The 56,287-nt window shown below is 57.9% G+C and carries 58 protein-coding genes (1 of these 58 only partly in view); 35 read left to right on the top strand and 23 right to left on the bottom strand.

Features of this window, described 5'->3' with window-relative positions; translation table 11 throughout:
• The 5 genes in view from mlaB to mlaF are tightly spaced (at most 11 nt apart) and all read right to left on the bottom strand, a layout consistent with a single transcriptional unit that may run on beyond the window.
• Positions 1-265, bottom strand: partial view of a lipid asymmetry maintenance protein MlaB gene (gene mlaB, locus DDA898_RS01975; RefSeq protein WP_038900078.1) — the 5' portion only. 38 nt of this gene lie to the left of the window's left edge; only the first 265 of its 303 coding nucleotides appear in the window; the start codon lies at positions 263-265; its stop codon lies beyond the left edge, outside the window.
• The gene (gene mlaC / locus DDA898_RS01970; RefSeq protein WP_038910033.1) at positions 258-923 is read right to left on the bottom strand and encodes a phospholipid-binding protein MlaC; all 666 of its coding nucleotides are present in this window, start codon (positions 921-923) and stop codon (positions 258-260) included. Before mlaC ends, mlaB begins: the two co-directional genes overlap by 8 nt.
• An 11-nt stretch (positions 924-934) precedes the next feature.
• Entirely contained in the window at positions 935-1,564 is a 630-nt protein-coding gene (gene mlaD, locus DDA898_RS01965) for an outer membrane lipid asymmetry maintenance protein MlaD (protein ID WP_038910031.1), read from the bottom strand.
• 4 nt (positions 1,565-1,568) lie between these two features.
• A complete protein-coding gene (gene mlaE / locus DDA898_RS01960; protein ID WP_013316014.1) occupies positions 1,569-2,351 on the bottom strand; it encodes a lipid asymmetry maintenance ABC transporter permease subunit MlaE in 783 nt (260 codons plus the stop codon).
• A 3-nt stretch (positions 2,352-2,354) separates the two neighbouring features.
• Complete coding sequence (gene mlaF / locus DDA898_RS01955; protein ID WP_013316013.1) at positions 2,355-3,164, bottom strand: phospholipid ABC transporter ATP-binding protein MlaF; 810 nt, start codon at positions 3,162-3,164, stop codon at positions 2,355-2,357.
• A gap of 281 nt (positions 3,165-3,445) precedes the next feature.
• Between mlaF and DDA898_RS01950 the strand changes: the two genes are divergently transcribed.
• The 12 genes from DDA898_RS01950 to rnk all read left to right on the top strand — a co-directional run bounded on the left by DDA898_RS01950 (position 3,446) and on the right by rnk (position 12,143).
• Positions 3,446-4,408, top strand: coding sequence for a calcium/sodium antiporter (locus DDA898_RS01950; RefSeq protein WP_013316012.1), 963 nt, complete (start codon positions 3,446-3,448; stop codon positions 4,406-4,408).
• 30 nt (positions 4,409-4,438) lie between these two features.
• Positions 4,439-5,425, top strand: a complete 987-nt coding sequence (gene kdsD / locus DDA898_RS01945) for an arabinose-5-phosphate isomerase KdsD (protein ID WP_038900075.1) — start codon at positions 4,439-4,441, stop codon at positions 5,423-5,425.
• Between the two features lie 49 nt (positions 5,426-5,474).
• Positions 5,475-6,041 carry a 3-deoxy-manno-octulosonate-8-phosphatase KdsC gene (kdsC, locus tag DDA898_RS01940; RefSeq protein ID WP_013316010.1) on the top strand — a complete coding sequence of 189 codons (567 nt, stop codon included), beginning with the start codon at positions 5,475-5,477 and terminating at the stop codon, positions 6,039-6,041.
• Complete coding sequence (lptC, locus tag DDA898_RS01935; RefSeq protein WP_013316009.1) at positions 6,038-6,607, top strand: LPS export ABC transporter periplasmic protein LptC; 570 nt, start codon at positions 6,038-6,040, stop codon at positions 6,605-6,607. The genes kdsC and lptC overlap by 4 nt, the downstream gene beginning before the upstream one ends.
• Entirely contained in the window at positions 6,585-7,163 is a 579-nt protein-coding gene (lptA, locus tag DDA898_RS01930) for a lipopolysaccharide ABC transporter substrate-binding protein LptA (RefSeq protein WP_013316008.1), read from the top strand. Before lptC ends, lptA begins: the two co-directional genes overlap by 23 nt.
• A 15-nt stretch (positions 7,164-7,178) precedes the next feature.
• Positions 7,179-7,904 carry an LPS export ABC transporter ATP-binding protein gene (lptB, locus tag DDA898_RS01925; RefSeq protein WP_013316007.1) on the top strand — a complete coding sequence of 242 codons (726 nt, stop codon included), beginning with the start codon at positions 7,179-7,181 and terminating at the stop codon, positions 7,902-7,904.
• A gap of 47 nt (positions 7,905-7,951) precedes the next feature.
• Positions 7,952-9,385 (top strand): RNA polymerase factor sigma-54, encoded by a 1,434-nt coding sequence (gene rpoN / locus DDA898_RS01920; protein ID WP_038910030.1) that lies wholly within the window; start codon positions 7,952-7,954, stop codon positions 9,383-9,385.
• Between the two features lie 24 nt (positions 9,386-9,409).
• Complete coding sequence (hpf, locus tag DDA898_RS01915) at positions 9,410-9,697, top strand: ribosome hibernation promoting factor (RefSeq protein ID WP_013316005.1); 288 nt, start codon at positions 9,410-9,412, stop codon at positions 9,695-9,697.
• 93 nt (positions 9,698-9,790) lie between these two features.
• Positions 9,791-10,279 carry a PTS IIA-like nitrogen regulatory protein PtsN gene (gene ptsN / locus DDA898_RS01910; protein ID WP_013316004.1) on the top strand — a complete coding sequence of 163 codons (489 nt, stop codon included), beginning with the start codon at positions 9,791-9,793 and terminating at the stop codon, positions 10,277-10,279.
• Positions 10,280-10,428: 149 nt separating this feature from the next.
• A complete protein-coding gene (rapZ, locus tag DDA898_RS01905) occupies positions 10,429-11,283 on the top strand; it encodes an RNase adapter RapZ (protein WP_013316003.1) in 855 nt (284 codons plus the stop codon).
• Positions 11,280-11,552: a PTS phosphocarrier protein NPr gene (npr, locus tag DDA898_RS01900; protein ID WP_013316002.1), complete on the top strand. Its 273-nt coding sequence runs from the start codon at positions 11,280-11,282 to the stop codon at positions 11,550-11,552. Before rapZ ends, npr begins: the two co-directional genes overlap by 4 nt.
• A gap of 180 nt (positions 11,553-11,732) precedes the next feature.
• Positions 11,733-12,143, top strand: a complete 411-nt coding sequence (gene rnk / locus DDA898_RS01895) for a nucleoside diphosphate kinase regulator (protein WP_038900074.1) — start codon at positions 11,733-11,735, stop codon at positions 12,141-12,143.
• A gap of 120 nt (positions 12,144-12,263) precedes the next feature.
• Here rnk and pmbA read toward each other — a convergent pair whose 3' ends face one another.
• Positions 12,264-13,604 (bottom strand): metalloprotease PmbA, encoded by a 1,341-nt coding sequence (gene pmbA / locus DDA898_RS01890; RefSeq protein WP_038910029.1) that lies wholly within the window; start codon positions 13,602-13,604, stop codon positions 12,264-12,266.
• Positions 13,605-13,794: 190 nt separating this feature from the next.
• On the opposite strand from pmbA, the gene yjgA reads away from it, so the two are divergent.
• Positions 13,795-14,343 carry a ribosome biogenesis factor YjgA gene (gene yjgA / locus DDA898_RS01885; RefSeq protein ID WP_013315999.1) on the top strand — a complete coding sequence of 183 codons (549 nt, stop codon included), beginning with the start codon at positions 13,795-13,797 and terminating at the stop codon, positions 14,341-14,343.
• 406 nt (positions 14,344-14,749) lie between these two features.
• On the opposite strand, the gene DDA898_RS01880 is transcribed toward yjgA, so the two are convergent.
• Positions 14,750-15,376, bottom strand: a complete 627-nt coding sequence (locus DDA898_RS01880; protein WP_038910028.1) for a LysE family translocator — start codon at positions 15,374-15,376, stop codon at positions 14,750-14,752.
• Positions 15,377-15,492: 116 nt separating this feature from the next.
• Between DDA898_RS01880 and DDA898_RS01875 the strand changes: the two genes are divergently transcribed.
• Positions 15,493-15,993 carry a DUF1543 domain-containing protein gene (locus DDA898_RS01875; protein ID WP_038900071.1) on the top strand — a complete coding sequence of 167 codons (501 nt, stop codon included), beginning with the start codon at positions 15,493-15,495 and terminating at the stop codon, positions 15,991-15,993.
• A 6-nt stretch (positions 15,994-15,999) separates the two neighbouring features.
• Here DDA898_RS01875 and aaeB read toward each other — a convergent pair whose 3' ends face one another.
• Genes aaeB through aaeX form a run of 3 tightly spaced genes read right to left on the bottom strand, consistent with a single transcriptional unit; the run spans position 16,000 to position 19,121 of the window.
• On the bottom strand, positions 16,000-17,949 hold the full coding sequence (gene aaeB / locus DDA898_RS01870) for a p-hydroxybenzoic acid efflux pump subunit AaeB (RefSeq protein ID WP_038912389.1): 1,950 nt from the start codon (positions 17,947-17,949) through the stop codon (positions 16,000-16,002).
• Between the two features lie 13 nt (positions 17,950-17,962).
• Positions 17,963-18,886: a p-hydroxybenzoic acid efflux pump subunit AaeA gene (aaeA, locus tag DDA898_RS01865; protein ID WP_077246066.1), complete on the bottom strand. Its 924-nt coding sequence runs from the start codon at positions 18,884-18,886 to the stop codon at positions 17,963-17,965.
• A gap of 31 nt (positions 18,887-18,917) precedes the next feature.
• Positions 18,918-19,121 (bottom strand): p-hydroxybenzoic acid efflux pump operon protein AaeX, encoded by a 204-nt coding sequence (aaeX, locus tag DDA898_RS01860; RefSeq protein ID WP_013315994.1) that lies wholly within the window; start codon positions 19,119-19,121, stop codon positions 18,918-18,920.
• Positions 19,122-19,459: 338 nt separating this feature from the next.
• On the opposite strand from aaeX, the gene aaeR reads away from it, so the two are divergent.
• Entirely contained in the window at positions 19,460-20,404 is a 945-nt protein-coding gene (gene aaeR / locus DDA898_RS01855) for an HTH-type transcriptional activator AaeR (RefSeq protein ID WP_038910027.1), read from the top strand.
• An 88-nt stretch (positions 20,405-20,492) separates the two neighbouring features.
• Here the strand turns inward: aaeR and tldD are convergent, their stop codons facing one another.
• The 8 genes from tldD to csrD form a co-directional block, all read right to left on the bottom strand.
• On the bottom strand, positions 20,493-21,938 hold the full coding sequence (gene tldD / locus DDA898_RS01850; protein WP_013315992.1) for a metalloprotease TldD: 1,446 nt from the start codon (positions 21,936-21,938) through the stop codon (positions 20,493-20,495).
• 46 nt (positions 21,939-21,984) lie between these two features.
• Positions 21,985-25,821 carry an AsmA2 domain-containing protein YhdP gene (yhdP, locus tag DDA898_RS01845; RefSeq protein ID WP_038912388.1) on the bottom strand — a complete coding sequence of 1,279 codons (3,837 nt, stop codon included), beginning with the start codon at positions 25,819-25,821 and terminating at the stop codon, positions 21,985-21,987.
• A 110-nt stretch (positions 25,822-25,931) separates the two neighbouring features.
• On the bottom strand, positions 25,932-27,401 hold the full coding sequence (gene rng / locus DDA898_RS01840; protein ID WP_013315990.1) for a ribonuclease G: 1,470 nt from the start codon (positions 27,399-27,401) through the stop codon (positions 25,932-25,934).
• On the bottom strand, positions 27,391-27,984 hold the full coding sequence (locus DDA898_RS01835) for a Maf family protein (protein ID WP_013315989.1): 594 nt from the start codon (positions 27,982-27,984) through the stop codon (positions 27,391-27,393). Before DDA898_RS01835 ends, rng begins: the two co-directional genes overlap by 11 nt.
• A 24-nt stretch (positions 27,985-28,008) precedes the next feature.
• On the bottom strand, positions 28,009-28,497 hold the full coding sequence (gene mreD / locus DDA898_RS01830; protein WP_013315988.1) for a rod shape-determining protein MreD: 489 nt from the start codon (positions 28,495-28,497) through the stop codon (positions 28,009-28,011).
• On the bottom strand, positions 28,494-29,630 hold the full coding sequence (mreC, locus tag DDA898_RS01825) for a rod shape-determining protein MreC (protein WP_038910026.1): 1,137 nt from the start codon (positions 29,628-29,630) through the stop codon (positions 28,494-28,496). Before mreC ends, mreD begins: the two co-directional genes overlap by 4 nt.
• Positions 29,631-29,733: 103 nt before the next feature.
• A complete protein-coding gene (mreB, locus tag DDA898_RS01820) occupies positions 29,734-30,777 on the bottom strand; it encodes a rod shape-determining protein MreB (protein WP_012883014.1) in 1,044 nt (347 codons plus the stop codon).
• 314 nt (positions 30,778-31,091) lie between these two features.
• Positions 31,092-33,038 (bottom strand): RNase E specificity factor CsrD, encoded by a 1,947-nt coding sequence (gene csrD / locus DDA898_RS01815; protein ID WP_013315985.1) that lies wholly within the window; start codon positions 33,036-33,038, stop codon positions 31,092-31,094.
• A gap of 163 nt (positions 33,039-33,201) precedes the next feature.
• On the opposite strand from csrD, the gene acuI reads away from it, so the two are divergent.
• From acuI to fis, 11 genes are all read left to right on the top strand, one after another.
• Positions 33,202-34,188, top strand: coding sequence for an acrylyl-CoA reductase (NADPH) (acuI, locus tag DDA898_RS01810; RefSeq protein ID WP_038910025.1), 987 nt, complete (start codon positions 33,202-33,204; stop codon positions 34,186-34,188).
• A 219-nt stretch (positions 34,189-34,407) separates the two neighbouring features.
• On the top strand, positions 34,408-35,409 hold the full coding sequence (gene msrP, locus DDA898_RS01805; protein ID WP_038910023.1) for a protein-methionine-sulfoxide reductase catalytic subunit MsrP: 1,002 nt from the start codon (positions 34,408-34,410) through the stop codon (positions 35,407-35,409).
• Positions 35,410-35,477: 68 nt separating this feature from the next.
• A complete protein-coding gene (gene msrQ / locus DDA898_RS01800; protein ID WP_038910022.1) occupies positions 35,478-36,077 on the top strand; it encodes a protein-methionine-sulfoxide reductase heme-binding subunit MsrQ in 600 nt (199 codons plus the stop codon).
• Positions 36,078-36,315: 238 nt separating this feature from the next.
• On the top strand, positions 36,316-36,768 hold the full coding sequence (gene aroQ / locus DDA898_RS01795) for a type II 3-dehydroquinate dehydratase (protein ID WP_038910020.1): 453 nt from the start codon (positions 36,316-36,318) through the stop codon (positions 36,766-36,768).
• 35 nt (positions 36,769-36,803) lie between these two features.
• Positions 36,804-37,268 carry an acetyl-CoA carboxylase biotin carboxyl carrier protein gene (gene accB / locus DDA898_RS01790; protein WP_038900063.1) on the top strand — a complete coding sequence of 155 codons (465 nt, stop codon included), beginning with the start codon at positions 36,804-36,806 and terminating at the stop codon, positions 37,266-37,268.
• Between the two features lie 11 nt (positions 37,269-37,279).
• The gene (gene accC, locus DDA898_RS01785; RefSeq protein ID WP_013315979.1) at positions 37,280-38,623 is read left to right on the top strand and encodes an acetyl-CoA carboxylase biotin carboxylase subunit; all 1,344 of its coding nucleotides are present in this window, start codon (positions 37,280-37,282) and stop codon (positions 38,621-38,623) included.
• Positions 38,624-38,798: 175 nt separating this feature from the next.
• On the top strand, positions 38,799-39,041 hold the full coding sequence (locus DDA898_RS01780) for a YhdT family protein (protein ID WP_022631794.1): 243 nt from the start codon (positions 38,799-38,801) through the stop codon (positions 39,039-39,041).
• Positions 39,031-40,482: a sodium/pantothenate symporter gene (gene panF, locus DDA898_RS01775; protein ID WP_038910018.1), complete on the top strand. Its 1,452-nt coding sequence runs from the start codon at positions 39,031-39,033 to the stop codon at positions 40,480-40,482. The genes DDA898_RS01780 and panF overlap by 11 nt, the downstream gene beginning before the upstream one ends.
• Positions 40,483-40,496: 14 nt before the next feature.
• Positions 40,497-41,384 carry a 50S ribosomal protein L11 methyltransferase gene (gene prmA, locus DDA898_RS01770; RefSeq protein ID WP_038910017.1) on the top strand — a complete coding sequence of 296 codons (888 nt, stop codon included), beginning with the start codon at positions 40,497-40,499 and terminating at the stop codon, positions 41,382-41,384.
• A gap of 352 nt (positions 41,385-41,736) precedes the next feature.
• On the top strand, positions 41,737-42,702 hold the full coding sequence (gene dusB / locus DDA898_RS01765) for a tRNA dihydrouridine synthase DusB (protein WP_013315975.1): 966 nt from the start codon (positions 41,737-41,739) through the stop codon (positions 42,700-42,702).
• Positions 42,703-42,725: 23 nt separating this feature from the next.
• A complete protein-coding gene (fis, locus tag DDA898_RS01760) occupies positions 42,726-43,022 on the top strand; it encodes a DNA-binding transcriptional regulator Fis (protein ID WP_012883002.1) in 297 nt (98 codons plus the stop codon).
• 135 nt (positions 43,023-43,157) lie between these two features.
• On the opposite strand, the gene DDA898_RS01755 is transcribed toward fis, so the two are convergent.
• Genes DDA898_RS01755 through DDA898_RS01745 form a run of 3 tightly spaced genes read right to left on the bottom strand, consistent with a single transcriptional unit; the run spans position 43,158 to position 44,860 of the window.
• Positions 43,158-44,210: an NAD(P)-dependent alcohol dehydrogenase gene (locus DDA898_RS01755; RefSeq protein WP_038910016.1), complete on the bottom strand. Its 1,053-nt coding sequence runs from the start codon at positions 44,208-44,210 to the stop codon at positions 43,158-43,160.
• A gap of 30 nt (positions 44,211-44,240) precedes the next feature.
• A complete protein-coding gene (locus DDA898_RS01750) occupies positions 44,241-44,450 on the bottom strand; it encodes an SDR family oxidoreductase (protein ID WP_201765878.1) in 210 nt (69 codons plus the stop codon).
• A gap of 14 nt (positions 44,451-44,464) precedes the next feature.
• Positions 44,465-44,860, bottom strand: a complete 396-nt coding sequence (locus tag DDA898_RS01745; protein ID WP_038910014.1) for a (R)-mandelonitrile lyase — start codon at positions 44,858-44,860, stop codon at positions 44,465-44,467.
• 312 nt (positions 44,861-45,172) lie between these two features.
• Between DDA898_RS01745 and DDA898_RS01740 the strand changes: the two genes are divergently transcribed.
• On the top strand, positions 45,173-46,066 hold the full coding sequence (locus DDA898_RS01740; RefSeq protein ID WP_038910013.1) for a LysR family transcriptional regulator: 894 nt from the start codon (positions 45,173-45,175) through the stop codon (positions 46,064-46,066).
• Between the two features lie 77 nt (positions 46,067-46,143).
• Here the strand turns inward: DDA898_RS01740 and DDA898_RS01735 are convergent, their stop codons facing one another.
• Positions 46,144-46,989: an SDR family oxidoreductase gene (locus DDA898_RS01735; protein ID WP_081639202.1), complete on the bottom strand. Its 846-nt coding sequence runs from the start codon at positions 46,987-46,989 to the stop codon at positions 46,144-46,146.
• 645 nt (positions 46,990-47,634) lie between these two features.
• A complete protein-coding gene (locus DDA898_RS01730) occupies positions 47,635-48,777 on the bottom strand; it encodes an endonuclease/exonuclease/phosphatase family protein (RefSeq protein ID WP_038910012.1) in 1,143 nt (380 codons plus the stop codon).
• Between the two features lie 245 nt (positions 48,778-49,022).
• Between DDA898_RS01730 and DDA898_RS01725 the strand changes: the two genes are divergently transcribed.
• The 8 genes from DDA898_RS01725 to DDA898_RS01690 all read left to right on the top strand — a co-directional run bounded on the left by DDA898_RS01725 (position 49,023) and on the right by DDA898_RS01690 (position 56,054).
• The gene (locus DDA898_RS01725; protein ID WP_038910010.1) at positions 49,023-49,793 is read left to right on the top strand and encodes an amino acid ABC transporter substrate-binding protein; all 771 of its coding nucleotides are present in this window, start codon (positions 49,023-49,025) and stop codon (positions 49,791-49,793) included.
• A 25-nt stretch (positions 49,794-49,818) separates the two neighbouring features.
• A complete protein-coding gene (locus tag DDA898_RS01720) occupies positions 49,819-50,484 on the top strand; it encodes an amino acid ABC transporter permease (RefSeq protein WP_038900053.1) in 666 nt (221 codons plus the stop codon).
• Positions 50,485-50,598: 114 nt separating this feature from the next.
• The gene (locus tag DDA898_RS01715) at positions 50,599-51,294 is read left to right on the top strand and encodes a CTP synthase C-terminal region-related (seleno)protein (protein WP_038910009.1); all 696 of its coding nucleotides are present in this window, start codon (positions 50,599-50,601) and stop codon (positions 51,292-51,294) included.
• 296 nt (positions 51,295-51,590) lie between these two features.
• The gene (locus DDA898_RS01710) at positions 51,591-52,616 is read left to right on the top strand and encodes an amino acid ABC transporter substrate-binding protein (RefSeq protein WP_013315956.1); all 1,026 of its coding nucleotides are present in this window, start codon (positions 51,591-51,593) and stop codon (positions 52,614-52,616) included.
• Between the two features lie 72 nt (positions 52,617-52,688).
• Positions 52,689-53,867 carry an amino acid ABC transporter permease gene (locus DDA898_RS01705; protein ID WP_038900051.1) on the top strand — a complete coding sequence of 393 codons (1,179 nt, stop codon included), beginning with the start codon at positions 52,689-52,691 and terminating at the stop codon, positions 53,865-53,867.
• A gap of 9 nt (positions 53,868-53,876) precedes the next feature.
• Complete coding sequence (locus DDA898_RS01700; RefSeq protein WP_038910008.1) at positions 53,877-54,971, top strand: amino acid ABC transporter permease; 1,095 nt, start codon at positions 53,877-53,879, stop codon at positions 54,969-54,971.
• An 8-nt stretch (positions 54,972-54,979) separates the two neighbouring features.
• Positions 54,980-55,741, top strand: coding sequence for an amino acid ABC transporter ATP-binding protein (locus tag DDA898_RS01695; protein ID WP_038900050.1), 762 nt, complete (start codon positions 54,980-54,982; stop codon positions 55,739-55,741).
• A gap of 76 nt (positions 55,742-55,817) precedes the next feature.
• Positions 55,818-56,054, top strand: a complete 237-nt coding sequence (locus DDA898_RS01690; RefSeq protein WP_038900049.1) for a P-loop NTPase family protein — start codon at positions 55,818-55,820, stop codon at positions 56,052-56,054.
• Positions 56,055-56,287 lie beyond the last annotated feature (233 nt).

Raw genomic sequence — 56,287 nt, 5'->3', positions numbered from 1 at the left:
TATATAACTGGATCAGGGTGCGAAGCCGATCGCTGGCGCCGATAATCGCCAGCGATTTTCCACGCTGTTCCTGCTGATGATAAAAATGCACCAACAGGGCAAGCCCGGAAGAATCCACCCGCGCCACCTGACCGACATCCAGCACGCTGCTGTCGTTCAGCAGTGCTTCGCGCTGCTGCCACAGCGGCAACAGCGTATTCCGGTCAAGATCGCCTTCCAGACGCAGGGCGCCGTCGTCCTGTCGCCAGCGCAGCGCGTCAGCCATTTTTCTGGCCCAGCGAAATCGGCTGCTGTGCCGCGGCCTGCAACTGCTTAGTCAAACCGTCTACCCCGCTCTGGCGCAGCGTGGACGCCCACTCATTCTGCTTGGTGGTAATCATGCTCACCCCTTCGGCGATCATGTCATACGCCTGCCAGTAACCGGTTTTGGTGTTCTTACGCCACTGGAAATCCAGACGAATCGGTGGGCGGCCGCCGTTATCGGTAATGGTCACACGAATGGAAACTTTCTCGGCGTTACCTAGCGGCTGCTCCGATGCGATCTCGTAAGTCTGGCCGTGATAAGACGCCAGCGCCTGAGCATATGCCTGCTCCAGATAAACCTCGAACGCCTTGAAATAGGCCTCTCGCTGATCCGGCGTGGCGTTCTTGTAATACTGGCCCAGCACCAATGCGCCGGCATACTTCACCTGCACATAAGGCAGCAGTTCTTCACGCACCACGGTACGCAGATAGTTGGGGTCCTGCTTAATGAGCGATTGTTCATTCTTAAGGCGGTTGAAGGTTTTGTTCGCCGCTTCATTCATCAGCGAATACGGGTTAGTCTGGTCAATCTTAGGGTTGGTCTGAGGGTTGGTCTGATCAGCCGCGCTGACCAACGGGGCCACGACCAACAAAGCCACCATCAATAAACGTTTCAACATGCTGTGTCCTCTCAAGGCTGTTGGGCTGGTTTTGCGCCAGATTCAGGTTTTGCCGCCTCGCCGCTATTCTCCGCGGGTTTGGTCTCTACCGGTTTGGCATGGCTCGGATTCGCATTATTTGGGCTAACCGTGTCATGACTGGCATTATTCTGGCTGGCATTGTCAGTATTGCTGCCGCCGCTCTTATATAGGAATTGACCGATAAGGTCCTCCAGGACCATGGCCGACTTGGTGTCCTGAATGGTGCCGCCGTCTTTCAGAATCGACGTTCCCATATCCTCGTCTTCAAAACCCATGTTCAGCGCCAGATACTGTTCTCCCAGCAGACCGGAGGTGCGAATCGCCAGCGAACTGGTATCCGGGATGTGGTCGTAACGCTTATCAATATCTATCGCCACCCGCGGCAGATACGTCTTGGTGTCCAGCGAAATATCCGCCACCCGGCCAATCACCACCCCGCCGATTTTCACCGGAGAACGCGCTTTAAGACCGCCGATATTGTCGAAGGTCGCGTACAAACGGTAGGTCTGTTGTTGCCCCAGCGATTTCAGGTCGGCGACTTTCAGACATAAAAAGACTATGGCGCACAGCGCAATCAGCATGAATACGCCAACCCAAATTTCATGTTTCTTTGTTTGCATCGACTCATTTCCCAAACATCAGTGCTGTCAGCACAAAATCCAATCCCAGTACCGCCAGCGACGAGTGCACCACGGTGCGGGTCGTCGCGCGGCTGATGCCTTCTGACGTCGGAATCGCGTCATAACCGTTGAACAGCGCAATCCAGGTAACGGTAATGGCAAACACCAGGCTCTTGATTACGCAGTTAAGCAAGTCTTTCCGCCACTCCACTGCGTTCTGCATCGCCGACCAGAAAAAGCCGCTGTCGATGCCTTTCCAGTCCACGCCGACCAGCGCCCCGCCCCAGATACCGACGGCGACAAAAATCACCGTCAGCAGCGGCATGGAGATCACTCCGGCCCAAAAGCGCGGCGCCACGACGCGACGCAACGGGTCCACCGCCATCATCTCCATACTGGATAACTGCTCGGTGGTCTTCATCAGCCCGATTTCCGCCGTCAGGGCTGAACCGGCGCGCCCGGCGAACAGTAACGCGGTCACCACCGGCCCCAGTTCGCGCAGCAATGACAGCGCCACCATCATGCCCAGACTGGCTTCAGCGCTGTAGGTAGTCAGGACCAGATACCCCTGCAACCCCAGCACCATACCGATGAATACGCCGGATACCATGATGATCAGCAGCGACTGCACGCCGACGCTATACAGTTGCTTGCGCAGCAGCGGCCACTGTTTGGCCGGTTCCGGCTTTCCAACCAGCGCATTGAATAGCATCAACCCGGCACGCCCGAAAGCGGCGCAAACCTGAATGCCAACGCGTCCCAACGACGCTAATGCCTGTAATAGCATGAATTACTTACTCCCCAAGCCTAACAGCCCACGCTGATAATCGCCTGCCGGATAGCGGAACGGCACCGGGCCATCAGCAATGCCATCCAGAAACTGCCTCACGCGCGGGTCGCCATTTTGCTGCAATTCAGCCGGCGAGCCTTCCGCCACCACGCGTTGATCGGCAATGATGTAAGCATAATCGGCAATGCTCAGCACTTCCGGCACATCGTGAGACACCACGATGCAGGTCACGCCAAGCGCATGATTCAACTCGTCGATCAGCTTCACCAACACGCCCATGGTGATCGGATCCTGGCCGACAAACGGCTCATCGAACATGATCAGCTGCGGGTCGAGCGCAATGGCGCGCGCCAGCGCCGCCCGTCGCGCCATCCCCCCTGATAGCTCCGACGGCATCAGTTCCGCCGCGCCGCGCAACCCAACCGCTTCCAGCTTCATCATCACCGTGCTGTGCAGCAGCGGCTCGGGCAGTTGCGTATGTTCGCGCAGCGGCCAGGCGACATTGTCGAACACGTTCAGATCGGTAAACAGCGCACCGGACTGAAACAGCATGCTCATTTTCTTACGAGTCTCATACAAACGGGAACGGGAAAGAGTCGGAATATTTTCCCCGTCGAACCAGATTTCGCCGCTGTCCGGTTGCAGTTGCCCGCCAATCAGACGCAGCAGCGTGGTTTTACCGATGCCGGACGGCCCCATGATGGCCGTGATTTTTTGTTTTGGCACGTTCAGCGAGACATCCGAAAAAATCGGCCTGTTGCCCCGCCGGAAACTGAGCCCGCGAATTTCTACCAGATTTTCGTGGTTCATAGTCTCTTTCCTCAACGGCCGCCGATAGCAGCCGCCCGTTTTCACATTTTTGCGCCGCACAGCCCCGACAACTGTCTTCCAGGGTGTTACGCTGGCCCCTTCACTGTTACAGAATCAGGACACCGGTTCGTGACCAAAATTGCCATTGGTTTTACTTTTTCGCCCTGCGCAGTCAGAATTAGCGCTAACGAGGAAAAATGGCGGTTTTGCTTATTATTCGTCCAGAAATACTGGTTTGTTCGCCAATAAACCGGTGATTATACCTGAATAAAGGACGCTGCATGCTTTTTGCGACAGTACTGTTAATTGTTGGTTTAGTATTACTGGTTTATGGCGCCGACCGTCTGGTGTATGGCGCCGCCGTACTGGCCCGCACCTTTGGCGTACCGCCGATGATTATCGGCATGACGATTGTAGGCATGGGCACCTCGCTGCCCGAACTGATGGTATCCGTGACCGCCGCGCTCAACCATCAGACCGACATGGCGGTCGGCAACGTATTGGGTTCAAACATCGCCAACATTCTGCTAATCCTCGGCAGCGCCGTGCTGATTCGCCCGTTGACTTTTCATTCCCCCCTGTTGCGTCAGGAACTGCCGCCCATGCTGGTGGTGACGCTGCTGTGCGGCGTACTGCTGCACGACAGCTTCCTGAGTCGCCTGGATGGCGTGATTCTGCTGCTGACGGCCGGTGGTTGTATCGTGCTGATGCTGCGTATGGCGCGCGCCGCCCAGAACCGTGGCGACGACAGCCTGACCCGGGAACAGATGGCCGAGCTGCCCAGAGAGAACAACCAGACTGTGGCGCTGCTATGGCTGCTGATCGGCCTGATTATTCTGCCGATGTCAGCACGGATTGTGATCGATAACGCCACTGTCATCGCCAATTACTTTAATATCAGTGAACTGACCATCGGGCTCACGGTGCTGGCCGTCGGCACCAGTCTGCCGGAATTGGCGACCGCGATCGTCGGCACCCTAAAGAAAGAGGACGACATCGCGCTCGGCAACCTGATTGGTTCCAATATCTTTAATATCGTGATAGTGCTGGGCGTGCCAGCGCTCCTGTCCCCCGGTGCGGTGAATCCGCTCGCGTTTGCGCGCGACTATTGGGTGATGCTGGGGGTCAGCGCACTCCTGACGGTTCTTTGTCTTCGCCAGAAACGGCGCATTGGTCAGGGCGCGGGGGCATTGCTGTTGTGTGCGTTCATCGCGTACCTTTCGATGCTGTTCTTGTTCTCATAGCCAGAGCATTGGCAACGCAGGATGTTTTACATGTCACATTTCGAGCTACAACCTGGTTTCGATTTCCAGACCGCCGGCCGGCAGGTACTGTCCATCGAACGCGACAGCCTTGCGCAGTTGGATCAATACATTGACGACAATTTTTCGCGCGCCTGCGAGAAAATGTTTTACTGCCACGGCAAGATAGTGGTGATGGGTATGGGCAAGTCGGGGCATATCGGCTGCAAGATGGCGGCCACCTTTGCCAGCACCGGCACGCCCGCCTTTTTTGTCCACCCCGGCGAAGCCAGCCACGGCGATTTAGGCATGATTACCGCGCAGGATATCGTGATCGCCATTTCCAACTCCGGCGAGTCCCATGAAATTCTGGCGCTCATCCCGGTGTTGAAGCGCCTGCAGGTGTGCCTGATCTGCATGACCGGCAATCCGGAAAGCACGATGGCCAAAGCGGCGGACATCCATCTTTGCGTCCATGTATCGCAGGAAGCCTGCCCGCTGGGTCTGGCGCCGACCTCCAGCACCACCGCTACGCTGGTGATGGGCGATGCGCTGGCCGTCGCGCTGTTGCAGGCGCGCGGCTTTACCGCCGAAGATTTCGCGTTGTCGCACCCCGGCGGCGCACTTGGCCGCAAACTTTTGTTGCGGATCAACGATATCATGCACACTGGCGACGAGATCCCCCGCGTCGGCCGCGATGCGTCGCTGCGTGACGCGTTGCTGGAGATTACCCGCAAGAATCTGGGGATGACGGTGATTTGCGGCCCGGACGATCGTATCGAAGGCATCTTTACCGATGGTGACTTACGCCGGGTGTTCGACATGAATATCGATCTTAACAGCGCCGGCATCGCCGATGTGATGACGCGCGGCGGTATCCGGGTTACGCCGCAAACGCTGGCGGTGGACGCCCTGAATCTGATGCAATCCCGCCATATCACCTCACTGCTGGTGGCGGAGGACGACCGCCTGCGGGGGATCGTCCACATGCACGATATGCTGCGCGCCGGCGTGGTATGAATCGGCGGCGTGAGTACAACGCAGAATGAAAAACCAAGGATATGTGTGAATGAGTGAAATCCGGCCGCAAACCGATACCTGCTACGGGCCTGTCGATACCCAGGTCATGCAACGCGCCCGTGATATACGGCTGTTAATCTGCGATGTCGATGGCGTACTTTCCGACGGCCTGATCTACATGGGCAATCAGGGCGAAGAACTGAAAGCCTTCAACGTTCGCGACGGCTACGGCATTCGCTGCCTGCTGACGTCCGACGTCGACGTGGCGATTATCACCGGCCGTTCGTCGCAGCTGCTTGTCGACCGCTGCCAGACGCTGGGTATCCGCCATTTATATCAGGGACAGTCGGATAAGCTTTTGGCCTTCCGCGAGCTGTTGGATACACTGTCGCTCACCGCCAGCCAGGTCGCCTACATCGGCGATGATCTGATCGACTGGCCGGTGATGGCCGAGACAGGGTTGAGCGTCGCGGTGGCCGACGCCCATCCGTTGCTGCTGCCCAACGCGCACTATGTGACGCGTATTGCCGGCGGCCGCGGCGCGGTCAGAGAGATTTGCGATCTTATTCTGCTGGCGCAGGGTAAACTGGACTTCGCCAAAGGGCTGTCGATATGAGTAAAACAAAACGCTGGCTAACGCTGTTGCTGGCATTGATTGCGTTGGTGCTGATCGGGTTAAATCTGACAAACCAGCGTGCGGGAAATGGGCCGACGGAAGTGCAGAATAATGATCCGGCCTATACCATGCAGCAAAACATTACCGTGGTGTATGACCCGACCGGAAAGCTGAGTTACAAGCTGGTGGCCGAAAAAGCGGAGCACTACAACGCCGACCAGGTAAGCTGGTTTACCCAGCCGGTGGCGACCATGTTTAATGAACAAACCGTCGCCACCTGGTCGGTACGGGCCGACCGCGCCAAACTGACGAAAGATCGCATGCTGTATCTGTACGGTCATGTCGAGGTCAACAGCCTGACCAACGACTCACAGTTGGAGCGAATTAAAACGGATAATGCGCAGATAAATCTGGTTACGCAGGACGTGACGTCGGATGACGAAGTCACCCTGTACGGTGTCAACTTTACTTCTAACGGACTGAAAATGCGCGGAAATCTGCGCAGCAAAACCGCTGAGCTGATCGATAAGGTAAAATCCTATTATGAAATCCAACCAAAAAATTAATGTTTTACACAGCATACTGATCGCCAGCTCGCTTTTTGCCGTCAGTGTTCCGGCACTGGCGCTGACCGGCGACACCGATCAACCCATCCACATCACCTCCGATCAGCAGGCGCTGGACATGCAGGGCAATGTGGTGACGTTCACCGGCAACGTTATCGTCACGCAGGGCTCAATAAAAGCGCAGGCCGACAAGGTGGTGGTCACCCGTCCTAACGGCCAACAGGGCCATGAAGTGATCGAGGGTTACGGCAACCCGGCTACCTTCTATCAGATGCAGGACAACGGCAAGCCGGTCAAAGGCCATTCTCAGAAGATGCGTTACGAAATGGACAAACAGCTGGTTATTCTGACCGGCGACGCCTATCTGGAACAGCTGGACAGCAACGTCAAAGGCGACCGCATCACTTATCTGGTGCAGCAGCAGCAGATGGAAGCGTTCAGCGACAAAGGCAAGCGAGTCACCACCGTGCTGGTCCCGACGCAGTTGCAGGACAAAGGCACCCAGAACGGCGCCAAGCCCAGCGGCAACACCGGCAAGCCCACCAAACAACAGTGAGTAACGCGCTAACCCATGGCAACACTAATCGCCGAAAATCTGGCCAAGGCGTATAAAGGCCGCAAAGTGGTGGAGAACGTCAGCCTGAATGTGAATTCGGGCGAAATCGTCGGGCTGCTTGGGCCCAACGGGGCCGGCAAAACCACCACCTTCTACATGGTTGTCGGTATCGTCCCGCGCGACGAAGGCCGCATCGTGATCGACGATGAAGACATCAGCCTGCTGCCGCTGCACGATCGCGCCCGCCGCGGCATCGGTTACCTGCCGCAGGAAGCCTCGATTTTTCGGCGTCTGAGCGTCTACGACAACCTGATGGCGGTGCTGGAAATCAGAAAAGATCTGACCCGTGAACAGCAGCAGGATCGCGCCCACGAACTAATGGAAGAGTTTCATATTGTTCACCTGCGCGATAGTTTGGGACAATCGCTGTCCGGTGGTGAACGCCGCCGGGTGGAAATCGCCCGGGCGCTGGCCGCCAACCCCAAATTCATCCTGCTGGACGAACCCTTTGCAGGGGTAGACCCGATTTCGGTCATCGACATCAAGAAAATCATTGAGCATCTGCGCGATAGCGGATTAGGCGTGTTGATTACCGACCATAACGTTCGCGAAACGCTCGATGTCTGTGAACGTGCTTATATCGTTAGTCAGGGCCAGCTTATTGCCCACGGCTCACCGATGGATATACTGGCGAATGAGCAGGTAAAACGAGTCTATCTGGGCGAAGGCTTCCGACTCTGATAACGTCATTTTAGGTTGATCATTCAAAAAGGAAGTTAGCGCACGTTATGAAGCAAGGTTTGCAACTCAGGCTCAGCCAGCAACTGGCTATGACACCGCAGTTACAGCAGGCCATCCGCCTGCTGCAGTTGTCCACGCTTGAACTCCAGCAGGAAATCCAACTGGCGCTGGAAGGCAACCCGTTGCTGGAGCAGGCCGATATTCATGACGAAGTGGAAACCCAGGAAAGCAGCGACAGCGAAACGCTGGATACCCGCGAGGCGCTGGAGCAGAAGGATATGCCCGACGAGCTGCCGCTCGACGCCGCCTGGGATGAAATCTACACCGCCGGCACGCCGTCCGGCACCAGCACTGACTACCGTGACGAAGAGCTGCCGGTCTATCAGGGCGAAACCACCCAGACGCTGCAGGATTACCTGATGTGGCAGGTGGAACTGACGCCGTTTTCCGACACGGATTCCGCCATCGCCACGTCTATCGTGGACGCGGTGGACAACACCGGCTACCTGACCGTGTCGCTGGACGATATCCGCGACAGCATCGGTAACGACGATGTGACGCTTGAAGAAGTGGAAGCGGTGCTCAAGCGCGTACAACGCTTCGACCCTGTCGGCGTGGCCGCCCGCGATCTGCGCGAATGCCTGCTGGTGCAGCTATCGCAGTTCGACAATGGCATTCCCCGTCTGGCCGAGGCCAGACTCATCGTCAGCGAATACCTCGACCTGCTCGCCAACCATGACTTCCGTACCCTGATCCGCACCAGCCGTCTTAAGGAAGAAGTGCTGAAAGAAGCGCTGGCGTTGATCCAGTCGCTGGATCCGCGCCCGGGGCAGTCGATCAACACCGGCGAATCCGAGTATGTCATTCCGGATGTGCTGGTGCGCAAAATTCAGGGCCACTGGGCGGTGGAGCTTAATACCGACAGCGTGCCGCGTTTGCAGATCAACCAACAGTACGCCGCACTCGGCAGCAGCGCGCGCAACGACAGCGATGGCCAGTTTATTCGCAGCCATTTGCAGGAAGCCCGCTGGCTCATCAAGAGTCTGGAAAGCCGTAACGATACTCTGCTGAAGGTGACCCGCTGCATTGTGGAACAACAGCAGGCGTTCTTCGAACACGGCGAAGAATTCATGAAACCCATGGTGCTGGCGGATATCGCCCAGGCCGTGGACATGCACGAGTCCACCATTTCCCGCGTAACGACCCAGAAATTTCTGCACAGTCCGCGCGGTATTTTTGAGCTGAAGTATTTCTTTTCCAGCCACGTCAACACCGACAACGGCGGCGAGGCATCATCCACCGCTATCCGCGCGCTGGTCAGGAAACTCATTGCAGCGGAAAACCCCGCTAAACCGCTGAGCGACAGCAAGCTGACCTCACTGCTTTCCGAACAGGGAATCATTGTGGCCCGCCGCACTGTCGCCAAGTATCGAGAGTCTTTATCTATCCCGCCGTCAAACCAACGCAAACAGCTGGTTTGACCCCTACATGAGAAGGAAGACGATATGCAGCTTAACATTACCGGACACCACGTCGAAATTACCGATGCTCTGCGTGAATTCGTAAACTTAAAATTCGCCAAACTTGAGCAATACTTTGATCGTATCAATCAGGTGTACGTGGTACTGAAAGTGGAAAAGATCCTGCACATTGCGGATGCCACCATCCACGTCAACGGAGGTGAGCTGCATGCCACATCGGAAGCGGATGATATGTATGCCGCCATCGATCTCTTGATCGACAAGCTGGCAAGACAGTTAAACAAACATAAGGATAAACTGAAACAGCACTGATTTTTGCCGTTTCAGGTGCAGGGACAGCAACCGGCCCACTGTGTGATGGCGGGCCGGTAACCTAAGGCAACAGTGTCGTTAAGTGAACGTATCATGAACAACGAGCCCGTTATGCAACTTAGCGCTGTTCTCCGTAAGGAGTGCACGCGTAGCGCCGTCCACTGTCAGAGCAAAAAGCGCGCACTGGAAATCATCAGTGAACTGGCCGCCAGACAGCTCAACCTGCCGCCGCAGATGGTGTTTGAAGCGATTCTGACCCGGGAACGCATGGGCAGCACCGGCATCGGCAATGGCATCGCCATTCCGCACGGCAAGCTGGAAGACGAGAATACGCTGGGCGCGGTCGGCGTCTTTATCCAGTTGGAACAGCCGATCGCCTTTGACGCCATCGACAACCAGCCGGTCGATCTGCTTTTTGCCTTGCTGGTTCCCACTGAACAATGTAAAACCCACTTACATACTTTGTCGCTCGTCGCCAAACGGCTGGCGGATAAAACCGTGTGTAAGCGGCTGCGCGCCGCTCAAAGCGATGACGAGCTGTATCAGATCATGACGGAAGCGGATCTGTCCGACCAGCCCTGACGGCTGGCGGGCGCCGGTTTCGGCTGCTTTCCACAACACGCGTAACAGCAGGCGCGAGCCTGACAGGATGCCGGCCCTGCCGGGAAAACGAAGTTAGCTAACTGTGGCGGTGGACATTCACCATCCCGCTGCCAGGGGGGAGTCGTCAGATGGTGCTGATGATTGTCAGTGGTCGTTCAGGTTCGGGGAAATCCGTAGCCCTGCGCGCGCTGGAAGACATGGGTTTCTATTGTGTAGATAACCTGCCGGTGGTGCTGTTGCCCGAGCTGGCGCACACGCTGGCGGAACGAAATATCTCCGCGGCGGTCAGCATTGACGTGCGCAACCTGCCGGAAACGCCGGAAGTGCTGGAACATGCCCTGACCCGCCTGCCCCAGAGTTTTTCTCCCCAACTGCTGTTTCTGGACGCCGATCGCAATACGCTGATTCGGCGTTACAGCGACACCCGTCGCCTGCACCCGCTCTCCAGCAAAAACCTGTCGCTGGAAAGCGCTATCGATGAAGAAAACGATTTGCTGGAGCCGCTGCGCTCGCGCGCCGATCTGATCATCGATACCTCGGAAATGTCGGTGCATGAATTAGCAGAAATGTTGCGCACCCGCTTACTGGGCAAACGCGAGCGCGAGCTGACCATGGTCTTCGAGTCATTCGGCTACAAGCACGGCATCCCGATTGACGCGGACTACGTGTTTGACGTGCGTTTCCTGCCTAACCCCCACTGGGACCCGAAACTGCGTCCGATGACGGGTCTGGATAAACCGGTGGCCGCGTTTCTTGACCGGCACACCGAAGTCCACAACTTCATCTATCAGACCCGCAGCTACCTGGAACTGTGGCTGCCAATGCTGGAAACCAACAACCGCAGCTATCTTACCGTCGCCATCGGCTGTACCGGCGGTAAGCACCGTTCCGTCTACATCGCCGAGCAACTGGCGGATTACTTTCGTTCCCGTGGCAAAAACGTACAGTCACGCCACCGTACGCTGGAAAAACGCAAATCATGACCGTCAGGCAAACCGTTGAAGTGAAAAACCGCTTAGGGATGCACGCCCGCCCGGCCATGAAGCTGTTCGAGCTGGTACAAAGCTTTGACTCCGCGGTGTTGCTACGCAATGAAAGCGGCACCGAAGCCGACGCCAGCAGCGTCATCGCCATGCTGATGCTGGATTCGGCCAAAGGGCGCCATATCGAAGTGGAAGTTACCGGGTCGGATGAAGAACAGGCGCTGGCGGCGGTTATTCAGCTATTTGAAGCCGGGTTTGACGAGGATTAATCTGTCGCATTTCCTCCCGCTGGCGCAAGTCGCCATTCGTGATCCCGATCTCTTCCTTTTTATGCGGTACGTTTTTATGCGGTAAGTTCCTGGCATCCCTGCTACCATCGGATTAACTTATGCCCCTGCCCTTCGTGGCGGGGGCGTTGTTATCAGTTATTGCAAAAACTGGAGAAACATATGGATAAACCGCACCTGACGATTAGCGAGCTGGATGCCGAACGCCTGGATGCGCTGCTGGAGCAGCCCGCTTTTGCCGATACCGAGGTGGCGCAGGCCCTGAGCGAAGAACTGGATCGGGCGGATATCGTCCAGCCGGTCGAGATCCCAGGAGATGTGGTCACCATGAATAGCCGGGTTCGGTTCCGCGACCTGCTCACGACGGAAGAACATATCCGCACGCTGGTCTATCCGGCCAGCCTGAAAGACAGCCGGGAACAGATTTCGGTCATGGCGCCGCTGGGAGCCGCGCTGCTCGGCATGCATGTCGGCAACAGCATTGCCTGGCCGTTGCCGAATGGCGAAGAAACGCGGATTGAAGTGATGGAACTGCTCTACCAGCCGGAAGCGGCGGGTGAATACCACCGCTGATAACGCCGAAATGCGCCAAACGACTGCCCTGAATATCCGGGCAGTCAATGTCTGTGCAGCAGTCAATGTCTGTGCAACAGCCAATGCCGGTGCAGCAGTTAATATCGGTGAAAAGGAACCTTATACCCCGGCGATCTTCATCGACGGCAGCAACACCGAACCGCACTGGATATTGCTGCGCGTCTCGATATCATCACCGATGGTCACCATGTTACGCAGCATATCTTTCAGGTTGCCGGCGATGGTGATTTCGCTCACCGGATACTGAATTTCGCCGTTCTCCACCCAGAATCCGGCGGCGCCGCGGGAATAATCCCCGGTTACCGCACTGACGCCCTGCCCCATCAGGCTGGTGACCAGCAAGCCGGTGCCCATTTCCTTCAGCATGCCGTCAAAATCCAGCCCGCGCCCGGCAATACGCCAGTTATGAATCCCGCCGGCATGACCGGTGCTCTTCATGCCCAGCTTACGACCGGCATAGGTGGTCAGCAGCCAGGTTTGCAGCACGCCCTCTTTGACGATATCGCGCTGTTCGGTGCGAACGCCTTCGCTGTCGAACGGAGTCGACGCCAGCCCTTTACGCAAATGCGGCAGTTCCTGAATGGTCAGCCATTCCGGCAGAATCTGTTTGCCGAGACTATCCAGCAGGAAGGTGGATTTACGATAGACGCTGCCGCCGCTGATGGCGCCGACCAGATGACCGAACAACCCGGTCGCCACCTCGGCTGAGAACATCACCGGCGCCTCCATGGTAGCCAGTTTACGTGGCGACAGGCGCGCCAGCGTACGGCGGGCGCACTCTTCACCGACCCACGCCGGCGAGTCCAGATCGCCCAGCGCACGTCCGATGGTGTAGGCGTAATCGCGCTCCATATCGCCGTTGTGCTCGGCAATCACGCTGACCGACATGGAATGGCGGCTGGAGCAGTAGCTTTGCAGCATGCCGTGGCTGTTGCCGAACACCTTGATGCCATAGTGGCTGTTAAAACTGCCGCCTTCGGTGTTGGTGATGCGTTTGTCGGCCTTCAGCGCCGCCTGTTCGGCGGCGGCGGCCAGCTCGATACCGCGATCGGCGTCCAGCTCCGCCGGGTGGAACAGATCCAGATCCGGCGCCTCAAACGCCAGCAGATCCTTGTCCGCCGGGCCAGAGCATGGGTCAACCGAGGTGTAACGGGCAATATCCAGCGCCGCCTGCACCGTGCGTGCAATCGCGTCCGGGCTCATATCGGTGGACGACGCGCTGCCCTTGCGCTGCTGATAGTAGACGGTGATGCCAAGCGCACCGTCACTGTTGAATTCGACGTTTTCAACTTCACCATACCGGGAGCTGACGCTGATCCCCGTTGTTTTCGTGACGGCAACTTCCGCCGCATCAGAACCGGCACGGGCCAGTTCCAGCGCCTGCGATACCGCCTGTTCCAGCACTTTACGCTGTTCTGCAACCTGAGTGATTATTGTCATCGATTTGCCATAATGAGTAAGAAAACATTCAGATAATCCATGATGCAACGAATGCTGTCCGCCTGCTATTCGTCACCTTACCTCAGACGTAAAATGAGGTAGCCTGTAATTGAGTCTAACAGGATCAGCGGACAATTTCGCACAAAGCCCATAACCTGATAGGATCAGCCTCTTTTATTGGGGAGCCACGATGAACAAACATCCCGAAGACTGGCAGGATGACGTCCCGGACGCCAGCCAGGACGATGACGACGAAGAGATAATCTGGGTCAGCAAAAGCGAGATCAAACGCGATGCTGAAGCCCTGAAGGCACTGGGTACCGAGCTGGTTGAGCTGGGTAAGAACGCGCTGGAGCGCATCCCGCTGGATGAAGACCTGCGCGCCGCGATTGAACTGGCGCAGCGCATCACTAAGGAAGGCCGCCGCCGGCAGTTGCAGCTGATTGGCAAGATGCTTCGTGCCCGCGACCCGGAGCCCATCCAGACCGCGCTGGACAAGCTGCGCAACCGCCACAACCAGCAGGTATCGCTGTTCCACAAACTGGAGCAGTTGCGCGACCGGCTGATCGCCGAAGGCGACGGTGCCGTTCCGGACATCCTTGCGCTTTACCCGCAGGCCGACCGCCAGCAACTGCGCTCACTGGTACGTAACGCCCAGAAAGAAAAAGCCGCCAACAAGCCACCCAAATCAGCCCGGCTGATTTTCCAGTATTTGCGTGAACTGGCGGAAGCCGAATAATACCAGGCAAGCACCTTACAGTGCCTCAGATTGCTGACAGACGCGATCAGTGCGAGATGAAGGGTTTTTCCGGCGTCAAAAACTGTGCTGAGGCGAGCGACTTCGCCGGGTGAGCCGCATGGATGCGGTGAAAGCCCGTGCCGTGTTTGGAGCACGTCATGGGCGGCCCGAACAGCGAAGTCGAACGCCGAAGGAACCGCGTTAGCGGCACAGTTTAGCCCCTAGCCAGTGGTCAAGGAGAGGCGGCGTTTGAGCCTCTTCTTGTCGTGCGTGCGATGAAATTGCAAAGAAATTACACCGTTTATCCCGCACGAAATCACTCACTCATCTGACAGACATCACCATTCATAAAACAACCCAGCTGTTTGTCAACAGCCTCACTCACTGGCACCTTGTGTAACGGTTTTTATTTGGTTGATGCCACCAGTGCGGAGCCGGCGAAAATGAACAGCGTGCCGGTGGCGCGGTTGAACAACCGCAGGCGGCGAGGGTGAGCAAACAGCGCAGAAACGCGATTCCCCATGCAGGCGTAGCTGAACATGATGCTGCAATCCAGCACCACCCAGGTGAGCGCCAGCAGTGCGAATTGCATCGCTTGCGGGGCGCTGGTATCGATAAAATTGGGGAACAAGGCGGCAAAGAACAGGATATCTTTAGGATTGCTGACCCCCACCATAAAACCGCGGTGATACAGCTTCGGCAACCCCGGCGCGATCGCCTCCACCTCAACCGACGGCGTCAGGGTGCTTTCCCGCGTCCGCCAGGCGGAAATACCGAGCCAAATCAGGTAAGCCGCACCGACCACCTTTAACGCCAGAAACGCGGTGGCCGACGCCGCCAGAATCGCGCCCAGCCCCAGCGCGGACGCCGTCATCAACACCAGCGAACCGGTCGCGCCGCCCAGCACGGTCGCCAGCGCGCGTCGTTGTCCGTAACGCAGGCCGTGCGTCATACTCAGCAGAGCCGACGGCCCCGGTACGGCGATCAGCGCCGTGATCACGCCGACGTAAACCAGCCAAAGATGCAGTGTCATTATTCCGTCTTCCATTGATATCAATTTGTCTTACAAGCGGTTAAGGTAAACGTTTTCGTTATGTAATCAACCACACAGCGAAATTGCAGGCCACAACCAGAGAGGATCGATCCCGCATGACAACGCTATTTATGTATTACGTGGGCGGACGCGCCCAGGGCGCCAACATCGAACTGCATGATGTTCAGTTCGCGGCGGTGGAGCACCCGCAAGACGGATTTCCTCTGCTGAAGGCCAACTGGTTCGGTGATAAAAGCCAGGTCCACGTCGATAGCTACACCCCCTGCCATTGGGCGGACGGCTATGATATCACGCTCAGCCGCCAACCGTTTCAGGGACGGGAAAAACTCTGGTTTATCAATATGGGCGGATACTTGCCGCACGACCCGGCAGAGGTACATCAATTCGGGCTATTCGTGGCGACGGATGCGGAGCAAGCCAAACAGCGCGCCAAAGCGGTGCTGCTGACCGAGGTGTTTCAGCAGCACAAGGACGATCTGCGCGACGTGGACGACTGCCTGCCGCTCACCCTGCTGGACCGCTGGCACATCCACCTGACCGCTAACCCAACCGGGCGGGTATCGCCGCCGCAGTGGCAGGGCTATCACCCGCTGTAATCAGGCTCAGTCGCCGAGCGCATGTTTGTGACGATGCAACAGCGCGGTCAGGCGGCCAACCGCATCAATCGCGTCATCCGATACCTGATGGTCGCGCAGTAGGTGCTGATACTCGTCCATCTGCGCCAGCAACCGGGAAAAATGGTGACTGCGGTCGCGGGTAGCGTCAATCACCTGTTCTGCCGTCGCCCGCATCTGGCGGTGAAAAGCGGACAGGCTGGGGCTGACCGGCAATTCCAGCGTCCGCAGGCGCTGATGCATCATGATCAGCGACAGCGCCAGCCGGTATTTACCGATTTCCCCCGGAAACAGGTTCAGCAGCAAAAACAGGTGCTGATACAACGCGGGCAGGTGATTCTCCCGCCGCCGGGCCGGACGGGTCGACAACGCCGACACCGCGCCGAACACAAACCGGTTAAGTAGCGTGCGCCCGGTGCGGTCGCGGGTATTGTCCCGAATCAGCAGAATGACGATCAGCGCCAGAAAACAACCGATAATCTGCCCGATGGCGTTATCGAGAAACTGTGCCAGGTTGAAGGTCATCGGGTTATCCAACACCAGAATGTTGATGGTGCTGGCCAGCGCGCCCAGCGACCCCAACCGCCGTTTCTGCACCTCAATGCCGATCACAAACGCTACGCCGCCGAGACTCAGGCACAACAACAGCAGGCTTTGCTGGGTGGATGGCAGCACCATCATGAACAGCACGGCGCCTAATGGCAGCGCCACCAATGTGCCGACCAAAAAGTCCTTCGCCGCCATCAGCGGATTGGGCAGCCGCATCGCCAGCGAGGTCACCACCGCAATCATCACCATGCAGACACTACCGGATGTCCAACCGGTAAGCAGCCAGAACAGACACCCCAGCGCGGTGGCGACACCGGTACGCACGCCGTTGATCATGGCGTGATGGGTTTCCGCCGAGCTGGCTTTCACCGGCACGTCGGCATCCAGTAACGCCGCTTCGCTCTGGCTGATGCGCACGTTGGTTCTCACACCTTTCGCCAGCAGTTGATAGCGGGCCGCCGCCGCCAGCCAGCTCACCAGCGTCGGCGGCAGGCTGCGGCTGTGCGCGGCCGCCAGATGACGCAGCTGTCGCAAACGCCGCTGCATTTCCGCCGGGGTATCCGCCGATTGTTCCAGCATCATAGCAATCGCGCCTTTGACGGCATCGGGATGATCCTGCAGTGTCAGCCGGGTTTCGCACGCCTGGGTGATCATGATCCAGGATTGGGTCAACAGCGTTTTTATCCGGCGGTTGGCGCCCTGCCAGCGGGATGACTCCATCATCAATACGCTGCGCATGCCGTTGATGGCGTGCGTTTTACGCACCAGCCCGTTCCACGCGGCGTCCAGCTCCTCTTTCGTCATGCCATTCACGCAGCGTTGCAGCAACTGATATTGCCCCACCAACAACTCATTCACCGCCCGATCGATATCCTGTTTTATAGAACGTGGCGAAAACAGCAGGTCGGCCAGAATGGCGCAGACGATTCCCAGCACGATTTCACTGCAACGCTCGACGGCAAATTGCGGAATGCGCAGTGGCGCGCTCTGGCTGGTCACAATGATGATCAGCGCCGTGTAGCCCGCCAGCGCGAACACATAGGCGTTTTCCACTTTTACCAGCGACGATATCCAGACGCAGACGCCCGCCCACAGGCAGCACAGCATCAGCATCACCACCGGCGCGCGCACCGTGGCGATGATGATAACTAGCGCGCCGATACAACCGATAAAGGTGCCGATCACCCTGAGCATGCCACGGTGACGAATCGCGCCGGAAAACGGGTCGCCGCCGGCGGCGAAAGCCGGGCCGGCCGCCACAATCGCGGCGGTCAGCGTCGCCCAGCGCGGGGTTTCCAGTTGCAGATGAAACCCCAGCACCAGCGACAGCACGATAGCCGTACTGAGTTTGAAGGCAAACCGCAGGCGCAAAAACGCGGGACTGTTCATCATAGACGCTCGCTTAACCGAACTCGCGCAGGCGATGCAACAGTTGCAGTAACGGCGACATCGGCTTGGTGTTGCGGGTATGCTCACCGGTCACCACTACCGTGGCGGTGGTCCCGGCCGGATACAGGTCGCCCCATTGCTGTTCGAGGCGAATTTTTACCGGCACCCGTTGCGCCAGCCGCACCCACTCCAGATTGGAATCCACCGTCGCCAGCCCTTTGGTATCGGCGGAGCTACTGCTGTTGGTTACCCCGGCGGCGATGCTATCTACCGCGCCGAACAGAATCTGGTTGCTGCCCAGCGGGGTGATTTCCACCCGATAGCCGGGACGCACGCCCGCCAGTTTGGTTTCTTCCATATAGGCCAGCAGGTAGAACGAATCCTTTTTCACCAGCGCTACCGCAGTGGCGCCGCGGGTAATGTATTCGCCGGCATGCACATGCAGGTTGGTTATCCAGCCATCGGCCGGGGCACGCACCACCGTACGCACCAGATCAAGCTTCGCCAGTTCCAGCTCCGCCTGCGCCTTCGCCAGTTGATGCAGCGTGGTTTGCAGCGCATTGCCGGACTGTTCAATCTCTTCCCGCGACATCGCCTGCACGCCGAGACGCTGACGGCGCGCCGATTCCCGCTTTTTCTCATCAGCCAGCGCCTGATAGTAGGCCACGTCCGCCTGCGCCTGTTCCAGTGCCTGCTGATAACGTGGCTGGTCAATCACGAACAGCACATCGCCCTGCTTCACCGGCTGGTTATCCTGCACGTTCACATCGGTCAGCAGGCCGCTGACATCAGGGGCGATCGCCACCACATCGGCGCTGAAACGGGCGTCGCGGGTCCAGGGAGATTCGGTGTAAAACGACCATACGCGCACCAGCGCTACCGCAGCCAGCAACACCAGCAATAGCGTGATCGCCATGCGGCTGAATTTTTTGATCATCACTTTCACAACAGATGCTTTCACAACAACCTCAAAGACCGAAACGAAACAGCAGATAGAACAGGCAGACAAACAACGCGGTATTAAACAGAGCCGGGTGCCAGACCCGATCGTAAATGCCCGTGGGATGCAGCAGTCGGATACAGATAAAAAACAGCGCCAGCGTTATCAGCAGCACAAAAAACACCGGCGGGAACGACAGGCCGAACAGCACCATGACCGGGAGTGAATTCATCCTCTTTTCCTTATTTTCACCATCACGCCGCCCGTCGCTCGCATCAGCAACCTTGTGTGTCGGAGACGGGGAAGATGAGGTAAACACCCATTCCCGTCGGCATCGCCGCCGGCGGGTAAAAGACACAGCTTTAACTGAATAATCACGATGGCGGGCTCTGATTTAATAGATATCGCTTGCGGCGTTAAATCAGCGTTTTTAAACCCTTCGGAACGACCACGGCAGACAGGATGGGTAATCAGGCCTGCGAGTTGTAGTCAGACAGGCTATATTATGAAACGTTATTATTGTGTTATCTACGTAGTGTGATCTAAATCACTTTTAAGCCAGGATTAACAATGGAACGATTAAAGAGCATGTCGGTCTTCGCCAGAGTGGTGGAATTCGGCTCGTTCACCGCCGCCGCCCGTCAGTTGCAGATGAGCGTATCCGCCGTCAGCCAGACGGTTACCCGGCTGGAAGATGAATTGCAGGTGAAATTGCTCAACCGCAGCACCCGTAGCATCGGGCTGACGGAAGCCGGCAGGATTTACTACCACGGCTGCCGCCGCATGTTGCACGAAGCGCAGGAAGTGCATGAGCAGTTATATGCGTTCAACAACACCCCGATCGGTACGCTGCGCATCGGCAGTTCCTCTACCATGGCGCAAAACGTGCTGGCGAATATGACCACCGACATGCTGAAAGAATACCCAGGGCTGTCGGTCAATCTGGTGTGCGGCATTCCGGCACCGGACCTGATCGCCGACGGGCTGGACATCGTCATCCGGGTCGGCGCGCTACAGGACTCCAGCCTGTACAGCACCCGTCTCGGCTCCATGCCGATGGTGGTCTGCGCCGCCAGAAGCTACCTGACGCAGCACGGCTCGCCGGAAAAACCCGCTGACGTGAGTAACGTGTCCTGGCTGGAATACAGCGTCCGCCCGGACAGCGAATTTGAGCTGATAGCGCCGGAAGGCATCACCACCCGGCTAACGCCGCAAGGGCGCTTCGTCACCAACGACCCGGTCACGCTGATTCGCTGGCTGAAAAACGGCGCCGGCATCGCCTATGTGCCGCTAATGTGGGTATTTGAAGAGATCAAACGCGGCGAAATAGAGATCCTATTCCCGCGTTATCATTCGGACCCGCGCCCGGTGTACGCGCTCTACACCCGCCGCGACAACCTGCCGCTGAAAGTACAGGTGTGCATCAACTACCTGACCGAGTATTTCAACAAGGTGGCGCTGATTTATCAGGGATACCGGCAGGAACATTCGCAGGCCGAGCCGCAGCAGAAATAAATCAGGCCGCGCAGGCGGCCTGATTGAACGATTAACGCGACAACGAATAACACAACAACTAACCCATTAACGCTTATCGCGCAGCGGCTTAGGCGGTGCCGCCCACCGTAATGTTGTCGAGCTTCAGCGTCGGCTGACCGACGCCGACCGGCAGGCTTTGCCCTTCCTTGCCGCACACCCCGACGCCTCTATCCAACGCCAGATCGTTGCCGACCATTGAGATCTGCTGCATGGCTTCAATGCCGGAGCCAATCAGCGTCGCGCCCTTCACCGGTTTGGTGACGCGGCCGTTCTCGATCAGGTACGCCTCGGAGGTAGAGAACACGAACTTGCCGGAGGTGATATCCACCTGGCCGCCGCCGAAGTTCGGCGCGTACAAGCCGTAATCCACGCTGGCGATGATCTCCTCCGGGGTGGATTTACCCGCCAGCATGTAGGTGTTGGTCATACGCGGCATCGGCAGATGGGCGTAAGACTCGCGGCGGCCGTTGCCGGTCGGCGCGACGCCCATCAGACGGGCGTTCAGTTTGTCCTGCATGTAGCCTTTGAGAATACCGTTCTCGATCAGCACGTTGTACTGGCCGGGCACGCCTTCGTCATCCACCGCCAGCGAACCGCGACGCCCTTCCAGCGTGCCGTCATCCACCACCGTGCACAGTTCGGACGCCACCAGCTTGCCCACCTGACCGCTGAACACCGAGGTGCCGCGGCGGTTGAAGTCGCCTTCCAGACCGTGACCGACCGCTTCGTGCAACAGCACGCCCGGCCAGCCAGCCCCCAGCACCACCGGCATCGACCCAGCCGGCGCCGCCACGGCGGACAAATTGACCAGCGCCATGCGCACCGCCTCTTTGGCCCAGGCTTCCGCCCGCACTTCGCCATCCGCCTGCTGCCAGAAATAATCGTAGCCGGTACGCGCGCCGCCGCCGCTGGAACCGCGTTCACGACGGCCGTCTTCCTCCACCAGCACGCTAACGGACAACCGCACCAGAGGGCGCACATCCGCCGCCAGCGTACCGTCGGTGGCGGCCACCAGAATCAGCTCATACACGCCGGTCAGGCTGGCGGTGACTTCCTGCACACGCGCATCCGCCGCGCGGGCGGTAGCGTCAACCCGTTGCAACAGCGCGATCTTCTCTTCGCGCGTCAGGCTATCCAGCGGATTGGCCTGCGGGTACAGGCCGCGATGCGGCACTTCGCCCAGCGTTTTGACCGCGCCGTTGCCCTGTTCGCGCACAATGCTGCGCGCGGCCTGCGCGCTTTGCTGCAACGCATTGAGCGTAATCTGATCGGCGTAGGCAAAACCGGTCTTCTCGCCGTTGATGGCCCGGATACCCACGCCCTGATCGATATGATAAGAACCGTCCTTGATGATGCGGTCTTCCAGCACCCAGGACTCGTGATAGCTTGACTGAAAATACAGGTCGGCGTAGTCGATACGCCGCTCACTCAACGTGCCTAAAACGGACTGTAAATCCTGATGGCTCAGTTTATTGGCTGTGAGTAATTGCTCACTGACAAATGTCAGACTCATAGAATGTCACTCTTATTGTCAATGTCATCGGATAACCAGACCGCAGTTACTGGCCCGCCGCCTCGGCGGCTTTGGCTTTTTGCGGTTCACGCACTACTTCCTGAATCTTTGGTTGATCCACACTACCGGAAATGTGGTAACGAATCAGGGAAATTTTACTCCACAGCGGCGCCAGCACCTTGCTGGCGGCAAACACCGCCGCCCCGATGACTGGGTTAACCGCAAAGGCGGTCGCCACGCCGACGGTGGCGGAAATCTCCGGCGCCACCACCGCTTCCATCGACAGCTCGCGTTTCACCAGGTCGATGTCGCCTTTCATGGCGATATCTGCTTCAAGGCCGTCCACCAGCAGGTTATCGGTGTGCAACACGCCGTCTTTTATCCACGCCGTGCTGCGAACCGAGTCAAAGTAAAAGCCTTTGCCGAAGGTGTCGCTGAAATCAAACTGTAGCTTACGCAGCAGCGCATCGAAACTCACCAGCCGTAATAATTGCCCGGCCTGACCGGTGCCGACGTTGACGATCTCGCCCTTGCCGATATCGGTTTTCAGAATCCCGCTCAGGCTCGGAATATGCGGCGCCCACGGCGAACCGTGCCAGTAGAGGTCATAGTCGATCTTGAACGCGCCGGCGCGCAACGGCGTCGCCAGCCCCAGCCAGTCGGCGTTGTCGCTCAGGCTGCCGCCGGACAACTGCCCTTTGATCGCGGTGCGGGTGCCTTCGCCGCTTTCCTGCCAGCTGCCGTCCAGCGTCAGCTTCGCCTTACCGTTGTCGACCAGCCCGTTGGCCAGCACCAGCTTGTTGGGTTCCGGTTGCAGCGTGCCTTTCACCTGCCCGACGTTTTGCCCCATTAGCCAGCATTCACGGCAGTCGAACTGCAGCGCCGGCCAGTCTTCAAAGCGAATACTGGGATCGTTGAGCGGCGATTTTTTCTCCGCCAGCGCCGCCGGGTTGGTGGCATCGTCCCCTTGCCACTGCGGATTGTAATAAAGATAGCGCACATCGCCGCGCCACAGCCCGGACGTCGGGATCAGCAGGCGACCATCGATTTCCCTGCCGGCGGCGGTGATTTCGCTGCCGCCGTTCTGGCTGCGGCTGGTAAACATCAGGTCATGCCACTGCTGACCGAGTATTTTCAGCTCCGGCGTGGTCAGCGTCACCCGATCCGGCCACTGAAAACGGCTGGCTCCGGCCTGTGCCGACACGGCGTTGCGCACGCCGGGCAGCAGCGCCAGCCAGCGCTCGCCGTCCAGCGGCGGCAGCGCCAGCGTCAGCGACGAATCATCGGGCAGCGGCGGGGGTTTCGCCCCTTCCTGCCAGGCGGCTCGCGTCAGCATGACTTTGTTGTCTTTAAGCAGCCACTGACTGTTGAAAGACTGGCTTTTTCCCAATGAACCGGTAAGCGAGAAACCGCGCTCGTCCCCTTTGGCGCTGACCTGAAGACCCAGCGCCGCTCCTCCGGCCTTATTCAGCGGAGAAGGTAAGCGACTGCTCACTTCCTTCAAGTCGCCTTGTACTGTGACGTCATAACTGGACGGCCCCTGATGCGGCAACGTGACCTGTACCGTACTCTGCCAGCTGGCATTGCCATTCAGCGCCGCCGCTACCGGTTTGGGCAACTCCGGCAGGCGCGACGCCGCCCAGTTCCCCTGCAATCCGACATTGACCAGAAACGCTTTTTCCTGTTCCTGCGTCGAGAAGTTGAAGATGAGCGGTTGTTCGAGCCAGCGCCCCTGCAGCGTCTGGCTGGAAAGATTGCCGTTATCGTAATGAAATGCCCCGCTGACGGACTGGAGCGACACATCCAGCGGCTTGATAAACAAATGATTATTGTTGAGCGCCACGTCACCGCTGGCCTTCACCAGCCCGCCATTGAGCGGGATGTCGAGATGCAGGTTGCCCTGAACCTCCCCGCCAATCTGAATCTGTGTTAGCGCGCCGCCTAGCGAGCTTTTCAGCGGCGTTTGGTCGAAGTAATCGCTCACTTCTTTACCGCTTCCGCTGATGTCGCCGTCAATCAGCAGCGTCTCTTTGCTGTAGTCTGGGATAACGGCATTGACGTTGCGCCCTTCGGCATCGCCCAGCATGACATGCGGCGCCGACATCCACAGGCCGTTGTTAAGGAAATTCAGCGAGATATTCAGATTATCCAGCGCCGGCCAACCGGGTTGGAATTCGAAACGCGATTTTTCCAGCGGCACCCAAACCTGGAACTGCCCTTCCTGATGTTCAAACGGGAACTGCGCCGGATTACCGGCGAACACCAGCGTGGCATTGTCCACCTGACCCGACTTAATGGCGCCGGTCAGGTAATTCACCAGATCCTTGCCCATAAAGGGTTCGGGGTAGTAACGCCAGGCATCGGCGGCATCGCCAAGTCGAATCCCGGCCAGAATATCCAGCCGGGGCTCACCTTGAGCGGGATGACGATAGCGGAAATCGCCGTTGGCCCACAGCGAACGGGAGCGCACGTCCAACCCTTGTCCCCACAGTTCCCAACCCTGAGAGTCGCTACGCCAGTCCAGCGTGGCGTCCGCCTGCCGGATATCCAGCGGCGCACGGAACATATCCTGATACGGCAACGTACTCTGCGCCAGATTCACCCGCACCCGCCCGCGCGCCAGGCTGCCGGCCGCCTCGCCGGAAACATGGTTGGCACCCGGCAGCAATTGCCAGTTTTTCCAGCCGACATCCTGCCAGCTCGCCTGAAAGCGGGTCTGCTCCGGCTGCTGCAAGGGGATATCCAGCGCCAGCGCGGTCAGTTGGCCTTGCGGCTGCAGTGCCTGCCAGCGGGTTTTCAGTTCCGGCGTGGCGGTACTTAGCAACGGCAGCAACGGCCCCAGGCGTTCCAGCGCCAGATGACGACCGCGAATGCGTAACTCGGCCAAACGGTCCGGCCCCAGCAACTGGGTGTCCGCCGGCAGCCACAGCGCGGACAACTGCCCTTTCGGCCAGTCGACGCCATCGGTGGACAGGTTCAGCGCCGGCACATCCAGTTGCCAGCCGTTCTGGTAGCGGCTGGCGTGCAGCGTCATGCCGTTAATCCCCAGCCGGTGCAGCGTGTCGCCGTCGCGCCAGCTGGCGTCGCCCTGACTGAGCAACAGATCGCCGCCGTACATATCGCCTTCCCGCACCTGTAACCAGGCGGCGAGGCTGAAATTGGCGCTCTCCAGCCCGGTGTTGTTGCGAATCCAGCGGCCCAGCCACGGTTTCATGTCGATGTTGTCGGCCTGTAAATAAACCACGCCGTTATTCAGCCAGCCCTGCTCATCACGCAAATCCATGCGCAGCTGCACCACGCCGTGCTGACCATTGAAGCTCGACAGGCTAATCTGCCCTTCCGCCCGGTGGCGGTTTTTGCCGTTCAGCCAGGTCAGTTGGGGAATCTGTAACTCGGCCTGGGTACCCGCCGGGGTCAGAAAACGGATGCGGCTATTGCGCAGATCGAAATGATCGAACTGCCGCAGGAACAGCGAACCGAGTTGATCCGGCTCCCAGGTACGGGAACGCTGTCGATCGGGGTCGATCGGGGTTTTGATGTCTACTTGCAGGTGATAAAACGTGAGATCGCGGAACTTCCACTTCAGATGCAGCAGCGACTGCCAGACATCCAGCGCCACCGAAATACGCTCCGACTGCCACTCGGCGTCCGGATGATGAATACGCAGGTTGGTGATATCCAGCGTGGGGCCAAAGGTTTCCCAACTGCCGCTGAGGCTTTCCACCTCCATCGGCAAGCCGGTGACGGACTGCGCCCAGGCCACGACCTGTGGCCGGAAAGTATCCAGCGTTGGCAGCACCATTCTCAGGCCGCTGACCAGCAGCGCGGCCAGAACAATCAGAATGGCGCCCGTCGCTGCTGCTATTCCGGGCAATCGCTTTATGCCGGGCAGTCGCCTCACACATGTCTCCTCGTTGTTCGTCACCGGCGACGAGCGAAAACCTTAAACAGAGAAAAGCCCGCCTGCCGGTTGCGGCGGCGGGCGGCATGACCTTACATCATGACCACATCAAACTGTTCCTGGCTGTACAGGGGTTCGATCTGCACCTTGACCTGCTTGCCGACGAAAATCTCCACTTCCGCCAGCGCATGCGACTCGTCGCTTTTCAATGCGTCGCCCACCGCCGGTGAAGCGTAAACCAGGAAGCGGTCGGAGTCATAGGCATGGTGCACACGCACGATTTCGCGCATGATTTCATAGCATACGGTTTCCACGGTTTTTACCGACCCGCGGCCGTGACAGGTAGGACACTCGCTGCACAACACATGTTCTATGCTCTCACGGGTGCGCTTGCGCGTCATCTCCACCAGCCCTAATTGCGAGAAGCCGCTGATGCCGGTTTTGACCCGATCCTTGCTTAACGCCTGCTCCAGCGAATGCAGCACGCGACGGCGATGCTCCTCATTCCCCATATCGATGAAATCGATGATGATGATCCCGCCCAGATTGCGCAGCCGCAGCTGACGGGCAATCGCCTGCGTCGCTTCAATATTGGTATTGAAAATGGTTTCGTCCAGATTGCGGTGACCGACAAACGCGCCGGTGTTGATATCGATGGTGGTCATCGCTTCCGTCTGGTCGATTATCAGATAGCCGCCGGATTTCAGTTCTACCTTACGATCCAGCGCCCGCTGAATCTCGTTTTCCACGTCGTACAGGTCGAAAATCGGCTGTTTGCCGCTGTAATGCTCCAGCTTGCTGGTCATTTCCGGAATATATTCGGCGGTGAACTCCAGCAAGGAGTCGTAGGTCAGTTTCGAATCGACACGGATGCGATCCAGCGACGCGCCGGCGAAATCACGCAGAATGCGATGGGCCAGCGCCAGTTCGCCATACAGTTTGCATTTGGTCTGGTTGCGCTTTTTGCGCTCCATGACCTTGGTCCACAAACGCTTGAGAAAGGCGGCATCTTGCGACAGTTCTTCTTCGCCCACGCCTTCGGCGGCGGTGCGGATAATAAAACCGCCCTGCTCGTCGCAGTAATCGGCCACCGTCTTTTTCAGGCGCTCGCGCTCGGCTTCGCTTTCAATACGCTGGGATACCCCGACGTGCGACGCACCCGGCATAAACACCAGATAGCGCGACGGCAGCGTGATATCGGTGGTCAGGCGCGCGCCCTTGGTGCCGAGCGGGTCTTTCACCACCTGGACCATCAGGTCCTGCCCCTGACGCACCAGTTCGGCGATGTCGCGCACATGGAAATTTTTCTGCTCGTCGCCGGCCACGCATTCAGTATGCGGCATGATATCGGAAGCGTGCAGAAACGCCGCCTTATCCAACCCGATATCGACGAATGCCGCCTGCATGCCCGGCAACACACGGCTAACCCGGCCTTTGTAGATATTGCCGACAATTCCACGCCGGGCTTCCCGCTCGATATGGATTTCCTGCAAAATACCGCCGTCAATATAAGCGACGCGCGTCTCTGAAGGGGTAATATTTACCAGCAACTCAGCGGTCATGGGTTCCTCGTGCTTTACGCCGTGCAGAAAAATGTGTGAACAATTCAAGAGTTTCCACCAATGGCAACCCTACCACGGCGTGATAGCTCCCGAAAATCGATTTAACGAAACATCCGCCCTTTCCCTGGATGCCATAAGCGCCGGCTTTATCCATCGGCTCGCCGCTGGCGATATAGCGTGTAATTTCATCGTCGGAGAGCGTGCGGAATTGTACCTCGGTCACGACCCGCGCCGACACGCTCTCACGGCGGTCCGCCAGCGCCAGCGCGGTCATCACCTGATGACGCTGACCGGACAGCGCGCGCAGGATACGAGCGGCATCGTCTTCATCGCGGGGTTTTTCCAGCACCTGACCGTTCAGCACCACAATGGTGTCGGCGCCCAGCACCGGCAAATCCTCCGGCGCGACCGCCACGCCGGCGGCGGCTTTGTCGCGCGCCAGACGGCTGACATACTGTTCCGGCGTTTCATCCGGCTGGCGCTGCTCGGCGACATCGATCTTCAAAATATCGAACGACAACTCCAGCAACGTCAGCAGTTCGCGGCGACGAGGCGACGCGGACGCCAGGTACAGATCGGTCATCTCTTTCCTCTTATCATTTTCTTGTTATTGAACGGCAAACTGGCGGCGAATCTTGCGCATCAGCAGGAACAGCCACGGCCACAGCACGCCGTCGACGACACTATTCCAGAAAATTTCCGGCCGTAAAGAGACATTGATCACCAGGAACTCTGCCCAGAACACCAGCAAATCCAGCACCAGCGACAGCAGCATGACGATCAGCGCCTGCTGCCACAGCGCCATATTGCGGAACAGCTGGAATTTGAACGCCACCAGATAGGCGATGATGCTCAGCCCCAGCGCTCGGACTCCCAGCGTGGAACCGAGGATCAGATCGGTAATCATCCCCAGCACAAACCCGGTGCCGACATTGACCCGGTGCGGCAACGCCATCACCCAATAAATCAGGATCAACGTCAGCCAGGACGGGCGATACATGTAGAGGTCATCCGGCCAGGGCATGATCTGCAATACCATTGCCACCAGAAAGGAGAGCCAGATGATCCAGTGCCCGTGTCGGCGATAGCTATTCATCGGCTACCTCCCGACGCTCCGGGCGCGGGCGTCGTCCTCTGCTGCGACGGCGCAGCCGGATTGGCGGCAGGCGTCGTGGCATTTCGGGGCGACGTCGCGTTCGCCGGTTTGGACGGCGCGGCGCTATTGGTTTTGACCGGCGTCGTTTTGGCCGGTGGCGCGGGCGGGCCGACAAAATCAGTCGCCTGTGTGTTAGCCGGCGCAGGCGGCCCCATTTCCTCCGGCGACGGCAGCACGTGCGGCATCATCTGCATCAGGCGCTCGTTCGCCACCCGATGTACGTCGTCCGGCGGCAGCGCGGTGCGGGAATTGCTGTCCACGCCCCACATCAGCAACAGATAACGCAGGCGTTGCAGTTCGGCGGTGGGACGCGCCTGAATAACGGTGTAAGCGCGCTGGGTGTCCACTTTCACGGACGACACCACCGCCACCGGATACCCTTCCGGGAAGCGGCCGCCCAGACCGGAAGTAACCAGCACATCGCCGACCCGAATATCGGTATTATTGGGCAAATGTTCCAGCTGTAAATCTTCGGTGCAGCCGTTGCCGGCGGCGATAACGCGGATATCGTTGCGCAACACCTGAATCGGCAGCGCATGAGACGCATCGCAAATCAACAGCACGCGACTGGTAAACTGCCCCACCGCGACAACCTGACCGACCACGCCTTTATCGCTGATGACCGGCTGCCCTTCATACACGCCGTTGACGTTGCCTTTGTCGATCACCACCTGATCGCTGTAGGGATCGGAGCCGGAGGACAGTACCTGCGTGACCATCTTCTGCTCTTCCTGACGCAACGGGGACCCCAGCAGTTCACGCAGACGGGCGTTCTCCTGACGAAACTGCCCCAGCAGCAGCAGATCGCTGTTTTTCAGCAGCAGCTCCTGACGCAGGGCGGTGTTTTCCCGCTCCAGTTGCTCACGAGAGGTCAGATTGGCGGATAGGTTATCCAGCATGGCGCGCGGGCCATTCGCCAGAAAATAGAACGGGCTGACGGCGGTATCCATGTACGTTCTGATTTTGACAAACGTACCGAGCCGACTGTCAGCAAAGATAATGACAATTGCGATAATGACTGCAAGAAAAAGGCGCAGTTGCAGGGAGGGGCCCCGGCTAAAAATCGGCTTCATAAAATTGCGTATTCCTCGACAATAAAAAAGGAGGCTGCCACGCGGGATGAATACAGCAGGCTTTCATCCATGCGATCGGTCCCCCTTCTTTGTTCTGGCCGGATTATTCTTCGCTGAACAAATCGCCGCCATGCATGTCGATCATTTCCAACGCTTTACCACCGCCACGCGCTACGCAGGTCAGCGGGTCTTCCGCCACCACGACCGGAATGCCGGTTTCTTCCATCAGCAGGCGATCGAGGTTGCGCAGCAGCGCGCCGCCGCCGGTCAACACCATGCCGCGTTCAGAAATATCGGACGCCAGTTCCGGCGGGCACTGCTCCAGCGCCACCATCACGGCGCTGACGATACCGGTCAGAGGTTCCTGCAGCGCTTCCAGAATCTCATTGGAGTTGAGGTTGAAACCGCGCGGCACACCTTCAGCCAGGTTACGACCGCGCACTTCGATTTCGCGCACTTCGTCGCCCGGATAGGCAGAACCGATTTCATGTTTGATACGCTCAGCGGTGGCTTCACCGATCAGCGAGCCGTAGTTACGGCGCACATAATTGATGATGGCTTCGTCAAAGCGGTCGCCGCCGATACGCACCGAGGAGGAGTACACCACGCCGTTCAGGGAGATCACCGCTACTTCGGTAGTACCGCCGCCGATATCGACCACCATGGAGCCGGTCGCTTCGGATACCGGCAGACCGGCGCCGATAGCAGCCGCCATCGGTTCCTCGATCAGGAACACTTCGCGGGCGCCGGCGCCCTGAGCGGATTCGCGGATGGCGCGGCGTTCAACCTGGGTGGCGCCTACCGGCACACACACCAGCACACGCGGGCTTGGACGCATGAAACTGTTGCTGTGCACCTGTTTGATGAAGTGCTGCAGCATTTTTTCGGTGACGAAGAAGTCGGCGATCACGCCGTCCTTCATCGGACGAATGGCGGCGATATTACCCGGCGTACGGCCCAACATCTGTTTGGCCTCGTGACCGACGGCGGCCACGCTTTTCGGGGAACCGGCACGATCCTGGCGAATAGCCACCACGGAAGGCTCATTCAGTACAATGCCTTGTCCTTTTACGTAAATCAGGGTATTGGCGGTACCCAGGTCGATGGACAAGTCGTTGGAAAACATGCCACGAAATTTCTTAAACATAACTAAAGGATAATCCTGCAAGCTGGGGGCGGAAATGAAATCCGCTTACTGTACCAACCACACGCAGCAGCGACAAGGCGCTAACCGGCTCTGCTACGGTGAAAAAATGATGTTTGCGCAAATTGCCATGATAATGAATGCCTGCAGAACAGCGATCCTTCTGGCAGCGGCTGGGATTGTCGCAAGCTGTCCCCGAAAATTGCGCGAACCACCGACATAAAATCTAACATTTTCGTGCGCGCCGCCTCGTTCAGCAAATCGGTCAGCTACGCTATGGCGCCGATATTCTACGCTAATTTGTTCGGATTTTGACATCAAACATACGTGCGTGGTGAATATTTTTTCAGCGTGTTGCTCACCGGCTCGGAAGCGGCGAACAGATCGCCCTGACCGCCGCAAACACCTTTATCCAGCAACGTCTGCCACTCCTCGCGCGTACGCACGCCGGCGGCGAACACCTGAGCATGCGTTCCCTTGCAGGCTTCGGTCAGGCTGCTGACAAACAGCTGATTCTCCGGTCGCTTATCCAGGCTGCGCACCAGCCCCGGATGCAGTTTGATCACCTCCACCTGCAGCGACTTGATATAGGCGGTGCTGACCAGCGTCAGCCCGGCCTGCGTCACCGCCAGCCGGCAGCCCAGGCCGGTGATCATGGCAAGTATTGGTCGCAAACGGCCGATATATTGACACACATCCGCTTCCGCAAGTTCAAACAATAATCGCTCGCGCTGCCTTTTCGGACACTGGAGCAACGTTTCGCGCAGCCAGCGCAGGAACGGCCGCTGCAGCAGCGAATCCACCGTAATCGGGAACGCCAGTACCGAATCCTGCCAGCTAACCGTCAGGGCAATTACCCGGTTGATCAGTTGCCGGTCATAACCGGAGGTCAGGCCGAGCTGACGCACCAGCGGCATGTACTCCGCCTCCAGCAATTCCTGGGTGCCATCATAAATTCTGCTAAACATTTCCCGGTGATGCACCTCGCCGTCGCGGGTAATCGCCGGTTTCTGATACAGACGCGGCCCGCCGCGCAACAGGGTATGTTCCAGCAGGGTGCGCCACTTCACGCTGCCGCGGCCTTTTTCCGGCACCCGCCGGTCATAAACGCACCAGCCGTTGCCGCCCTGCAATACCGCGTTGCGGGTGGCGTCTTCCACGCTTTCCATCACCTGTTCGGTGGTCTGCCCGCCGTGATAGGCGCTGATGCCGATGTGCAAAATGTCTTCCCGATCGATCAGCGGCGTAACCGGCAGAATATCGATCGCTTTCACCAGTTGGCTGGCGATGCTGTCCGCTTCTTTCAGGGTGCGATGCGGCAACAGCACCGTAAAATCGCTGTGGTAGTAACGCGCCAGCAGCGCGGCGGGATAGCGTAGAACAAACGTGGACAGCAGGTTGATCAGGGTATTGCGATACTCTTCGAGCACGCCGCCATAGCCGTGCGTTTCCTGCAGGGTGTCAAAGTCCGGCAGACGGATCATCATCACCACGCCATGCGTGCCGACGTCTTCCGGGTCTTCCAGTTGCGTGGCGAGCTGATTTTCAAAAAACAGCCGGTTATTCAGACCGGTTTGCGCATCCTGCGCCGCGAACGAGCGGATCAGAGTATCGACCCGGCTGCGCGCCTCGCGCGCCTCCGCCAGATCCAGCAGCAGTTGGTCCAGCGCGCCGCTGGCCGTCGCCGGCCACTCATGCACCGAGCCATGCATCACGGTATCGCGCTCGCCCGCCAAAATCCGCCGGGCGCGCCTCTCCAGTTGCTCCTGTCCGGCCATCTGACGCCGCAACCAGCGCACGCCATGAAACACGGTCACCGCGATCACCAGTATCACCAGCACGATGGACAAAGTGGATTTGAGATAACGCGGCGTGCCGAACAGCGGATCGACGTAGGTCACGTTCACCTTCACATCGGTGTGGTGCAACAACGATAAGCGGGTGTGACGATAGAGCAGCGCCCGATCCGCGCCGTCAGACAACATTTCCGGCAAACGTAATAAATAGAGGCTTTCATGGCCGTCGCGAATCTCCAGTTCCACGATGCCGGCCGCTTTCATCACCGCCGGCAACCAGAATTGGATACTGTCGGGCGGCTGCACCAGCAATGCCTGGTCGATACTGGCCGCCACCGCCCTGAGCTGATGTTCCATACGCTGTTGGCTATAACACACAAAACTGAAAATGCTGCTGACCAACATTAGCACCACGGCCAATGTCGTTAGCATCGTCATTAATATCGATATTCTGACAGTCAACCCCATCCCTGCGCTTAACTCCGTATCAAAGAATTGAAAAGTGCTTTCATGAGATACTTTGTGTGTTCTTTGCGATTTATCAGTTCGCATACTACCCGTTACAAATATAGTCCTTAAATGATTTACCTCTATTTTTGTCCCCGTTTTGTCCCCGATAAGGAGGATTTTTATGCGCGCTCTCGTGCTCAGGCAACAAGATGGCCTGACTTTAGCCGACGTCAACACGCTCGAACCGTCACAATTACCCGATGGCGATGTCACCGTCGACGTCGACTGGTCCGGCATCAACTATAAAGATGCGCTGGCTATCACCGGTAAAGGGAAAATCATTCGTCAGTTCCCGATGGTGCCGGGTATCGACTTTGCCGGAACCGTTCGCCACAGCGACCACCCCGACTTCAAGGCCGGGCAGCCCGTGGTGCTGACCGGATGGGGCGTGGGAGAAAATCACTGGGGCGGGCTGGCGGAACAGGCGCGGGTGCGGGCCGACTGGCTGGTGCCGTTGCCGCAGGGGCTGACGCCGCGTCAGGCGATGATCATCGGCACCGCCGGCTTCACCGCCATGCTATGCGTGATGGCGCTGGAAGAAGGCGGGGTGACCCCGGCGAGCGGAGAGATCGTGGTCAGCGGCGCCAGCGGCGGCGTCGGCAGCACCGCCGTCGCGCTGTTGCGCGCACTGGGGTATCAGGTAACGGCGATCAGCGGCCGGGCGGACAACAGCGCCTATCTGCAACAACTTGGCGCTCATCAGGTGCTGGATCGCAAAGAATTTGCCGTTGCAGGTCGTCCACTGGAAAAACAACGCTGGGCCGGCGCTATCGACACGGTAGGCGATCAGGTGCTGGCGACGCTGCTGACCCAAATGCATTACGGCGCGACCGTCGCGGCGTGCGGGCTGGCGGGCGGCGTATCGCTACCCGCCACGGTGATGCCGTTTATTCTACGCAATGTGCGCCTGCAAGGGGTCGATTCGGTGATGACGCCGCGCGCGCGGCGTGAGGAAGCCTGGCGTCGTCTGGCCGCACTGCTGCCGGCCGCTTTCTACGAGCAGGTCACACAGGAAATTACGCTGGAACAGGTTCCCGCCACCGCCGCGGCGCTGCTGGAAAATCGGGTTACCGGCCGTACGCTGGTGCGCGTCGGCACCGCAGATTGATATCTCTGTCGGGGCGGGTCGGCAACGACCTGCCCTCTCTTCTTTTTGGTAACACCGGTATTTTTGGTAACACCCGGTAAAAAAAGAACGTTTCCCCGGCACATTATTTCACCGCATACTGACATCATATTTCACCGCATACTGACGCCATCGCTATCAGGGCGTGTATTCACCCGAATCCCCCAGCCTGACACCAATAATCAACAGCGGGAGTTCACCATGTCCAGACATCGCAAATTAACCGACGCCGATGTGACGCCGGAATCCCTGTTCCATCAACGTCGCACCGTCCTCAAGGCGCTGGGTCTTACCGCCGCCACGCTGAGCCTGCCGTCCGGCGCGCGCGCCGACCTGCTCAACTGGTTTCAGGGCAAACAGGCGCCTGTCGCCCCGCCCGGTAAGCCGCTGACGTTCAGCCAGCCGCCGCAGTGGCGCCCGGCTCTGGCGTTAACGCCGGAAGACAAGGTCACCGGCTACAACAACTTCTACGAATTTGGTCTGGACAAGGCCGACCCTGCCGCCAACGCGGGCGGTCTTAAGACCGAAGGCTGGAAAGTCCGGATTGACGGTGAAGTCGCCAAACCTATCACGCTGGACATCGACGACATTCGTCGCCGTTTCGCGCTGGAAGAACGAATCTACCGTTTTCGCTGCGTCGAAGCCTGGTCGATGGTGATCCCGTGGGTCGGATTTGAACTGTCGCAATTGATAAAACTGGCCGAACCAACCAGCGACGCCCGTTATGTCGCCTTCCAGACGCTCTATGACCCGGCGCAAATGCCCGGTCAGAAAGATAGTTTCGTCGGCGGCGGCCTGGACTATCCCTATGTCGAAGGGTTACGCATGGACGAAGCCATGCACCCGTTGACGTTGCTGGCGGTCGGCGTATACGGCAAAACGCTGCTGCCGCAAAACGGCGCGCCGATACGGCTGGTGACGCCGTGGAAATACGGCTTCAAGAACATTAAATCCATCGTGCATATCCGCCTGACCCGGCAGCCGCCGCCGTCCACCTGGAATCTGTCCGCGCCCAACGAGTACGGGTTTTACGCCAACGTCAATCCGAACGTCGACCATCCGCGCTGGTCGCAGGCCAGCGAACGGGTAATCGGCGCCGGCGGCCTGTTGAACGTTCAACGCCAGCCGACACTGATGTTCAACGGCTATGCCGACCAGGTCGCCGCGCTGTATCAGGGGTTGGATTTACGGGCGAACTTCTGATCGCCGCAGGGTTTAATCCCTATCACCGGGAACTCACAGGAATGCTCAATGCACAGGAAAACGTCCGTATGCGTTTAACCGCCCGACACATCACAGCCCTGAAAGTGGTGCTCCATCTGGCGGCGTTCCTGCCGCTGGCATGGCTGGTGCTCGCCGTCAATCAGGGCGCGTTCAGCGCCGATCCGGCCAAAGATATCCAGCATTTTACCGGCAGAATGGCGCTGAAATTGCTGCTGGCAACCTTGATGGTGACGCCGCTGGCGCGCTACGGGAAACAGCCGTTGCTGATTCGCTGCCGCCGCTTGCTGGGGCTGTGGTGTTTCGCCTGGGCCAGCCTGCACCTGCTCAGCTACACCTTGCTGGAGTTGGGGGTCAATCATCTCGATCTGCTGGGAAAAGAGATTTTCCTGCGCCCTTACCTGACGCTTGGCATGGCGAGCTGGCTGATCCTGCTGGCGTTGACGTTAACCTCCACCCAGTCGGCGCAGCGAAAACTGGGAGCCCGCTGGCAAAAGCTACATAATCTCATTTATCTGGTCGCGATCCTCGCCCCGGTTCATTATCTTTGGTCGGTAAAATCGTTGTCGCCATTGCCGATCATTTACGCTTCAGTTGCCGTCATCTTGCTGCTTTTTCGCTACAAGAAACTGCGTCAGTGGCGTCGTTAAGCGGTGATACCGACACGAATCAGGCGGCGTTTTCAGCGGAATTTCGTAAAATTTTGTCAATCACGGTCTGGCAACTCCGCAGATAAGACCAGTATTTCGCTGCCAACTGCTACGATATGGCTATAATGTTCAAACCTTGCGGGTGAGAACGGATATTTTCGCCTGGCAAAGGGTGACAAACGGATAGCTTCGCGTTATGTTGTGCGCCACTGAGCCAATCGAGGGAGATAGCAGCACAATGGCAGACAAGTTTCACATTTTGCTCCTTAACGGTCCAAACCTGAATCTGCTGGGCAGCCGTGAGCCGGATAAATACGGCCATACGACGCTGGCGGAGATCGTGAGCCGACTGGAGCAGGATGCGGCAGCGCTGAACGTGCGGCTTTCCCACCTGCAGTCGAATGCAGAACATGAGCTGATTGATCGTATCCATCAGGCCAGAGGAAACACCGATTTCATTCTGATTAACCCAGCAGCCTTTACCCACACCAGTGTGGCGCTGCGGGATGCCCTGTTGGCGGTCGCCATCCCGTTTATTGAGATCCATCTGACCAACGTGTACGCACGTGAACCCTTCCGTCATCACTCCTACCTGTCCGACGTGTCGGCCGGGGTGATCTGCGGTCTGGGGGCAGATGGATACCATTATGGTTTACAGACGGCGGTAAAACGCCTGTCAACGTCCAATTAACCGTTTCCAATTAACAAGAGTACGGAACCACATTCATGGATATTCGTAAAATCAAGAAACTGATCGAACTGGTTGAAGAATCTGGCATCGCTGAACTGGAAATCTCCGAAGGAGAAGAGTCAGTACGCATCAGTCGCGCTCCGGCGCCGGGTAGCTACCCCATGATGCAACAGGCCTACGCGCCAATGCCTCAGTTCGCTCCAGCCGCCGCACCGGTTGCAGCGCCTGCCGCCGCGGCAGAAGCCGCCGCACCGGCCGCCATCAGCGGTCACGTGGTACGTTCGCCGATGGTCGGCACCTTCTACCGCACGCCGAGCCCGGATGCTAAAGCCTTTGTGGAAGTCGGCCAGCAGGTGAAAGTAGGCGACACCCTGTGCATCGTTGAAGCAATGAAAATGATGAACCAGATCGAAGCGGACAAAGCGGGCGTGGTGAAAGCCATTCTGGTTGAAAGCGGCCAGCCGGTTGAATTTGACGAGCCACTGGTTGTCATCGAATAACGAGGCTTACCATGCTAGATAAAATTGTCATCGCCAACCGCGGTGAGATTGCGCTGCGTATTTTGCGTGCCTGTAAAGAACTGGGCATCAAAACCGTCGCCGTGCACTCCACGGCGGACCGCGATCTGAAACACGTATTGCTGGCGGACGAAACCGTGTGCATCGGCCCGGCGCCGTCCCCGAAAAGTTACCTGAATATCCCGGCGATCATTTCGGCGGCGGAAATCACCGGCGCGGTGGCGATCCACCCCGGTTACGGTTTCCTGTCCGAAAACGCCGACTTCGCCGAGCAGGTTGAGCGCTCCGGCTTCATTTTCATCGGCCCACGCGCCGACACTATTCGCCTGATGGGCGACAAGGTGTCCGCCATCAGCGCCATGAAAAAAGCCGGCGTTCCCTGTGTGCCGGGTTCTGACGGCCCGCTGGGCGACGACATGGACAAGAATCGCGCCATCGGCAAGCGCATCGGTTATCCGGTCATCATCAAAGCCTCTGGCGGCGGCGGCGGTCGCGGTATGCGCGTAGTGCGTAGCGAAAAAGAGCTGGAACAATCTATCGCTATGACCCGTGCGGAAGCCAAAGCGGCGTTCAACAACGACATGGTCTACATGGAAAAATACCTGGAAAATCCGCGTCATGTGGAAATCCAGGTACTGGCCGACGGCCAGGGCAACGCCATCTATCTGGCGGAGCGCGACTGTTCCATGCAGCGCCGTCACCAGAAAGTGGTGGAAGAAGCGCCGGCGCCGGGCATCACCGCCGATCTGCGTCGCTATATCGGCGAACGCTGCGCTAAAGCTTGTGTGGACATCAACTACCGCGGTGCCGGTACGTTCGAGTTTCTGTTCGAGAACGGCGAGTTCTATTTCATCGAAATGAACACCCGTATCCAGGTAGAGCACCCGGTTACCGAAATGATCACCGGCGTGGACCTGATCAAGGAACAGCTGCGCATCGCCGCCGGCCAGCCGCTGTCTATCAAACAGGAAGAGGTCAAAGTACGCGGTCACGCGGTGGAATGCCGTATCAACGCCGAAGACCCGAACACCTTCCTGCCGAGTCCGGGCAAAATCACCCGTTTCCACGCGCCGGGCGGGTTTGGCGTGCGTTGGGAATCGCACATTTATGCCGGTTACACCGTACCGCCGCATTACGATTCCATGATCGGCAAGCTGATCACCTACGGTGAAAGCCGCGATATCGCCATTTCCCGTATGAAAAACGCGCTGGCGGAACTGATCATTGATGGCATCAAGACCAATGTGGAATTGCAGATGCGCATCATGTCCGACGAAAACTTCCAGCATGGTGGCACCAACATCCACTATCTGGAGAAGAAACTCGGCCTGCAGTAATCTTTCGCACCGATGAAACGGGTCGGCCTATGCCGGCCCGTTTTTATTTCCACGCCGCCCGCCGCATTCTGGCTCAACGCATCGATTTTTCGCTGGGCAATTGGCTGACATGCCGTAAAATCCCCTGTTTTGTGTCACCCATATACACTGATTCCTGCCGGATTAAGGGGAAATCATGGATAAACGCTTTCTCCAGGCACACCGCGAAGCCCGCTGGTCACTGATACTGACGCTGGCCTATCTGGTAGCCTGGACGCTTTTTGCCTATCTGCCCGACAACCGTCCCGGCCTGACCGGCCTGCCGCACTGGTTCGAACTGGCCTGCCTGGCGTTGCCGCTGCTGTTTATCGGCCTGTGCTGGCTGATGGTGCGCGTGGTGTTCCGCGATGTTTCACTGGAGGATCACGATGCAGAGTGATGTCATCCTGCCGCTGATTGCTTATCTGCTACTGGTGTTCGGCCTGTCGGTCTATGCCTGGCGGCGTCGCCAGCAGGGCAACTTTCTCACCGAATATTTTATCGGCAACCGCTCGATGGGCGGCTTCGTGCTGGCGATGACGCTAATCGGTACTTATGTCAGCGCCAGTTCGTTCATCGGCGGCCCCGGCGCGGCCTATAAATACGGGCTGGGCTGGGTACTGCTGTCGATGATTCAGGTGCCGACCATGCTGTTGTCGCTGAGCATCCTCGGCAAGAAGTTCGCTATTCTGGCGCGCCGTTACAACGCCATCACCCTCAATGACATGCTGTACGCCCGTTACGGCAGCCGCCTGCTGGTCTGGTTCGCCAGCCTGAGCCTGCTGGTGGCGTTTATCGGCGCGATGGCGGTGCAATTTATCGGCGGCGCCCGGCTGCTGGAAACCGTCGCCCACGTGCCCTACAACGTCGGGCTGCTAATCTTTGGCATTACCATCGCGCTCTACACCGCGTTCGGCGGCTTTCGCGCCAGCGTGCTGAACGACGCGCTACAGGGGATTGTGATGCTGATCGGCACCCTGCTGTTGCTGGCCGGCGTGATCTACGCAGCAGGCGGCTTGCCGGCCGCCGTCGGCAAACTGGCGCAGATCAACCCGGCGCTGGTCGATCCGCACGGCAGCAACCAAATCTTGTCCGCACCGTTCATGGCGTCGTTCTGGGTGCTGGTGTGCTTCGGCGTCATCGGCCTGCCCAACACCGCCGTGCGCTGCATTTCCTACCGCGACAGCAAAGCGCTGCACCGCGGCATCCTGATCGGCACCCTGGTCATCAGCGTATTGATGTTGGGTATGCATCTGGCCGGCGCGCTGGGGCGCGCTATCCTGCCCAACCTGACCATTCCCGATCAGGTGCTGCCGGAGCTGATGCTGACCGTACTGCCGCCGCTGGCCGCCGGGATCTTCCTGGCTGCGCCGACCGCCGCCATCATGTCGAACATTAACGCCCATTTGCTGCAGGCTTCCGCCACGATCGTGAAAGATCTTTACCTGAGCGTCTATCCTCAGAAGATCAGCAACGAGCGTTATATCCGCCACTTGTCCAGTTTCACCACCCTGTTGCTCGGCCTGCTGGTGCTGCTGGCGTCGTGGCGGCCGCCGGAAATGATCATCTGGCTGAACCTGTTGGCATTCGGCGGGCTGGAAGCGGTGTTCCTGTGGCCATTGGTGTTGGGGCTTTATTGGGAACGCGCCAACGCCGCCGGCGCGCTGTGCTCAATGTTCAGCGGTGCCGTCAGTTACACCCTGCTCGCCAGCTTTAACATCCAGCTGGCCGGCTTTCATCCGATTGTGCCATCGCTGCTGTTAAGCCTGGTGGCGTTTATTCTGGGCAACCGATTTGGGCGCCAGCCCGCGCCTGCGGTTGCCGCATCTTCATCACTTTGAGGTCAGAGGCTGCTATGCCGTGGATTCAACTGAAAATCAATACGTCCGGCGCACACGCGGAACAACTGGGCGACGCGCTGTCTGAAAGCGGCGCCGTCTCGGTCACGTTTCAGGATACGCATGATACGCCGGTGTTCGAACCGCTGCCGGGTGAAACCCGCTTGTGGGGCGATACCGACGTCATCGGTCTGTACGACGCCGAAACCGACATGGCCGAGGTTATCGCCATGCTGGAGCAGGAACCGCTGCTTGGCGCCGGTTTCCGGCACAAAATCGAACAGCTGGAAGACAAGGACTGGGAGCGGGAATGGATGGAAAACTTCCATCCGATGCAGTTCGGCAAGCGGCTGTGGATTTGCCCGAGCTGGCGCGAGGTACCGGACCCGAACGCGGTCAACGTGATGCTGGACCCCGGTCTGGCGTTCGGCACCGGCACCCACCCGACCACCTCGCTGTGCCTGCAATGGCTCGACGGGCTGGATCTGGACGGCAAAACCGTCATCGACTTCGGCTGCGGTTCCGGCATTCTGGCGATTGCCGCGCTGAAACTCGGCGCTGCTCATGCTATCGGCATCGATATCGACCCGCAGGCGATTCAGGCCAGCCGCGACAACGCGCAGCGTAACGGCGTGTCCGAACGTCTGGAGCTGTATCTGCCGAAGGATCAACCAAAAGACCTATCCGCCGACGTGGTGGTCGCCAACATTCTGGCCGGCCCGCTGCGCGAACTGGCGCCGCTGATCGGCGTTCTGCCGAAGAATGGCGGTCACCTCGGTCTGTCCGGTATTCTGGCCTCACAAGCGCAAAGCGTGGCGGAAGCCTATGAAGACCGGTTCCAGCTCGACCCGGTGGCGGAAAAAGAAGAGTGGTGCCGCATTACCGGCATCCGCAAACCGGTCTGACCTGTTGCCTGCGCCTGCCGGAACATCTCGGTTCCGGCAGGCGTCCCATGTGGATATTCCGCTGGACAAACGTACTACTCGCTGGACAAACGCACCACTACTGCCATCAATCACTGTTTTCATGCAATGAAACAGCATATTCAGGCAGATGTTTTATTTCCCCGGCGTGTTCACAAAATCGGCGACATGAAAATAACATTCTGTAAATAAAGGGAAAATAAAAACAACGCGGAAGCAATGCGGCATTTCCTTGATCTGTTCCGCTCAATTGCTCAAAGTTTGGCCTTTCCTATCGCGTAAAAAATGCGTAATATACGCGCCCTTGCAGGCACAGTATGGTCACTCTTTGTCTATGCGCATTGGACAATTTCAGCTTCCCAATCGTTTGATTGCCGCCCCGATGGCGGGCGTGAGCGATCGCCCGTTTCGGGCACTCTGTTACGCGATGGGCGCTGGAATGACGGTCTCCGAAATGCTCTCTTCCAATCCGGAAGTGTGGCGTTCGGATAAGTCGCGACTGCGCATGGTACATAGCGATGAGCCCGGTATCCGGGCGGTGCAGATCGCCGGCGGCGATCCGGATGAGATGGCGGCGGCCGCCAGAATCAACGCGGAGAACGGCGCGCAGGTCATCGATATCAACATGGGATGCCCGGCCAAGAAGGTCAACCGCAAGATGGCCGGATCGGCGTTGTTGCAGTATCCGGAGTTGGTAAAACAGATCCTGATTGCGGTGGTGAAAGCGGTAGACGTACCGGTAACGCTGAAAATCCGCACCGGCTGGGCGCCAGAGCACCGTAACTGTGCCGAGATTGCCAAATTGGCTGAAGACTGTGGTATTCAGGCGCTCACCGTCCATGGACGCACGCGCGCGTGTCTGTTCAATGGCGAAGCGGAATACGACAGTATTCGGACAGTTAAGCAGAGCGTCTCCATTCCCATCATTGCGAATGGCGACATTACTGACCCGCGCAAAGCCAGAGCGGTTCTTGATTACACCGGGGCTGACGCCCTGATGATAGGACGAGCCGCTCAGGGAAGACCCTGGATCTTTCGGGAAATCCAGCATTATCTGGACACAGGGGAGCTGCTGCCCCCCCTGCCACTGGCAGAGGTCAAGCGCTTGTTGATCGGGCATATACGGGAATTGCACGACTTTTATGGTCCAGGCAAGGGATTTCGTATAGCGCGTAAGCACGTGTCCTGGTATCTCCAGGAGCACGCCCCAAACGACCAGTTTAGGCGCACATTCAACGCCATAGAGGACGCCAGCGAACAGCTGGAGGCGTTGAAGGCATATTTTGAAAATCTTGCGTAAACAGAAAAAGAGCTGACAGAACTATGTTCGAACAACGCGTGAATTCTGACGTACTGACCGTTTCCACTGTAAACTCTCAGGCTCAGGTAACCCAAAAACCCCTGCGCGACTCGGTTAAACAGGCACTGAAGAACTATTTCGCTCAACTGAATGGTCAGGATGTGAATGACCTGTATGAGCTGGTACTGGCTGAAGTAGAACAGCCGCTGTTGGACATGGTGATGCAGTACACCCGCGGCAACCAGACCCGCGCTGCTCTGATGATGGGCATCAACCGCGGTACGCTGCGTAAGAAACTGAAAAAATACGGCATGAACTGATAACCATCAGTCATCCACTGAATAAAAAAGGCGCGATACCGGTTGGATCGCGCCTTTTTACTTACCACCGCTGCATGTCCCGCTCAACCAGAGTGGATTACCCGCTCGCCGTCTTTACTGTTTGATCATATCCGCTTATGCCAGCGACGCCATATCGATGACAAACCGGTATTTCACGTCGCTTTTCAACATACGTTCATAGGCCGCGTTGATGTTCTGAATATCGATCATTTCCACGTCGGAAGTGATGCCATGCTCGCCGCAAAAATCGAGCATTTCCTGCGTCTCGGCAATCCCACCGATGCAGGAACCCGCTACCGACCGCCGCCCCAGAATCATCGACACGGTGTTGAGCATCGGATTGATGTCGCCCAGCAGGCCCACAAACACCAGCGTGCCGTCTAACGTCAGTGTCGGCATGTAAGGGTTGATATCATGCTCGTAGGGCACGGTGTCGATAATCAGGTCAAACTGACCTTTGACCGTCTCCATCTGCGACGCCGCCGTCGACAGCACAATGCGGTCAGCCCCTAAACGCCGGGCGTCGGCCTCTTTGCCGGGAGAGCGAGTGAATAGCGTCACTTCCGCGCCGAGCGCATGAGCCAGTTTGATCGCCATATGGCCCAGACCGCCCAATCCGACCACCGCTACCTTGCTGCCTTTACCGACGTTCCAGTGGCGCAACGGCGACCAGGTGGTAATCCCGGCGCACAGCAGCGGCGCCGCCGATTTCAGGTCCATCGAGGCGGGAATGCGCAGCACAAAATCCTGCGAGGCGACGATTTGCTGAGAATAGCCGCCGTAGGTCGGCTGGTGATCATGACGGTCAACCCCGTTATAGGTCTGCACGTTGCCTTCATCGCAGTATTGTTCCAGCCCCTGCTTACAAGGCTGGCATTCACGACACGAATCCACCATGCAGCCGATACCCACCAGATCGTCAGGTTTGAATTTGGTGACGCCAGCGCCAACGGCGGTCACACGCCCGATGATTTCATGACCGGGTACCAGCGGATAATGGCTAAACCCCCAGTCATTGCGCGCCTGATGCAGATCGGAGTGGCAAACGCCGCAATACAGAATCTCCACCACCACATCATCGGGGCGCGGCGTTCGGCGCGTAAAGTGAAACGGCGCTAACGGCGCGGCTGATGACTGCGCGGCATAACCCAGTACTTTCATGGTCATAGTTGACTCCTTGCCTTATTCAAAGCGTGATTACAATTCCAGCCGGGTCGGACGGAACAGAACGTCGTTAATGTCCACATCTTCAGGCTGACGGATAGCGAAGGCCACGACCCGGGCAAATGACTCTGCAGAAATAGCATAGTCGTCATAGAACGACTTGACGCCCGCTGCCATGTTGGGATCGGTAATACTTCGCGCCAGTTCCCTTTCCACCGCGCCGGGCATCATCCGCAACCACACCACGGTTTCCTGGGTTACTTCGGGTATTGCTCATCACTGACGTGCTCCATCCATTCCACCACACTGCCATCAAGCGATTCGGCAATTGCGATGTGCGTCATCGCCGTTTCCGCCGTCGCGCCGTGCCAGTGCTTCACCCCTTCGGGGATCCACACGATATCTCCCGGGTTCATTTCATGAATTTCGTTACCCCATTCCTGAACCCAGCCTCGCCCCTGAACCACAATCAGCGTTTGTCCCAGCGGATGGGTGTGCCAGGCGGTGCGTGCGCCGGGTTCAAAGGTGACGGTCGCGCCGCCCACGCGGGCAGGCTCTGTCGCCTGAAACGGTGCGTCGATGCGTACGTGACCGGTAAACCACGCTTCCGGGCCTGGCCGGGAAGGCTGCGAACCATTACGAATAATCTTCATGCTTTCCTCTACTTCCGGCCTGATTGCCGGCGTTAACATCAACAGGGAGACGGGGATGACATCACGGCTAAGCCCCATACGTCTCTATCAGTATGGTTGGCGCCAGCCAATATCGGCGTCACGCCCGACAAGGCATTGCCGTCGTCAACCGACGTCTTCCGCCTGAACTGAATCGTTGATGAAAACGTATCGCGCCGGATAACCGGCGACTAGACAGGGAAATCCGCATGGAGCTATGAATCAAATTCATATATTTATTCAGTATAGTGTCATGCGAAGACACGCTCTTGGCGCCACTGGGGAGGCAGGTCAATGCTTAAAGAGAATTTCAGCGATCTCATTTCGTTTCGCATGGTCGCGCAGGAAAAGAGTTTTACCCGCGCGGCGGCGAAGCTGGGCATATCCCAGTCAGCGCTAAGCCACGCCATGCGCAGCCTGGAAGAGCGGTTAGACATCCGCCTGCTGACGCGCACCACGCGCAGCGTGTCATTGACCGAGGCCGGCGAGCGACTGCTCGGGAACATTTCGCCGTCGCTGAACGAACTCGAATTCGCACTGGAAGATCTGGGGGAGATGCGCGACAAACCGGCGGGCAATATCCGTTTGACGGCGGGAGAGCATGCGGTGAATTTTGTTCTCTGGCCGGTATTGAAGCCGTTTCTCAGCCAGCACCCGGATATCCATCTGGAAATTACCGTCGACAATACGCTGACGGACATCGTTAACGAACGTTTTGACGCCGGTGTCCGGTTGGGCGAGCAGGTCGCAAAAGACATGATTGCCGTGCGCATCGGCCCGGATATGCGGATGGCGGTAGTCGGTTCGCCGGCGTATTTCGCCCACCACGCCGTGCCCGACACCCCGCAGTCGCTACAGCAACACCGTTGCATCAACATGCGTCTTCCCACGCTGGGAGGATTGTTCGCCTGGGAATTCTCCAGAGACGGGCGCGAAATCCGCGTCCGGGTCGATGGCCAGCTGACATTCAACAACCTACAGCACCGTATCGACGCCGCGCTGTCTGGCCTGGGGCTGGCTTACGTTCCGGAAGACACCATCCGCCAGGCGGTGGCAGACGGGCGTCTTATTCAGGTATTGGAGTCGTGGTGCGAACCGTTCCCCGGCTATTACCTGTACTATCCCAGCCGTAAGCAGCACACCGCTGCCTTTTCACTGTTTATCGACGCGCTGCGCTACCGCAGCTGATGGCGGATTCTTGCGGCGCACGCGTCAGCACCAGATCGACGCGTGCGCTACGCGGTAAAAGGTTATCGATAATGGCATTACGTTCCCGGTGGGAAGTCGGTGGACGCCGCCAGCTCGACCTGTTGTTCAAAATTCCGCAGCCGTTCGCGCAGCACGTCGATCGTGCCTTGCAACGCCTGAGAACCCAGCACCATACGCAGCGGCGCCGGTTGGCGATCAACACTTTCGATAATGCGCGTCGCCATTCTGGTCGGGTCGCCCGGCGCCAGCCCATTCGCGGGATCAAGCATACGCAAAAAGGCATGGGCGGGCGTCACATCATAGACCGGCATCAATGTGGCGACCTGCGCGCTGCCGTAACGGAATTCGGTGCGTGCGCCGCCGGGTTCAACCAGCGTCATGCCAATGCCAAAGGGAGCGGCTTCCTGCGCGACCGACTCGACAAAGCCTTCAATCCCCCATTTGGTAGCGTGATAGAGGGAATTACCGGGGAAAGCCACCTGCCCGCCATAGGACGAGATTTGGATAATCCGCCCCCCGCCCTGCTGGCGCATGATGGGAATGACGCGGCGAATAAATTGAATGGACCCCAGCAGGTTGGTGGCGATCACCTGCTCAATCTGGCGATCGGAAAGTTCTTCCGCCGCGCCAAACAGCCCATAACCGGCATTGCTGATCGCCACGTCAATGCGGCCGAATCGTTTGAACGTCCGCTCGACAACGCCGGCTATCGCATCGGTATCCGTGACATCCAGTATTTCCGGGTGGAACGTCTCCGGCCATTGCCCCATCAGGGGCTGTACGCTTGCCAGATTTCGTACCGTACCCACTACGCGGTCGCCCTTCACCAGCAGTTGCTGCGTAAGTTCACGCCCAAAACCGGTGCTGACCCCGGTAATCAGCCAGATTCGCTGCGACATCATCTCTTCTCCATCATGGTCTTGATGGTCGATAATTTAGGCAGCCGCCGGGATGAATACTATAGAGAGAAAACGCTTGTGCTTATGAATGGAAATCATGGGTTCGCATGCAGCTTCCTCTGCACCACTTGCCCACTAAAATAAAACGAGGCGGGTTATCCGCCTGAGACTGTTGACAAACAGCCATGTTGTCTTACGAACGATGAATTTTGTCTGGTAAGTGAATAGTTTCGTGCGGGATAAACGGTGTCGTTTCTCTGCCATTCCATCGCACGCACGACAAGGAGAGGTTCAAACGCCACCTCTCCTTGACCACTGGCTGGTGGCTAAACTGTGCCGCTGGCGCGGTCCCTTCGGCATTCGCCTTCGCTGTTCGGGCCGCCCGTGACGCGGTTACTCGCCCCATCCCTGGGGCTCGCCCTGCGGGCCAGCGTAAACGCTGTTCAAAAACGTTCCCAACGTTTTTGTCAGACGCGGCACGGGCTTTCGCGACATCCATGCCGCTCACCCGGCGAAGTCGCTCACCTCAGCACAGTTTTAACGCCGGAAAAACCCTTCATTTTGCACTTATAGGGTTTATCAGCAATCTGAGGCGGGTTATTCACCTCGTTCACAGCCGTGCGATTTTCTCGCCGCCGCCGGTCGCGTTCAGCGGATATCCAGCTCCACCCACACGGCAGCATGGTCTGAAGCGGCGGTATCCCAGGAGGTGACTGTCGGGAACGGCGTCACCGGCTCCGCGCCTTCTTTGGCGGTGATCTTGTCAATGTTGTAGATGCCGCGCCGCTCAATGCCGCAGGTGACCTTCGCCTGATGCAACGGCGTAGAAATGAAAATATAGTCCAGCTGGTTCAGCCGCTCCCCGGCCTTACCGCCGGAGAAATAATAGGTATAACGCGCCGTTTCCGGCAGGGAAGGATCGATAGCCGGGTGCAAATCCGGCACGGAAAACAGCGGTGCCAGACTGTGCCAGGGATTGGCGACATCCTCGTTCAGGTCGCCCATCACCACCACATACTCCTGCTGCAAATTGTACCCGCGGACAATTTCGGCCACCCGCTCCGCCTGTGCGCGGCGCCGTTTGGCCGCCCGTTCGCGTTCGTCATCGTTACGACCGTTCTGGCTTTTAAAGTGATTACACAGCACATGCACCGGCTGCGGCAGGCCGACATCTATCGTCACTTCCAGACAATCGCGGCTGAACAGCGGCTTGAACGATTCGCTGACGTCAAAGATATGGGTACACAGTTGGGTAATACGATGACGCGTCAGGCAGGCAACATCGATGCCACGCGGATCGTTCGGGCTGTCGATCATGACATACTGGGCGAATGCCCGATCCGCCAGAATCTGCTGGTTGAAATCACGCAGCACCGCCATGTTTTCCACTTCCGCCGCGCACAGGATGTCGGCATTCAGCGCCTTGATAACCAGCCCGGTATTTTTTCGCTGTTGATCGCCGAACGCTTCGGCGCGAAAAACCAGCTCGCCCAGCCAGTCGCCTCGCCCCTGGCAGCTCTTGTTAATCCGGAATCCGGTCTTGCCGGCCTCGTTTTTCCAACTGCCGAGCGAGCCGCCATCGACGCGAAGGTCGACGTAGGGCTGGAGATTGCTGGTCAGGGTAAAGACCCGGTCTTTCAGGGCATCGTCATACTTATCGGCATCCAGCAGCGTTTGCAACTGGCGTACTTTCTCCAGCAATTCACTGCTTTGCTGCGGGTCGGGCAGGTTGAGAATCGCGGTGCGGTGGAACAGGTTTTCAACGTTATAGCTGGCAAGTCTGAGCTTCATAGCTCCTCCTCAGGCAACAGACTACGGCGGGAAAGAACAAGTCTGGCTACCGATTGTTACCACCGTATATCACGCCTTCCCGCGATGCTAACCCGCGGTCCCCAGTGGTAAAAAATACCGGCGCTCACTATATTCATAGCAGATATAAGCAATGTCTTTATGTACTTGGCAAACATCATGACATCACGTAAATTCGCAGCATTTCTGACTTACAACGGCAATAGCCATACCTGGCAGGAACTATGATGAAAAAATCTCGCTTAGCATTACTTACCGGCGCCTTACTGGTTACCAGCGCGCTGGCACAGGCTCAGGACGATCTCCGCGCCATCAAGGCCGCGGGTGTGATTAAATTTGGCACCGAGGGCACGTATGCGCCTTACACCTACCATGATGCCTCCGGCAAACTGGTCGGTTTCGATGTGGATGTCGGCCGCGCCGTGGCGGAAAAACTAGGCGTAAAAGCTGAATTCGTCGAAGGCCGCTGGGACGGGCTGATTGCCGGCGTAGACGCCAAACGCTATGACGCCGTCATCAATCAGGTGGGTGTAACCAAAGAGCGTCAGGCGAAGTATGACTTCACCAAACCGTATATCGACGCAAAATCCGTGCTGATCGTGCGTGGCGATAACACCAGCATCAAATCGTTCAGCGATCTGAAAGGCCACAAATCCGCCCAGAGCCTGACCAGCAATTATTCCAAGCTGGCGACCAGCTACGGTGCGGAAATCGTGCCGACCGACGGCTTCAACCAGTCGCTGGAGTTGGTACTGAGCGGCCGCGCCGAAGCCACGCTGAACGATAACCTGTCATTCCTGGACTTCAAAAAACACAAACCGGACGCCAACGTGAAAGTGGTCGCTACCGCTGAAAGCGGCGATCCGTCCGCTATTCTGGTACGCAAAAACCAGCCGCAGTTGGTGGACGCGCTGAACAACGCGTTGGATCAAATCAAAGCTGACGGCACCTATAAGACGATTTCTGTGCGATACTTTGGACAAGACGTTTCCAAATAATGCATTGATATCGGAGTTATTTTAGATGCCATCATGGCTACAACTCATGGCAGACTCCTTCTGGAGTCTGCTTTCCGCTGGGCTGACATTCACCGTTCCTCTCGCGATTCTTTCCTTTGTCCTCGGTTTGATGATCGGTGTGCTGGTCGCCTTGCTGCGCCTGTACGGCCCAACGCCGCTCAAAAAGATTTGCGACTTTTATGTGTGGGTGATTCGCGGCACGCCGCTACTGGTCCAGCTGTTCCTGATTTTCTATGGTTTGCCCAACGCCGGCATCACGCTGGATGCGTTCCCGGCGGCACTGATTGGTTTCAGCCTTAACGTCGGCGCTTACAGCTCGGAAATCGTACGCGGTGCTATTCTCTCCGTCCCGAAAGGACAATGGAACGCCGCCTATTCGCTCGGAATGAGCGGCGCGCAGGCCATCCGCTGGGTGATCGTGCCGCAGTCGGTATTCGTGTCGCTGCCGCCGCTGGCTAATACCTTTATTTCGCTGGTCAAAGACACCTCGCTGGCCGCCGTGATCACGGTGCCGGAAATGTTTTTAGCCGCGCAACGTATCGTGTCGGTGACCTACGAGCCGCTGATTCTCTATATCGAAGCCGCACTCATCTACCTGCTGTTCAGCACTGTGTTAAGTAAGCTGCAGACGCGGCTGGAAAAATACTACCAGCGCCACATCGTGCATTGATAACCGACAGGCAGGCTGTCTGGCCTGCCTTTGCCACCTCTCACAATCAAACCGACCACCTCGACATTACCCCCGATTTGCCGTAGCCTTCCGTTTTACCAGCCGGAGAATGTCATGAAACAGATTGTCAGAATCGCGCTGATAGGTGACTACACCCCAACCGTCACCGCTCATCAGGCCATCCCGCCCGCTCTCAACCTCGCCGCCCGCCAGCTTGACCTCACGATTCAGTACCAGTGGATAGACAGCGAACTACTGTCGCCGGCCAGCCAGCTCGACGCTTTCGATGCCGTCTGGTGCGTTCCCGCCAGCCCGTATCGTCACGACGACAATATCCTGCAAGCCATCCGTTTTGCCCGTGAAACGCATATCCCGTTTCTGGGCACCTGCGGGGGGTGTCAGTATGCGCTGCTCGAATACGCCCGCCACGTTCTGAGCTGGCATGACGCTAATAATGCGGAAGTCACTCAGGAAGGCCGGGCGGTGATTTCGCCCTTGCAATGTGAAATGGTGGAAAAACAGGGTGATATTCGCCTGTCACCCGATTCACGCATTGGCCGTGCTTACGGCCGCGACGCGATCGCCGAAGGCTACCGCTGCCGCTACGGCATCAACGAAGCGTTTCGGGATGCATTCACCACCGCCGGTGTACGGGTGTCCGGCGTGGATGACAACGGAGATATTCGCGCGGTCGAACTCACCGACCATCCGTTTTTTGTCGGCACCTTGTTTCAGCCAGAACGCGCTGCACTAAAACAGATAGCACCGCCGCTGGCCATTGCACTCCTTGAGGCAGCGTCGGCACGTTAACCTCCGGTTTTTACGCAAGTTGCACCAAATTGGATCGACCACAGCACAATTCATCCATTTTGGTGCGCCCTATGCCTTTCCTTTATCCCTCTATAGCTCCGATTTATCCCGGCTCACCACTGATACGATTTAGTTTCCTGCCTGTACCACTGTGATTACAAGCTGGCATCGTTTTTGCTTTCTGATAACGACGGCCCCGTTTCCGGGACACCACGCCGACAGACAGAGCAGGCGCAGCCATGACTGCGCCAAAACACAACAGCACATTACTATTACATTAGGCACATACGATGATTATGAAAAAAGTGATTATGTCCACGCTGGTCGCCAGCGCTTCACTGTTTGCCTTCATCAACCAGGCACACGCAGGCGCAACTCTTGATGCGATTCAGAAGAAAGGGTTCGTGCAGTGCGGTATCAGCGATGGACTTCCTGGTTTCTCGTATGCCGATGCCAACGGCAAATACTCCGGTATCGACGTTGACGTCTGCCGTGGTGTCGCTGCGGCCATTTTTGGCGATGCCAATAAAGTCAAGTTCACCCCGCTGACCGCCAAAGAGCGCTTCACCGCTCTGCAATCCGGCGAAGTGGATTTGCTGTCCCGCAATACCACCTGGACCTCCTCCCGTGACGGCGGCATGGGCCTGCTGTTCACCGGCGTGACCTACTACGACGGCATCGGCTTTCTGACCCATAACAAAGCCGGACTGAAAAGCGCCAAAGAGCTGGACGGCGCAACCGTTTGCATCCAGGCCGGCACCGACACCGAGCTGAACGTGGCCGATTACTTCAAAACCCACAACATGAAATACACCCCGGTGACCTTCGACCGCTCTGACGAAAGCGCCAAAGCGCTGGATTCCGGCCGCTGCGATACGCTGGCTTCCGACCAGTCTCAGTTGTACGCCCTGCGTATCAAACTGGGCAAACCGGCTGACTTCGTGGTACTGCCGGAAGTGATCTCCAAAGAACCGCTGGGACCGGTAGTGCGTCGTGGTGACGAAGACTGGTACGCGATTGTGCGCTGGACGCTGTTCGCCATGCTGAACGCCGAAGAGATGGGCATCACCTCTCAGAACGTCGACCAGATGGCCGCTAAACCGACCACCCCGGACATGTCGCACCTGCTGGGTAAAGAAGGCAACTACGGCAAAGACCTGAAACTGCCGGCCGACTGGGCGTACAAAATCGTCAAACAGGTAGGCAACTACGGCGAAGTGTTTGAGCGCAACGTGGGTCAGGGCAGTGAGCTGAAAATCAAACGTGGCCTGAACGAACTGTGGAACAAAGGCGGCATCCAGTACGCCCCTGCCATTCGCTGATTCCTGATGTAAAACCGGGCACGTGCTGCGAACCAGCCGTGCCCTTGCTTTATCTGTCACTGAGGCTCCAACATGCTGCAACGCCCAACCGTGAAAGGTGATTTATCACTGACTAATCCAGCGGTGCGCGCCTGGTTGTATCAAATCCTGGCGGTCGTCATCGTCGTGGTTACCGTCGGTTATCTGCTGCACAACACGGTAACCAATCTGGCGCAGCGCGGGATTACGTCAGGTTTTGCCTTTCTGAATAACAGTGCCGGCTTTGGTATTGTTCAGCACCTGATTGACTATGAACAAGGCGATACCTACGCTCGCGTCTTTGTTGTCGGTCTGCTGAACACGCTGCTGGTTTCGGCTATTTGTATTGTCTGCGCCTCGCTGCTGGGGTTTATCGTCGGTCTGGCTCGCCTGTCCGACAACTGGCTGTTGCGTAAATTGTCCACCATCTACATCGAGACATTCCGCAATATCCCGCCGCTGTTGCAGATCTTCTTCTGGTATTTTGCGGTACTGCGCAACCTGCCAGGCCCGCGTCAGGCGGTAAACGCGCTCGATACCTTCTTCCTGAGCAACCGCGGATTGTATATTCCGGCCGCCGAGTTCGGCCCGGGGGCGCTGCCTTCGATACTGGCGCTGATCATTGCGCTGGTGGTCGGTGCCATGATTTTCCGCCGCAATAAGCGCTACCATGCCCTCACCGGTCAGCAGCGCAGGTCCTGGCCAATTCCGCTGGCGGTACTCGTGGTGTTGCTGGGTTTATCACATCTGATTTTCGGCCGGGCGCTGCATTGGGATTTCCCGGTACTGAAAGGATTCAACTTCAGCGGCGGGATGGTGCTGATCCCTGAACTGGCGGCACTGGCGCTGGCATTGTCGGTGTATACCTCTTCCTTTATCGCCGAGATCATCCGCTCCGGGATTCAATCCGTCTCTTATGGGCAACACGAAGCGGCGCTATCGCTGGGCCTGCCTAAGCCGGTCACCCTGCGTAAGGTCATTCTGCCGCAGGCGCTGCGCGTGATTATTCCACCACTGACCAGCCAGTATCTGAACGTGGTGAAAAATTCTTCGCTGGCTGCCGCCATCGGTTATCCGGACATGGTGTCGCTGTTCGCCGGTACGGTGTTGAACCAGACCGGGCAGGCTATCGAAACCATCGCCATCACCATGTCGGTCTACCTGATTATCAGCCTGCTGATCTCATTACTGATGAACATCTATAACCGGAAAATCGCCTTAATTGAGCGTTAAAGGAACAGGATGACCATGATTACACACACACCATCCAACCCGACGCCCATTAACCGCGCCATTGTCTGGGCGCGACGAAATCTGTTCTCCAGCATCACCAACAGTGTGCTGACGCTGGCCTGCCTGTGGCTACTGTGGACGCTGATCCCGCCGCTGTTGAACTGGGCCATTCTCAAGGCTAACTGGATCGGCTCCACCCGCGCGGATTGCACCAGCGACGGCGCCTGCTGGGTGTTCATCCATGCCCGTTTCGAGCAGTTCATGTATGGGCTTTATCCTCGGGAAGAGCTGTGGCGCATCAACTTCGCGCTGGTATTGGCGCTGATCAGCATCCTGCCGATGTTCTGGCGCAATCTGCCGCACCGCGGCCGTTACATCGCCATCTGGTGCGTGATCTATCCGTTGATCGCCTGGTGGTTGCTGTTTGGTGGTTTTGGCGGCCTGACGCGGGTGGAAACCCGCCAGTGGGGCGGTCTGACGCTGACTATCATCATCGCGGCGATCGGCATCGCCGGCGCCCTACCGTTGGGGATCCTGCTGGCACTGGGGCGCCGCTCCAACATGCCGGTGCTGCGTGCGCTCTGCGTCATCTTCATTGAGTTCTGGCGCGGCGTGCCGCTGATTACCGTCTTGTTCATGTCCTCCGTCATGCTGCCGCTGTTTCTGACGGAAGGCACCAACATCGACAAACTGCTGCGTGCGCTGGTCGGAGTGATTCTGTTTCAGTCCGCCTATGTGGCGGAAGTGGTCCGCGGCGGTCTGCAGGCGCTACCCAAAGGGCAATATGAAGCAGCCCAATCTCTGGCGCTCGGCTACTGGCGTATGCAGGGGCTGGTGATTCTACCTCAGGCGCTGAAGATGGTGATACCCGGTCTGGTCAACACCATCATCGCGCTGTTCAAAGACACCAGTCTGGTGATCATCATCGGCCTGTTCGACCTGTTCAGCAGCATTCAGCAAGCGACCGTTGATCCGGCCTGGTTGGGAATGTCCACGGAAGGCTATGTATTCGCCGCCATCCTCTATTGGATCTTCTGTTTCAGCATGTCGCGTTATAGCCAGCACTTAGAAAAACGTTTTGATACCGGACGCAAGTCTCATTGAGGTTACCCATGAACCAGGACACGTTAACATCATCTTCCGACTACATGATCACGCTGGAAAACGTGAATAAGTGGTATGGGCAGTTCCACGTACTGAAAAATATCAACCTGCAGGTCAAACAAGGGGAACGTATTGTTCTGTGCGGACCATCAGGCTCCGGTAAATCAACCACCATCCGCTGTATCAACCATCTGGAAGAACATCAGCAGGGGCGCATCGTGGTAGATGGCATCGAACTTAACCACGATAGCCGCAATATCGAGAAAATCAGAACAGAAGTGGGTATGGTGTTCCAGCATTTCAACCTGTTCCCGCATCTGACCGTTCTGCAGAACTGTACGCTGGCGCCGAGCTGGGTTCGCAACATGCCGAAAAAAGAAGCGGAGGAGCTGGCGATGCACTATCTGGAACGAGTGCGCATCGCCGCTCATGCCCACAAATACCCCGGTCAGCTTTCCGGCGGCCAGCAACAGCGTGTCGCGATTGCCCGATCGCTGTGCATGAAACCGAAAATCATGCTGTTTGACGAACCGACATCGGCGCTGGATCCGGAAATGGTGAAAGAAGTGCTGGATACCATGCTGGGTCTGGCGGAAGACGGTATGACCATGCTGTGCGTGACCCATGAAATGGGCTTCGCCCGGACGGTAGCCAACCGGGTGATCTTTATGGATCAGGGTGAGATCGTCGAGCAAGCGCCGCCGGATATCTTCTTCAGCAGCCCGCGTTCAGAACGTACACAGACGTTCCTGGCTCAGATACTGCATTAATCACATTCAACTTCTCTCAGGCCCGCTCACTGTAGCGGGCCTTTTTCATGTCCTGAATTTTCATACTCTGAACACCATGCATTGGGATCAGCAGACGAAAGATTTCAAACACGAACCCGTTGATAAAACTCTGCTTTACCGTCACGGGCCAGGAGGTGATATCGCGGCGTTGATCGACGCCGACACGCTGGCCGTGGCCACCGATACCGCCTTAACCCTTGCCCTGCCCTGTCTGGATCTCAACCAGCCGGCGCAGATCGCCGTATTTATCCGTGACTGGCTGCGAAGGAGAACCGGCGCTGCCGGAGACTGAAGCGAGATGATTATTTTGTTTGTGCAGAGTGATAAAAACCGCGGAGAGAGGGAGATAAAGGGAAGGCCTTGCAGGAAAAACGCGACAGACGCGCGACACAGCGCCGGGGAGAGTACAAGACCGGACCGTAAAACCGCACACAGGGCCGCCGCCTGTCCTGACCGGTATCCCGTAATGCCGGCTTCCCGGCCCCATAGCAAAAAACCCCCGGCGCTAACCGGGGGTTCCTTATG

It is taken from the genome of Dickeya dadantii NCPPB 898 (assembly GCF_000406145.1).
Lineage (GTDB): Bacteria > Pseudomonadota > Gammaproteobacteria > Enterobacterales > Enterobacteriaceae > Dickeya > Dickeya dadantii.
The sequence above is the reverse complement of the archived record's forward strand: the minus strand, read 5'-3'. Positions and strand labels throughout refer to the sequence as shown.

What these genes read in the sequence shown, in the direction of transcription:
- mlaC (WP_038910033.1), bottom strand. Translation starts at nt 923, where the DNA reads ATGTTGAAACGTTTATTGATGGTGGCTTTGTTGGTCGTGGCCCCGTTG.
- mlaD (WP_038910031.1), bottom strand. Translation starts at nt 1,564, where the DNA reads ATGCAAACAAAGAAACATGAAATTTGGGTTGGCGTATTCATGCTGATT.
- mlaE (WP_013316014.1), bottom strand. Translation starts at nt 2,351, where the DNA reads ATGCTATTACAGGCATTAGCGTCGTTGGGACGCGTTGGCATTCAGGTT.
- mlaF (WP_013316013.1), bottom strand. Translation starts at nt 3,164, where the DNA reads ATGAACCACGAAAATCTGGTAGAAATTCGCGGGCTCAGTTTCCGGCGG.
- DDA898_RS01950 (WP_013316012.1), top strand. Translation starts at nt 3,446, where the DNA reads ATGCTTTTTGCGACAGTACTGTTAATTGTTGGTTTAGTATTACTGGTT.
- kdsD (WP_038900075.1), top strand. Translation starts at nt 4,439, where the DNA reads ATGTCACATTTCGAGCTACAACCTGGTTTCGATTTCCAGACCGCCGGC.
- kdsC (WP_013316010.1), top strand. Translation starts at nt 5,475, where the DNA reads ATGAGTGAAATCCGGCCGCAAACCGATACCTGCTACGGGCCTGTCGAT.
- lptC (WP_013316009.1), top strand. Translation starts at nt 6,038, where the DNA reads ATGAGTAAAACAAAACGCTGGCTAACGCTGTTGCTGGCATTGATTGCG.
- lptA (WP_013316008.1), top strand. Translation starts at nt 6,585, where the DNA reads ATGAAATCCAACCAAAAAATTAATGTTTTACACAGCATACTGATCGCC.
- lptB (WP_013316007.1), top strand. Translation starts at nt 7,179, where the DNA reads ATGGCAACACTAATCGCCGAAAATCTGGCCAAGGCGTATAAAGGCCGC.
- rpoN (WP_038910030.1), top strand. Translation starts at nt 7,952, where the DNA reads ATGAAGCAAGGTTTGCAACTCAGGCTCAGCCAGCAACTGGCTATGACA.
- hpf (WP_013316005.1), top strand. Translation starts at nt 9,410, where the DNA reads ATGCAGCTTAACATTACCGGACACCACGTCGAAATTACCGATGCTCTG.
- ptsN (WP_013316004.1), top strand. Translation starts at nt 9,791, where the DNA reads ATGAACAACGAGCCCGTTATGCAACTTAGCGCTGTTCTCCGTAAGGAG.
- rapZ (WP_013316003.1), top strand. Translation starts at nt 10,429, where the DNA reads ATGGTGCTGATGATTGTCAGTGGTCGTTCAGGTTCGGGGAAATCCGTA.
- npr (WP_013316002.1), top strand. Translation starts at nt 11,280, where the DNA reads ATGACCGTCAGGCAAACCGTTGAAGTGAAAAACCGCTTAGGGATGCAC.
- rnk (WP_038900074.1), top strand. Translation starts at nt 11,733, where the DNA reads ATGGATAAACCGCACCTGACGATTAGCGAGCTGGATGCCGAACGCCTG.
- pmbA (WP_038910029.1), bottom strand. Translation starts at nt 13,604, where the DNA reads ATGACAATAATCACTCAGGTTGCAGAACAGCGTAAAGTGCTGGAACAG.
- yjgA (WP_013315999.1), top strand. Translation starts at nt 13,795, where the DNA reads ATGAACAAACATCCCGAAGACTGGCAGGATGACGTCCCGGACGCCAGC.
- DDA898_RS01880 (WP_038910028.1), bottom strand. Translation starts at nt 15,376, where the DNA reads ATGACACTGCATCTTTGGCTGGTTTACGTCGGCGTGATCACGGCGCTG.
- DDA898_RS01875 (WP_038900071.1), top strand. Translation starts at nt 15,493, where the DNA reads ATGACAACGCTATTTATGTATTACGTGGGCGGACGCGCCCAGGGCGCC.
- aaeB (WP_038912389.1), bottom strand. Translation starts at nt 17,949, where the DNA reads ATGAACAGTCCCGCGTTTTTGCGCCTGCGGTTTGCCTTCAAACTCAGT.
- aaeA (WP_077246066.1), bottom strand. Translation starts at nt 18,886, where the DNA reads ATGATCAAAAAATTCAGCCGCATGGCGATCACGCTATTGCTGGTGTTG.
- aaeX (WP_013315994.1), bottom strand. Translation starts at nt 19,121, where the DNA reads ATGAATTCACTCCCGGTCATGGTGCTGTTCGGCCTGTCGTTCCCGCCG.
- aaeR (WP_038910027.1), top strand. Translation starts at nt 19,460, where the DNA reads ATGGAACGATTAAAGAGCATGTCGGTCTTCGCCAGAGTGGTGGAATTC.
- tldD (WP_013315992.1), bottom strand. Translation starts at nt 21,938, where the DNA reads ATGAGTCTGACATTTGTCAGTGAGCAATTACTCACAGCCAATAAACTG.
- rng (WP_013315990.1), bottom strand. Translation starts at nt 27,401, where the DNA reads ATGACCGCTGAGTTGCTGGTAAATATTACCCCTTCAGAGACGCGCGTC.
- DDA898_RS01835 (WP_013315989.1), bottom strand. Translation starts at nt 27,984, where the DNA reads ATGACCGATCTGTACCTGGCGTCCGCGTCGCCTCGTCGCCGCGAACTG.
- mreD (WP_013315988.1), bottom strand. Translation starts at nt 28,497, where the DNA reads ATGAATAGCTATCGCCGACACGGGCACTGGATCATCTGGCTCTCCTTT.
- mreC (WP_038910026.1), bottom strand. Translation starts at nt 29,630, where the DNA reads ATGAAGCCGATTTTTAGCCGGGGCCCCTCCCTGCAACTGCGCCTTTTT.
- mreB (WP_012883014.1), bottom strand. Translation starts at nt 30,777, where the DNA reads ATGTTTAAGAAATTTCGTGGCATGTTTTCCAACGACTTGTCCATCGAC.
- csrD (WP_013315985.1), bottom strand. Translation starts at nt 33,038, where the DNA reads ATGGGGTTGACTGTCAGAATATCGATATTAATGACGATGCTAACGACA.
- acuI (WP_038910025.1), top strand. Translation starts at nt 33,202, where the DNA reads ATGCGCGCTCTCGTGCTCAGGCAACAAGATGGCCTGACTTTAGCCGAC.
- msrP (WP_038910023.1), top strand. Translation starts at nt 34,408, where the DNA reads ATGTCCAGACATCGCAAATTAACCGACGCCGATGTGACGCCGGAATCC.
- msrQ (WP_038910022.1), top strand. Translation starts at nt 35,478, where the DNA reads ATGCGTTTAACCGCCCGACACATCACAGCCCTGAAAGTGGTGCTCCAT.
- aroQ (WP_038910020.1), top strand. Translation starts at nt 36,316, where the DNA reads ATGGCAGACAAGTTTCACATTTTGCTCCTTAACGGTCCAAACCTGAAT.
- accB (WP_038900063.1), top strand. Translation starts at nt 36,804, where the DNA reads ATGGATATTCGTAAAATCAAGAAACTGATCGAACTGGTTGAAGAATCT.
- accC (WP_013315979.1), top strand. Translation starts at nt 37,280, where the DNA reads ATGCTAGATAAAATTGTCATCGCCAACCGCGGTGAGATTGCGCTGCGT.
- DDA898_RS01780 (WP_022631794.1), top strand. Translation starts at nt 38,799, where the DNA reads ATGGATAAACGCTTTCTCCAGGCACACCGCGAAGCCCGCTGGTCACTG.
- panF (WP_038910018.1), top strand. Translation starts at nt 39,031, where the DNA reads ATGCAGAGTGATGTCATCCTGCCGCTGATTGCTTATCTGCTACTGGTG.
- prmA (WP_038910017.1), top strand. Translation starts at nt 40,497, where the DNA reads ATGCCGTGGATTCAACTGAAAATCAATACGTCCGGCGCACACGCGGAA.
- dusB (WP_013315975.1), top strand. Translation starts at nt 41,737, where the DNA reads ATGCGCATTGGACAATTTCAGCTTCCCAATCGTTTGATTGCCGCCCCG.
- fis (WP_012883002.1), top strand. Translation starts at nt 42,726, where the DNA reads ATGTTCGAACAACGCGTGAATTCTGACGTACTGACCGTTTCCACTGTA.
- DDA898_RS01755 (WP_038910016.1), bottom strand. Translation starts at nt 44,210, where the DNA reads ATGACCATGAAAGTACTGGGTTATGCCGCGCAGTCATCAGCCGCGCCG.
- DDA898_RS01745 (WP_038910014.1), bottom strand. Translation starts at nt 44,860, where the DNA reads ATGAAGATTATTCGTAATGGTTCGCAGCCTTCCCGGCCAGGCCCGGAA.
- DDA898_RS01740 (WP_038910013.1), top strand. Translation starts at nt 45,173, where the DNA reads ATGCTTAAAGAGAATTTCAGCGATCTCATTTCGTTTCGCATGGTCGCG.
- DDA898_RS01735 (WP_081639202.1), bottom strand. Translation starts at nt 46,989, where the DNA reads ATGATGTCGCAGCGAATCTGGCTGATTACCGGGGTCAGCACCGGTTTT.
- DDA898_RS01730 (WP_038910012.1), bottom strand. Translation starts at nt 48,777, where the DNA reads ATGAAGCTCAGACTTGCCAGCTATAACGTTGAAAACCTGTTCCACCGC.
- DDA898_RS01725 (WP_038910010.1), top strand. Translation starts at nt 49,023, where the DNA reads ATGAAAAAATCTCGCTTAGCATTACTTACCGGCGCCTTACTGGTTACC.
- DDA898_RS01720 (WP_038900053.1), top strand. Translation starts at nt 49,819, where the DNA reads ATGCCATCATGGCTACAACTCATGGCAGACTCCTTCTGGAGTCTGCTT.
- DDA898_RS01715 (WP_038910009.1), top strand. Translation starts at nt 50,599, where the DNA reads ATGAAACAGATTGTCAGAATCGCGCTGATAGGTGACTACACCCCAACC.
- DDA898_RS01710 (WP_013315956.1), top strand. Translation starts at nt 51,591, where the DNA reads ATGAAAAAAGTGATTATGTCCACGCTGGTCGCCAGCGCTTCACTGTTT.
- DDA898_RS01705 (WP_038900051.1), top strand. Translation starts at nt 52,689, where the DNA reads ATGCTGCAACGCCCAACCGTGAAAGGTGATTTATCACTGACTAATCCA.
- DDA898_RS01700 (WP_038910008.1), top strand. Translation starts at nt 53,877, where the DNA reads ATGACCATGATTACACACACACCATCCAACCCGACGCCCATTAACCGC.
- DDA898_RS01695 (WP_038900050.1), top strand. Translation starts at nt 54,980, where the DNA reads ATGAACCAGGACACGTTAACATCATCTTCCGACTACATGATCACGCTG.
- DDA898_RS01690 (WP_038900049.1), top strand. Translation starts at nt 55,818, where the DNA reads ATGCATTGGGATCAGCAGACGAAAGATTTCAAACACGAACCCGTTGAT.